Origin of the sequence: Paraburkholderia humisilvae (assembly GCF_902859855.1) — a bacterium.
GTDB lineage: Bacteria > Pseudomonadota > Gammaproteobacteria > Burkholderiales > Burkholderiaceae > Paraburkholderia > Paraburkholderia humisilvae.
The window spans coordinates 172,526-230,196 of sequence record NZ_CADIKH010000002.1; the positions used below are offsets into that span (position 1 = coordinate 172,526).

Consider the following 57,671-nt stretch of genomic DNA (forward strand, 5'->3'; position numbering starts at 1 on the left):
TGTCCCATGCGGGCACGGTGGCGGTGTGGGCGCTGGGCGCGGCGCTTGCCGTGCCGCTGCCCGCCGCCGCGCAGCAGCAGCCGGCGGCGCACGCGGTATCCGGCGCGGCGGCGCATGGAACGGTCGGCGCGGGGGCCGTCGAGGGCGCGGATGCCCCGGTTGCGACGGCGCAAGGTACGGATGATGCGGGCGCCGCGCAGACATCGGCGGTGGAGAAATCGTTCGAGGCGCGCCAGCAGGCGCTCGACGCGCGCACCGCACAGAACAACTACGATTTCGCGGTCAAACAGCACGACTGCTACAGCCGGTTCTTTGTCAATCATTGCGTGAACAACGCGCGCGACGCGATGCGCGCGGTGCAGGCCGACATTCGCCGCGAACAGCTCGTGCTCGACGACGAAAAACGCGCCGAGCACGCGCGTCAACGCGACGAGCAGCAGGCGCTGCAGCAGGCGCAAGACGCAGAGGAAGCGCCGCAGCGTGCCGCGCAGGACGCACGCAACCAGCAGGCGTATGACGACAAGCAGCGCCAGCACGCGCTGGATGAGGCACAGCGCCAGGCGGAAGCGCCGCAGCGCGCAGCGAACGAGCAGGCGTACGAGCAGAAGCAGCGCCAGCACGCGCTCGATCAGGCGCAGCGCGGTATCAGCCCGACCCAGGCGGCAGCCAACCAGCAGGCGTACGATCAGAAGCAGGCCGACTTCCAGCGTCAGCTCGATCAGGCGCATCAGCAGGCGGCGCAGAAGGCACAGGAACGCGTCGAGAAACAGCAGCACTACGAGCAGAAGCAGATCGACGCCGCGCAGCATAAGAAGGACGTCGAGGAGCGCCAGAGGCAGGCTGCGGAGAAGGCGCAGCAAAAGCAACAGGACGAGCTGAAACAGCAACAGCAGCAGCTCGAGCAACCGCAGCAACAGCAGCAGTAGACCGTAGCAGCGACAGCAGTCACGCGTTTCAGGCCGGACAGCAACCTCGAGCGAGGGGCGCGCACGATGGCTCTTATCGGGCCGCGCGCACTTCGCCCATTCTGGGAGGAGGCGAGCATGCGCGCTCATCACGTCAACGCGGAAACACTTCGCGACCGCATTCTGCAACTGGAATCGGAGCACAGTGGGCTCGATCGGATGATCGACCGGATGTCGGATGAGCCCGGCGTCGACGACCTCGAACTGCAGCGCCTGAAGAAACGCAAACTCAAACTGAAAGACACCATCATCCTGCTGCAATTGCAGCTCGAACCCGACGCGCACAGCTGAGTGCGGAACCTGGCAGGTGCCGGGGCCGCCCGCGCTTTTGCGATGCTGGCGCCGGATTTTGCAGGAACCGCTTGCCTTGAACGCACCGCTTGATTCTTCCTCCCGCAGCACGCCGGCCGCCGATGCGGCGCACGTCGACGCGCCTGGCACGAGCGCCAAAGATGCACTGCGCAGCGAGCGCAATGTCGCGGGCAGTGCGCTCGCGGCGTCGCTGACGCCGCGGCGCGCGGCCGAACTGAACGACATCTTTGCCGCCGATGGTCTGCTGGCCCGGCAGATCGACGGCTATCGGCCGCGCGCGTCGCAAATCGACATGGCACGCGCGGTCGCGGCCGCGCTTGAAGCATCGGGCCGCGCGCAGCCCGAGCCGGCGATGTTCGACGCGCACGAGCGGCCCGCACGCCGCTTGCCGTCGTCCGGTGCGCAGCGCGCATCGCAGGACGCGGACGCGGGCGCGACGGACGAAGCCGACGCCGGCGAAAACACGCTGATCGTCGAAGCGGGGACCGGCACCGGCAAGACTTATGCGTATCTGGTGCCGGCGATGTTATGGGGCGGCAAGGTGGTCGTGTCGACCGGCACCAAGCATCTGCAGGATCAGCTGTTTCAGCGCGATATTCCGACTGTGCGCGATGCGCTCGCGGTGCCGGTGTCGGTTGCGATGCTAAAGGGCCGCGCCAACTACCTGTGCCACTATTATCTGCAGCGCACGGCCGACAACGGCCGTTTGCCGTCGCGCCAGGAGACATCGTATCTGCAGGAGATCGTGCGATTCGCGAAAGTCACGCGCACCGGCGACAAGGCTGAACTCGCGAGCGTGCCCGAGACAGCCGCGGTGTGGTCGATGGTGACCTCCACGCGCGACAACTGTCTTGGCCAGGAATGCCCGCATTACAAGGACTGCTTCGTGATGCAGGCGCGCCGTGAAGCGCAGCAGGCTGATCTCGTCGTCGTGAATCACCATCTGTTTTTCGCCGATGTCATGCTGCGCGACACTGGCATGGCCGAACTGCTGCCAACCGCGAACACCATCATCTTCGACGAAGCGCATCAGCTGCCCGAAACCGCGACGCTTTTTTTCGGCGAAACGCTGTCCACCGCGCAGTTGCTCGAGCTGGCACGCGACTCGGTCGCTGAAGGCATCTCCCATGCGCGCGACGCGCTCGACTGGGTGAAGCTGGGCGCTGCGCTCGAGCGCGCGACGCGCGATGTGCGCCTGACCTTCAAGGAAGATTCGCTGCGCGTGTCGGTCGCCCAGCTGGCCGGTGATCACCCGCTCTTTGCCGCACTCGATGCGGTGCACGTCGAGCTCGACGCGCTGGCGGCCGCGCTCGCCGCACAGGCCGAGCGTGCGGAATCGCTTGGCGCCTGTCTGCGGCGCGCGCGCGAACTGCAAGACTTGCTCGCAGGATGGACGGTGGCGCCGGCGTCATCGTCTGAACGCGTCGCGCGCGATGCGGATGCGAACGCCGCAACGCGTTCGGCCGATGCGAACGGCAGCCCGGACGGACAGACCGAGCCACACGAAAAGGTGCGTTGGATCGAAGTCTTCTTACACACGGTGCAATTGCACGAAACGCCGTTATCGGTCGCGCCCATTTTCGCAAGGCAGCGTGCCGGTGTGCCGCGCGCATGGGTGTTCACGTCGGCGACGCTGTCCGTGCGCGGCGATTTCACGCATTACGCGGCACAGATGGGCCTCAGCGCGCGTCGCTCGATGACGCTGCCAAGTCCATTCGACTACGAGACGCAAGGGCTGCTGTATGTGCCGCGCAATCTGCCGCAACCGTCGTCGCCGATGTTCACCGACGCGGTGTTCGACGCCGCGTTGCCCGCCATCGAGGCGTCGGGTGGCGGCGTCTTCATGCTATGCACGACACTGCGCGCAGTCGATCGCATCGCTAACAGATTGCGCGATACGATCGAAGCGCGCGGCTGGGATATGCCGTTGCTCGTGCAGGGCGACGCGAGTCGCACGGAGTTGCTCGAACGTTTTCGCGCGTACGGCAATGCGATTCTGGTCGGCAGTCAAAGCTTCTGGGAAGGCGTCGACGTGCGCGGCGACGCGTTGTCGCTCGTCGTGATAGACAAGCTGCCGTTCGCGCCGCCTGACGACCCGGTGCTGTCGGCCCGTCTCGATGCATTGACGAAGAAAGGGCTGAGTCCGTTCGCTGTGCATCAGCTTCCGCAAGCGGTGATCACATTGAAGCAGGGCGCCGGGCGTTTGATTCGCGCGGAGACCGATCGCGGCGTGCTGATGATCTGCGATACGCGACTTGTCGACAAGCCGTATGGCCGCCGGATCTGGCAAAGCCTGCCGCCCTTCAAGCGCACTCGCGAGATCGATGTTGTGCGTGAGTTCTTCGCGCAGCCAACGCCGCCTGCTTCTTAAGATGCCGTGTGCATGCGCGAAGGCGAACATGCAAAATGCGGGCGGTCAAGTCGTGCTGTCAATAGGTAGTCTGCAAAGCGGGTCGTCCACAAAAGCGCGGTTTGTAAAAGCAAAACGCCACGGAAACCGTGGCGTTTTGTTTCGTGTTGTTTTGTGCGACAGACCCGCGCGGCCTGCCTGCACGGGCTCGCCTGACGGCGAGCCCTTCGCTACAGCTTACTGGCTTGCGCCCGAAGCCGGAGCGGCTGCCGAAGCAGCAGCGTCCGAAGCGGCAGCGCCTGCATCCGAAGCAGCACCCGCAGCCGAAGCAGCAGCGTCGCTCGCAGCAGCAGCGGCAGCGCCTGCGTCCGAAGCGGCAGCGCCAGCGTCCGAAGCAGCGGCAGCAGGTGCCGATGCAGCGGCGGCGTCGCTAGCCGGAGCAGCGGCGGTGTCGCTGCTGCCACTCTTGCTGCATGCAGCAAGAGCCATAGCCGCCAACAGAGATGCTACGAGGAGGGATTTCTTCATGATCACGTCCTTTTATGGTTAAAGGTAAGCAACAGCGCAAATTTACCGGTAATGTGCTCTAACACCGACCCGGGCCGCTGGTGGAGACGCACTTCATGAGTGTGAATCTTTCCCGTACGGCTTGGGCGGAAATTATATGCACTTTCGTATCGACCGTCGACAAATCCGGGGCCAATACGTTGTAGTTCCCAGACAAAATCCCACGATTTCGGTATAACAGGCGGCGAAATCTTATCCTAGTTCGCCTACTTGTATCCAGCCCGCACAATACCATTCGTGAAGTCGTGCTGTCATCGATGGATGGCGCGAGAGTGTTACAAAGCGTTTCGCACTCAAACGACGTCGATCGGCCAGTTCAACGACCCACGATTTCGCGCCTGGAAGCGTGTTTTCTTCGCCATTCAGATAGTATGCACGCCGGTCGTAAAGCAGCACGCTTTTACGGTCCAGACGAATACCGGTTTTCGCTGCTTGCCTGATGAAACGTATCTCGTCGAGCGGCCGTTTTGGCGGATCGAATACAACGGTCGGTTTCGGCTCGCTGAGATACGCGCCGAGAAACGACGCGATGTCTCCGTCGTTCCATCTGATCTTAGCAAGGATCGCGCCCATCTTCCCGACAAGCGCCGCGGGCACTTCCGCGGGCCGCGCGACGGCCGGCTGCTGAGGATCGCGGTAGCGTTCGGTTGAAACGTTTGCGTCCTGCTTTTCCGCGAGGTGATAGAGGAATTGCGCGGTCAGCTCGCCGGCCGTTGGCGCACGAAAGCCAATTGAACAGGTCATGCATTCGCCCTGCGCGATACCGTCGTGGGCGATGTGCGGCGGCAAGTACAGCATGTCGCCCGGTTCGAGCAGCCATTCGGCGTCCGGTTCAAAGTGTTGTAGAACTTTCAACGGCAAGTCGGGCTTCAGCGACAGGTCGCGCTGCGCGCCGATGCGCCACAGACGCTTGCCGTGCACCTGCAGCAAAAACACATCGTACGAGTCGAAGTGCGGGCCGACGCCGCCGCCGTCGGTCGCGTAGGAAATCATCAGGTCATCGAGCCGTGCATCGGGGATGAAGCGGAAGCGCTCGAGCAGCATGCGCGCGCGCTCGTCATGCAGATCGACGCCTTGTACGAGTAACGTCCATGCACGCTGCTTCAGCGACGGCAATTCGTCGGGCGCGAACGGACCGTGCTCGAGTGCCCACTTGTTGCGCACATGCGTGATCAGCCGGCTCTCGACGACGTCGCGATCGGCGAGTTCGAACAGTTCGTCGCGGGTGAGCGGCGACGCGAGAGCGGGGAGTGCGCCGCGAATCAGAAGCGGTTTTTTCTGCCAGTAGCGGCGCATGAATTGCGCGGGGCTGAGGTTGCCCAACATCGCTGTCGGCACGTCGGGCGCGAGCGGCGCGAGGCCGTTGGCCAACGGTGGATGGAACAGTTGATGCGAGGAAATCCGGGCTGAACCTGGGCTGGCCGGTTCGGCATTGGGCCGCTTGAGCATCGTATAATGAGGGGTAATCTTGGAGAAACGAATGAAGATCGCAAAGAACACCGTCGTATCGGTCGCCTACAAGCTATCGGATGCGCAAGGCAATCTGATCGAGGAGAGCGACGAGCCGATGGTCTATCTGCACGGCGGCTATGATGGCACGTTCCCCAAGATCGAGGAAGAGCTGGATGGCCGCGAACCGGGCTTCCAGACGCAGATCCAGCTTGATCCGCGGGACGCATTTGGTGAGTACGATCCCGAGCTCGTGAAGATCGAGCCGCGCGATCGTTTTCCCGAGCCGCTCGAAGTCGGCATGCAGTTCGAAGGCACGCCTGAAGAGGGCGATGAAGATCTCGATACGCTGATCTACACAGTCACCGATGTCGCAGAAGACAAAGTCGTGCTCGACGGCAATCATCCACTGGCGGGTATGGCGCTGCGTTTCGCATTGACCGTCAAGGAAGTGCGCGAAGCGACCGAAGACGAAATCCAGCACGAGCACGCACACGGCGCGGACGGCCTCGAAGTGCTCGACGATGAAGACGACGAGTTCGAGCCGAAATCAGGGCCCACGCTGCACTGATCCTGACGGCGCAACCGTTCCCACCGAAGGGGACGAAGCAGACGATCCGGGCGCATGCCCGTTGCCATCGACTGCTTCGTCCCCTTCGCCTTGTGTGGGGTCCGGTGGCGGGTTTGCATCCGGCAAGGTGGTGGGTGCCGTGCCGTTCACGCCAGACGTTTGCGGAATGACCGGTGAGGATTGCGGTGTCGGCAGAAGCGGCGGCAGGTCTGATGGCGGTGAATACTCCGGTGTCAGCGGCATGGGCCCGGGCAGCGGGTTCGTGTAGTCGTTGCGAGCCGGTAGCGGCAGTGTCGATGGTAGCGGCATATCCTTTGGCACGTCGCGCACGCTCACGCGAAAGGGCGGACGCAGTGCGAAGTCCGCGTCGATCTGAATCCACTGGGTGAGCCGGTTGCGTGGCGCGACGGCGATGCGCGTGAGGTTCGTCACCAGCGCGCCTTTGTCGTTGCGCAACGGCTGGTCGATCATAAACCCGGTGCGCAGTGCCTCGTCGTCCTGATGAATCACAAGCACTGGCCCACGAAACGATTCGGCAAGCTTCACGAGGCTGCGCTTGAACTCCATGTATCCGTCGCGCGGTTTGTGCTCGAAGCGTAACCATGCAAAGCGTTCCCGTCGCTCATAGCGCTCAGGATCGAAGTCGCCCTGCACGAATACGATGATCGCTTTCGCATCGCGTCGTTTTGCATATTCGGCCGCGTGGTCGAGCCAGAACGCGTTCGCGATCACCCGGTCTTCGAATTCGGCGTTACGGCCGCCGGCGGTCAGATAGTGATTGTTCGGACTCGGCACGTTCAGGCCGACGAAGACTGTATCGCCGAGTTGCCAGCGCACGTTTTCACGATACGTACGGAAACGCGACACTTCGCTTTCACGCGCGAGCGGCAGCGGATTCTGCCCCATCGACGAGTCGTCGGTGAATAGCGTTTGGCGCAGCTGGTCGAGTCGTTCGACCGCATCGAAGCTGCCGGCCGCGGCGGTGTTGCAATCGGCCCAGTCGTGCTGGCCGGGAATAAACACAAGCGCGGGTTTCGCTGCCTGCAGCAATGCCTCACGCGTTTCGTACAACGAGTCGCGACACGGCTCGTTGCCGCTTTTCAGATTGCCGTCGTAGACGATAAATGCGATCTGCGGATCGCGGCCGATCGCGTCGATCAGCCGTTGCGTAGGCGCTTCGTCAGCGGCGCTTTGCAGCGTGCTGGTGACGACCGCGAATGCATAGTGCGCAGCGGCCGCGTACGCATTCTGAGGCAGCCAGCAGACCCAGGCGAGGGCGGCTGAGTTCAGCGCGGCGCGCACCGCCGCGACCCAGACCGTCCATGTGGCCGACGCGGCCCACGCGGTCCACGAAGTGGCTGCGCGTTCAGCGCTGCGCATCCGGCGCCGTGGCCAGCTCATGTAACTCGAAAAGCAGATCGAGCGCGTCGCGCGGACGCAGCTCGTTCGGATCGATCGCGCGCAGGCGTTCGACGAGCGCGTCTGTGGCCGGATCGGACGGCCCGGGTGCGGCGTCGTATGGGTCGTCGTCCGCGTCGTGCACCATCGGCGGCGGCGCGAACAGGTCGAGCTGTGGCGCCGGCTGCGCGGCCGACTGCTGCTCGAGATGGGCGAGATGCTTGCGCGCCGCGCGGATCACCGCAGGCGGCACCCCCGCCAGCTGCGCAACCTGCAATCCGTAACTCTGGTTTGCCGGCCCCTCGTTGACCGCATGCAGGAACACGATGCCGTGTCCATGCTCGACCGCCGACAAGTGCACATTGGCGGCCTGCGGGAATTCCGCCGGCAACTGCGTCAGCTCGAAATAGTGCGTCGCGAAAAGTGTCTGGCAGCCGTTGTGCGCGAGCAGATGCCGTGCGATGGCCCACGCGAGCGCGAGCCCGTCGAACGTCGACGTGCCGCGGCCGATCTCATCCATCAGCACGAGGCTTTGCGGCGTCGCGTCGTTGAGAATTGCGGCAGCTTCCGTCATTTCGACCATAAACGTCGAGCGGCCGCCGGCGAGATCGTCGGCCGCGCCGATGCGCGTGAAGATGCGGTCGATCGGGCCGAACGATGCGCGCCGCGCCGGCACGTAGCTGCCGACATACGCCATCAGCGCGATCAGCGCGGTTTGTCGCATGAACGTCGACTTACCGCCCATGTTCGGGCCGGTGATCAGCAACAGCTTGCGCTCGGCGGTGAGCAGGCAGTCGTTCGCGATGAACTGCTCGACTTGCGCTTCGACGACCGGATGCCGGCCCTGTTCGATATCGATGCCGGCCGCCGGCATGAACGACGGCGCGACCCAGTCGAGCGCGCGCGAGCGTTCGGCGAACGCGACCAGCAGGTCCAGTTCGGCCAGCGCGCCGGCAACCCGCTGGCAGTCCGCGATAAATGGCAACAGCGCCTGCAGCAGCGCGTCGTACAGCGATTTTTCGCGAGCCAGCGCGCGTTCCTGTGCGGACAGCGCCTTGTCTTCGAACGCTTTCAGTTCCGGCGTGATGTAGCGTTCGGCGTTCTTCAGCGTCTGGCGGCGGCGATAGTCGTCGGGCACCTTGTCGGTCTGGCCGCGTGTGACTTCGATATAGAAGCCGTGCACCTTGTTGTACTCGACGCGCAGATTGCCGATGCCAGTACGCGACCGTTCACGTGTTTCGAGGTCGATCAGGAACTGGCCGCAGTTTTCCGAAATATCGCGCAGCTCGTCGAGCTGCGCGTCGTAGCCGCGCGCGATCACGCCGCCGTCGCGAACCATCGCCGCGGGTTCCGGCGCGACCGCGCGGGACAGCAATTCCACGCACGCGGCCGGCGGTTCCAGCGACGCATCGACGCGCGCGAGCGAATCCGCGTTCGCGGCGATGCCCGCGAGTTGCGCACGCAGCGCGGGCAGCGCGATGAACGTGTCACGCAGGCTCGACAGATCGCGTGGTCGCGCGGATAGCAACGCCAACCGCCCGGTGATGCGTTCGATATCGGAGATCTGCCGCAATGCGCCGCGTAGCGTGTCGATACTGGTCGCCGGGTTCAGCTCCGTGGACGCGTCGAGCAGTGCGCCGATCGCCTGCTGGCGCGCTTGCGCATACGATGCATCGCGCGGCGGATGATGCAGCCAGTGCCGCAACAGCCGGCTGCCCATGGTCGTGCAGCAGGTGTCGAGCAATGAAAAGAGCGTAGGCGATTCGCTGCCGCGCAGCGTTTCAGTCAGTTCGAGATTGCGCCGCGTCGCCGGATCGAGGCCGATATATTCGGACTCCAGCTCGACCTTCAGGCTGCGCACGTGCCGCAGTTGCTGGCCTTGCGTCGCCGCCGCGTAGAGCAGCAGCGCGCCGGCCGCGCCGCACGCACAGGTAAGCGAATGCGCGCCGAAGCCGTCGAGGCTGGCGACATCCAGTTGATCGCACAGCCGTTGTTTGCCCGACGCGATGTCGAAATGCCAGCCCGGCACGCGCGTGAGCGCGCCACTGCCCGCTGGCGGCGCCCATGCATGCGAGTCGGACGCGGGTAAATCGGCGACCAGAATCTCGGCGGGGCGAATCCGTTCAAGCGCGGCGGCGACGCCGTCCGGCGCGATTTCGGCGAGGCGCAGCGCGCCGCTCGCGAGATTGAGCCACGCGAGGCCGACCGTCGTCGCCACGCCGCGCCGGTTGTGCGCGACGCATGTGGCCATCAGATACACATCACTTTTATCGGACAGCAGCGCGGCATCGGTTAGCGTGCCGGGCGTGACGACGCGCACGACTTTGCGCTCGACCGGTCCCTTCGAGGTGGCCGGGTCGCCGATCTGCTCGCAGATCGCAACCGATTCGCCGAGTTTGACGAGCTTCGCGAGATATTGCTCGACCGCGTGATGCGGTACGCCCGCCATTTTGATCGGCGTGCCCGCGGACGCGCCGCGCTGTGTCAGTGTGAGATCGAGCAGCCGCGCGGCTTTTTCCGCATCGTCGAAGAAGAGCTCGTAGAAGTCGCCCATCCGGTAGAACACGAGCGTGCCTGGGTGTTCCGCCTTGATGCGCAGATACTGCTGCATCATCGGCGTGTGCGCGGCGTCGGGCGCCGGGCCCGCGGTGCCTGCCGTGTCCTTTGGCGCGCCCGGTAGTCCGGATGTTCGGGGTGCTTCATCAGCGGCTGCGATTTGAGTGCCCATCCTCGGTTCTTTAATGCGTTGCGGTACAGGGCGTGAGTTTAACCCTTTGGATGCCGCTGTGAACCTGGCCGAATGGCCAGGTCCGTGCGCGCGGGTTCATGTGCGGAGCGTTCGTGAACTCATGCGCCTGCTCATCGCCCACTCATTCGCCTATCAAGGCCCCCAGATCGACCTTGCGCGCGTTGGCTGCGCTATGCCGTTTCGCAAGCCACATCATCACAGTAATGAATGTGCCGAACAGCGCGATGATCCACGGCGCCGGCATTTTCGCGGTCAACAGCAGCGCGTACGCGCCCAGCATCAGCAGCACCGCGAGATTCTGGTTGAAGTTCTGCACCGCGATCGAGTGTCCGGCGGAGAGCAGCGTCGCGCCGCGATGCTGCAGTATCGCGTTCATCGGCACGATAAAGAATCCGGACAGCGCGCCGAGCAGAATCATTAACGGATAGGCAAGGATGATGTAAGCCGGCGCGAACAGCGGCCCGAAGCGCAGACCCGCGCCGGGTGGGAAAAGCCCCTTGCTGTAGAACGCCATCGCGATCGCGACGACACCCGCGATGATGCCGACCGGCAGCACGCGCAGCGAGCCGCGCAACGGAATCCACGCGGCCGCGGCCGCCGCGCCGAGCGCGATGCCGAGGCCCGCGACGCCTTGAATCACCGCCCCTTTCGACAGCGACAGCCCGAGATTCACGTCGGCCCATTTCAGCACCAGCAGTTGCAGCGTCACCGCGCTGCCCCACATCAGCGTCGTGACCCATAGCGCGATTTGCGCGAGCCGGTCCGCCCACAGCACATTGAAGCAGTGGACGAACTCGCCGACCAGTTTGTTGGGCTCGGCGAGCCGGTTCGGATAGCGCGCGCCGGTGTCAGGGATGCCGATGTTGAGCACGGCCGCGCTCGCGTAGGTCAGCATCACGACGAACGTCGCGAGGTCCGCGTTGCTGCTGATGAGCGGCAGGTGCGCATGCGCGACGAAGCGCGCCGCGTACGTGCTGATCAGCGCGCCGCCCAGCATCGTGCCGACGATCGTCGACAGCACGGTGGCCGATTCGAGCCACGCGTTCGCGGCGACGAGCCGCTCGGCCGGCAGCAGCTCGGTCAGAATGCCGTACTTCGCCGGCGAATACGCGGCGGCGCCGAAGCCGACAATCCCATACGCGATCATCGGATGGACGCTGAAGATCATCAGCAGGCAGCCAGCCGCTTTCAACGCGTTTGCAATGAACATCACGTGGCGCTTTTGCAGTGCGTCCGCGAAGGCGCCGACGAAGGGCGCGAGCAGCACGTAGGAGATCGTGAAGAAGATCTGCAGGAGCGGCGTGATCCAGGCCGGCGAGCGGATGATCGTGAGCCGCTCGATCGCCGCGATGAGCAGCGCATTGTCTGCGAGCGACGACACGAATTGCGCGGCGATAATCGTGTAGAAGCCTTTTTTCATGAGACCGGTGAAACGTCAGTGCAAAAGCGGCAAGGCGGCCGAAGCCGCCTTGCTGTTGACATCACGCGACGCATCACACTTTACGCCGCTTGCTGTTTCGTGCGGCTGTAGCGCGACAGGATAGGCACCATCTGCGCGTAGATTTTCGGATTGGCCGCCACGATTTCGTGCACGTGCAGGAAATCCGAATCGCCGGTGTAGTTGCCCACGAGGCCGCCCGCTTCGGTCACGAGGAGGCTGCCCGCGGCCATGTCCCACGCGTTGATGCCTTGCTCGAAGAACCCGTCCATGCGGCCGGCCGCGACGTTCGCCAGATCGAGCGCCGCGGCGCCCGGGCGGCGCAGCCCCGCGCACGCTTCGGTCATCTCGCCGAACAGCGTCGTGTACGCGCCGAGCCCGTCTTTATCGCGGAACGGAAAGCCGGTGCCGATCAGGCCGTCGGCGAGACGGTCGCGCCGGCCGACGCGGATACGCCGGTCGTTCAGATACGCACCGCGGCCGCGCGATGCGGTAAAGAGGTCATTGCGCGTCGTATCGTAGACGACCGCCTGGGTGACAATGCCCTTGTGTGCAAGCGCGATCGATACGCAGTAGTACTGGAAACCGTGGATGAAATTCGTCGTGCCGTCGAGAGGATCGATGATCCACTGATATTCGGATTCGTTCTCGGAACGCCCGGACTCTTCGGCGAGGATTGCGTGATCCGGATAGGCGGTGGTCAGCGTTTCGATGATTGCCGCTTCCGACGCCTTGTCGACTTCCGTGACGAAATCGTTGTGCTGCTTCTTCGAGACCTGGATCAGATCGAGATCGAGCGAGGCGCGATTGATGATCTGTCCGGCGCGGCGCGCGGCCTTAACCGCGATGTTGAGCATGGGATGCATGAGTCGGAATCCTTTTGCCGAATAGCACGGCGGCTGTCGGGGCAGGGCACGGCCATCCTGCTGAAATACCTGATGCGGCCGATGCGTGCGATACGCGTGACAGCGCCGCGTAAAAGGCCGGCCTGACACCGCGTATTTCGTACGAACCGCGCAACGTGCATCGCAAGTATGGCTGAGCCGGTTTGCGAACGTTCCGTCGACGAAAGACGAATTGGATAAGAGCGAGGCGCCGGCTTGCTTGACGTTCCGCCGTGCACGTGGTGAACGAAAGGCGGTGCGGCAAGCGCGATGGCGCGCGAATGGCGTGATTTTACCCGAGTCTCGCTGGTTCCGGCGCATGAAAGGCCCGCGCAGGCTCGCCAGCCCGCGTGCCGACCGAAGCGGCGGACGCTGCGATCATGGAAAGAGCGCACGGGTTGGCGCTACCATAGCTGTTCCGCCGCTTTCACTTTTCATCGTGGTCCAATCGCTCGCGCTCCGCTCGCCAAATGAATCTTCCGCTTCCTCGACGCCCGTCGGGTCCGCTCACCGCGCGGGTGACGGCGGCGCTCAGCCGCGGCGCGGCGGCGGCTCCGGCGGGATGCCGGGCAGCCTGTCCGACAGCGCGAGCCCGGTGCGCGGCGGCTTCACGTCGACGCGCTTCGTGCTTGTCGAGCCGAGCCATCCGGGCAATGTCGGCGCCGCCGCACGTGCGCTGAAGACGATGGGATTCGCGCGGCTCGTGCTGGTCGCGCCGCGCGTCGCGAATGTGCAGAACGATCCGGAAGCGATGGCGATGGCGAGCGGCGCGGACGACGTACTGGCCTGCGCACATGTGGTGCCGACGCTCGCGGATGCGTTATCCGGCGTGCAATGGTCGCTCGCGCTGACGGCGCGCGCGCGCGAGTACGGACCGCCGCCGCTCGCGCCGCGCGTTGCGGCCGCGCATGCGCGCGAGCATGCGGCGCACGGCGAGATTGCGCTCGTGTTCGGCAACGAGCGCACAGGGCTGTCGAACGAGGACGTCGAACGATGCAGCGCGCTTGCGCATATTCCGGCCAATCCGGCCTACAGTTCGCTGAACCTCGCGCAGGCGGTGCAGGTGCTGTCCTATGAACTGCGCATCGCGTATCAGGACGCGCCGGATGAAGGCGCATCCGCGAGCTCCGCTCCGGTCGCGGGCGCCGTGGGTGCGCGTGCCGCAAGCGATGAAATCGAGCGTATGTTCGTGCATCTCGAGAATGCGCTGATCGCGCTCGAGTTCCTCGATCCGGGCAATCCGAAAAAACTGATGTCGCGGTTGCGGCGGCTCTTCGCGCGCGCGGGACTCGAGCGCGAGGAGGTCAACATCGTGCGCGGTATCGCCAAGCACATCTTGCTGAAAGCCAAAGGCCGGGACAGCGAACATTCGTGAGCGGCCTCGTGCGGCGCAGCCGTCGTGTCGCGCACCACACAAGGGCGCGAATCGTGAGGTTCGGTATCGCCAGATTGCGCATCGCGAGGTTTCGAATCGCGCAGCTTCGAATCGGGTAAGCCGGTTCGACCTTAGTGGCCGAATGGGCATCGGCAGCCTGGCGCGAATCGACCTACAATCGCCAGAAACGTCATAAGCAAAGCAGCCAGTCCGATAACGCCGGCTTTCCCGCCGGCCGGACCGGCGGCGCTTTTCTCCTCGACACCATCACGACGGCACCCACTGACATGTTCACGAGACTTCGCGAAGATATCGCCACGATCCGCGAGCGCGATCCCGCTGCCCGCAGCGCATGGGAAGTGCTGACGTGCTATCCGGGCCTGCATGCGCTCGTGCTGCATCGTGTCGCGCATGCGTGCTGGCGCGCGAAACGTTACTGGCTCGCGCGCGTCGTCTCGCAGATCGGCCGCTTTCTGACCGGCATCGAAATTCACCCGGGCGCGACGGTCGGCCGGCGCGTGTTCATCGATCATGGAATGGGCGTCGTGATCGGTGAGACGGCCGTGATTGGCGACGACTGCACGATTTACCAGGGCGTGACGCTCGGCGGTACGTCGCTCACGCGCGGTGCCAAACGGCATCCGACGCTCGAGCGCGGCGTGATCGTCGGCGCCGGCGCAAAGGTGCTGGGCGGCTTTACGGTCGGTGCGGACGCGAAAATCGGCTCGAACGCAGTCGTGGTGAAACCGGTGCCCGCTGGCGGCACCGCGGTTGGCAACCCGGCGCGTGTGATTGCACCGGCCCGCGCGGCCGGCGGCTCGCCGAAGCCCGCAGCGGGGCGTCCGGAGTTCTGCGCATACGGCATCACGCCGAACGCGGACGACCCGGTGTCGCTTGCGATTCACGGCCTGATCAATCACGCGGCGAACCAGTCGCAGCGCATCGACGAAATCGTTGCCGCGCTCGAGCGGCTCGGCACCAGCCTCGAGGCGCTGCAAGGCGCCGATGCGGCGCTCTTCGATTTGCGGCGCCTGTCGGCGGCGCTGGAAGGGAAGCTCGAGCCGGGCGCGGAGCCGCACTGACGCCGCACGGCGCGGCGCGCATCGAAGCGGCTGCGTCCGCCGCGCGACGGCGCTAGCCGAGGACAAGCGTCAATCGAGCGGCAGCGCGCGAATGCCCTCGGCATCAATCTTCAGATAACCGCCGCGCCGCTCGCCGTGGTCGAGATCCCAGTCCGGCAGCACCCAGCGCGTGCCGCCCGCTTCGCGATGGCGAGCCGGGCGGTGCGTATGGCCGTGGATGATCATCGCTGTCCCGGTCTTCTTGAAGAGCGCTGCGATTCCGTCGCGGGTCACGTCGTAGCGCGGCGACACCGGTCGCGATCGGTTCTGCTCGCTCGCGTGCCGCATCCGCTCGGCGAGCGCCTTGCGCCATCGATATGGCCAGAGCAGAAACAGCCACTGCGCGAAGCGGTTGCGCGCGATGCGGCGAAAGCGCAAATAGCGTCGATCGTCGGTGCATTGGCCGTCGCCGTGCGCCAGCGCAATCCGCGTGCCGAACGACGTGATCACGAACGGATCAGGCAGCCAGATCGCCCCAGCCGCTTTCATGAAGCGCTTGCCGAGCAGAAAGTCGCGGTTACCGTGCATCACGTAGAGCGCGATGCCGCGCTCCGACAGCGTGTGCATCAGCGCGGCGATGCGCGCGGGGAAGGGTTCGGCGAGCATATCGTCGCCGATCCAGTATTCGAACAGGTCGCCCAGAATGAATACGGAATCCGCATGCTCGGCGTTGACGCGGATGAAATGTTCGAACGCCGCGACCGTGCGCGGCATCGCCTCGGAAAGATGCAGATCCGACAGGAAAAAAAACGGGCGTGCGGCGTGCGGACGTTTGCCCTCTCCAGGCACGCCCGCAGCGACGCTTCGCAGCGGCGTTTCTTGCAGCATCGGCGGTGGTTTCTCTTGATGGCTCGTTTTACGATTATGGAATAGCTGCAGCCGCATGGCGGACATCGGATTCCGGCCGTGGCGGCGGATTGACCGCTGGGTTTGCCAATGGGTTTGCCATTGAGTTGACCGACGAGTTGACCAACTGGAGGCGCCGCGCCGAAGTGGCCCATCTCCGGGCGGTTGATCTGCCGCGCCCCGTCTTGCCGCCCGCCCCGCGTGATGTGCCCGACCCGTCGTGCGCCCGCCCCGTTGTGCGCCCGACCCGTTGTGCGCCCGACCCGTTGCGGGCGCACCGTCGTTAGCCGCGTGCGTGGCCGGGTCCCGGTGTTACTCGACGACGACCGCCTTCTCGATGATCACATCGTCGACCGGCACGTCCTGATGAAAGCCCTTCGAGCCCGTTTTCACCTTGCGGATGTTCTCGACCACGTCAAGTCCTTCGACGACCTTGCCGAATACCGCATAGCCCCAGCCTTGCGGAGTCGGCGATGAGTGGTTCAGGAAGTCGTTGTCGTTTACGTTGATGAAGAATTGCGCGGTCGCCGAGTTCGGGTCGTTGGTGCGCGCCATCGCGATCGAGCCGTTCACGTTCTTCAGGCCATTGTTCGCCTCGTTGTCGATCGGCGCCTGGGTCGGCTTCTGCTTCATGCCGGGTTCGAATCCGCCGCCCTGAATCATGAAGCCGTCGATCACGCGGTGAAATACCGTATTGTCGTAATGGCCGGCCTTCACGTAGCTGAGGAAGTTCTCGACTGTCTTCGGCGCCTTGTCGGCGTCCAGTTCGAGCTTGATGACGCCGTGGTTCGTATGCAGTTCAACCATGATGGGTTCCTTGAGCAAAGCGGGGTGGGTGGAAGGCGCGCGGCATGCGGTGCAAGCGGCGGTGCAAGCGACTGTCCAGGCGGCCGCGGCGCACGCGCCCAGGGGGTTCCGGTTGGCTTTCCCGTACTTGCCATCAGGATACGGAAAAGCCCATGTTCTCAGACTACTACTTGCTGACCACGGTCGCCGATTCGATCACGATCGGCTTTTGCGGCACATCGCTCATCGGGCCGCGTGTCGTGGTCGGCGTGCCTTCGATTTTCTTGACGACGTCCATGCCCGACGTCACTTTGCCGAATACCGCGTAGCCGTTGCCGTCCGGATTCGGATAGTCGAGATTCGCGTTGTCGACCGTGTTGATAAAGAATTGCGCGGTCGCCGAGTTCGGGTCGCTGGTGCGCGCCATCGCGATTGTGCCGGTCGTGTTCTTCAGGCCATTGCGGCTCTCGAGCGGAATCGGCGCGCGCGTCGGCTTCTCGGCGAAGCTCGTCGTGTAGCCGCCACCCTGCACCATGAAGCCCGGAATCACGCGATGAAAGATCGTGCCGTTGTACTGACCGGATTTCACATAGTCGAGGAAATTGGCAACCGTCTTGGGCGCTTTCTCCGGATACAGTTCGACGCGGATGTCGCCGTCCGACGTCTTGAAGAGGACAGACGGATGCGCGGACTGCGCGGCGGACTGCGCAAACGCGGGTGCGTTCGCAACGAGGGCGGCGCTGCCGAGCGCCAACAACAAGCGTTTCATGGAGTTCCTCGGTTAAGGGATGAAGACGACGGGACATGCGCCGCGGCGTGGGCCGCCGGCGCGCTGCATGATGACGCAAAATGCGGCGACACAAAATGCCGCGCCGACACAACATACCGCGAGGCGCCGTCCGTGCGGCCGGACATCGTCAGGCGACGCGGTGCAATTGCGCGCACGGCCACGCTCCGACGGACGGCTTGCGGGACAACAACACCGCGCACCGCTCATCGCTCATCGCGACGGCGCAACGTACGGCGGAATCGCCAGCGATCCGTTCGGGCCGCCGAACTGGAACGCCGGCGTCTCGGTGATGTTCGACGTGGCGCGCGTGGTGTTGTCGGTCACCGGCTCGCTCGCGCGCGCCGGCTTTGCCGCGGTCTTCGGCGGCGCCACGATTTTCTCGAGGTCGGCGAGGCGCTGCTGCGTCGTTGCGCTCGCGGCGCCGAGACTCTGTGCGCGGCGATACGCCTGATCAGCCATGCGCAGATACAGGTCGCCGAGATTCTCGAACGCGAGACCGTAGCCGGGGTTTGCTTTCGTCGCGGTTTCAAGTGCGACACGCGCTTCGCCATAACGGCCCTGCTTCGCAAGCAGCGCCGCAAGATTGTTGTACGGCTCGGGTAATTCGGGGTACGCCTGGGTCAATTCGGTAAACGCGGCGATCGCATCGTCGGTGCGACCCATGCGCGCGAGCACCGTCGCGCGCTTGAACCTGGCTTGCGCGTCGCGCGGATTTTGTGCGATGCGTGCATCGAGTTCCGTCAGCGCCGCGTTCCAGTTCTTTTGGGCGATCGAGGTATCCGCATCCGGGGTCGCGTCGCGAATCGCGGGAGCGTGAGAGATGACATTGCTTTTCTGCGCGAAAGCGGGCGCGCTGGGCAGCATCAGCAGCGCGAGGCCGCACAGTGTCACGCCAAAAGTGGCCACCGCGGTGGCGGCCGCGCTGACCCTTGTCGTGACACGCGGCGTCGCGCTGCGCGGGGCGAGCGACGCCGGCGCCGCAATGTGCGCGGCGCCTCGTGCGCGGCCGCTGGAAGATTTCATAGGGAGAGGTCTGGGTGTTATACTCCGACGCATTCTAACAAAAGGTCTGCGCGTTCCGTCGAACCTCAGACTGTCTTTCGCCACTCGTGGTCGTCTCCGCTTTGCCGGCAGTGTGATCGCCGCACCCGGTGCGCGATCGGTTTCCGATAAGTTTGCGTTGGGCTTATATTGAGTCTCACGACTGCTTTATCGGGTCTTCGCGGGTCTCCGCGGGTCTTCGATCACACCACCGAACATGTCGTCGCACCGTGCGTCCGTTATCGTCACATGCAAGTGTCGCATGGGGAATACGTCGCACCAGGACGCGGCATGAACGGGCACAACGCGGATCTCTTTCGGCCACGCATCGTTCTCTATGGAATCACTGCGCATCTACAACACGCTCGCGCGTGACAAGCAAAGTTTCGTGCCACTGCAGGACGGCGTGGTGCGCATGTACGTGTGCGGGATGACCGTGTACGACTACTGTCACATCGGCCATGCGCGCGTGATGGTGGTGTTCGACATCGTGCAGCGCTGGTTGCGTGTGCTCGGTTACAACGTAACGTACGTGCGTAACATTACCGATATCGACGACAAGATCATCCGCCGTGCAGTCGAGAACGGCGAAACGATCAAGTCGCTGACCGATCGGTTCATTCAGGCGATGCACGAAGACGCGGATGCGCTCGGCGTCGAGCGTCCGGATCTCGAACCGCGCGCGACCGCGTTCATTCCGCAGATGCTCGCGATGATCGACAGGCTCGAAGCGAACGGCTTCGCGTATCAGGCGGCCGACGGCGACGTCAACTACGCGGTGCGCAAGTTCGCGGACTACGGCAAGCTGTCGGGCAAGTCGCTCGAAGATTTGCGCGCGGGCGAGCGCGTCGCCGCGAACGACGCAAAGCAGGACCCGCTCGACTTCGTGCTGTGGAAGCAATCGAAGGCCGACGAGCCCGCCGATACCGGCTGGGAATCGAAGTATGGGCGTGGCCGTCCCGGATGGCACATCGAATGCTCGGCGATGGGCTGCACGCTACTGGGCGAGCACTTCGACATTCACGGCGGCGGCCAGGACCTGCAGTTTCCGCACCATGAGAACGAGATTGCGCAGAGCGAAGCCGCGACGGGGCAAACGTTTGTCAACTACTGGATGCACAACGGCTATGTGCAGATCGACAATGAGAAGATGTCGAAATCGCTCGGCAACTTCTTCACGATCCGCGAGGTGCTCGCGCAATACGACGCCGAAGTTGTGCGCTTTTTCATCGCGCGTGCACACTACCGCTCGCCGCTCAACTATAGTGATGCGCACCTCGACGATGCACGCAATGCGCTGACGCGTCTTTACACCGCGTTGAAGGACGTGAATGCCGACAGTGCGCCGCTCGATTGGAACGAAGCGTACGCGCAGCGCTTTCACGATGCGATGAACGACGACTTCAATACGCCCGTGGCGGTTGCGGTGTTGTTCGAACTGGCTAGCGAAGTGAATCGTACGCGCGATGCAGCATTAGCACGGCAATTGCGTGGGCTCGCACAGGTAGTCGGTTTCCTTCGCCGCGAGCCGCGCGTGTTCCTGCAGGAAGCGGCGGGTAGTATGAAAGAGGGTGGGCTCGAGGCGGCGCAGATCGAGGCGAAGATCGCCGCGCGCGTCGCCGCGAAGCAAGCAAAAAATTATGCCGAGGCAGACCGGATTCGCGCAGAGTTGCTCGAAGCCGGGGTTGCACTTGAAGACAAACCCGGCGGATTGACCGAGTGGCGGCGCGTTTGAACGCACCTCGTCTTTTCCACTGATCGATTCGCCAGGCAGGAGGCAGGATGGCAACGGCCACGAAGACGCCGGCTAAACGTGCCGCGTCTCAAACCAGAACGGCATCTGCAGTCAAACGGGCTCGCGCGGATAGCGCGGCGAAGGGCGCGGCAAAAGGTGCAGGCAAGTCGGCATGGGCATCCGTCAAGGGTGGCGCGCAAACAGCGGCGCGCAAAACGGCTGCGAAACGTGTATTGAACGGCGCGGCTGAAGCGGCGCCGGTGAAGGCGTCGCGCTCGCGCGCCGTGAAAGGCCACAGCGGCCACAGCGGCAACGGCGAGTTGCCCGCGGAACTCACCGGCGGCGAGCAGGCGTTCGAAGCCGATACGCTGCGCGACGGCGAGGTCGTGCGCAAGTCGCGTGCGTCGGTCGATACCGAAGTGGCGGTGCCGGTGCAGATCAGCGGACTCGCGCCGGAAGTCACGCGGCCCGCGTATTGGGACAAGGCATGCGCGGATCTCGTCAAACGAGATCGCATCCTGAAGAAACTGATTCCGAAGTTCGGCCCGGTGCATCTGTTGAGCCGCGGCGACTCGTTCGTCACGCTCGCGCGCTCGGTGGTCGGTCAGCAGATTTCCGTTGCGACCGCGCAGGCGGTGTGGGAGCGCATCGAGAGCGCATGCCCGAAGCTGGTGCCGCAGCAGATCATCAAGCTCGGCGCGGCAAAGCTGATCGCGTGCGGGCTGTCGAAGCGCAAGACCGAGTACATTCTCGATCTCGCGCAACACTTTGTGTCGGGTGCGTTGCACATCGGCAAGTGGGCGTCGATGGACGACGAGGCGGTGATCGCGGAGCTCACGCAGATTCGCGGCATCGGCCGGTGGACGGCCGAGATGTTCCTGATCTTCAACCTGTCGCGTCCCGATGTGCTTCCGCTTGACGACCTCGGTCTGATTCGCGCGATCAGCGTGAATTACTTTAGCGGCGAGCCGGTCACGCGTAGCGAAGCGCGTGAAGTCGCCGCGAACTGGGAGCCGTGGCGGACTGTCGCGACGTGGTACATGTGGCGTAGTCTCGATCCGCTGGCGGCGGAAGAATAGCGGTGCAGTCGAGCGGAGCGGAGCCCCACGCGCGCGTACCGTGCGCGCGACCGCGCCGCAGGTTCCGCGGAAGGCCGCTACAAGCGGGTTTCAGCGGGTGCTATCAAATATTGAATTTCAATAGTTTTGGGATGGTTTTGACAGCGGCGGGCGCGGTTAGAATACGCGCTGCCGGTAAGTCGAAGGATTAAAAACCAATGAAGACCACCTTTCTGGATTTCGAGCAGCCTATCGCCGAACTCGAAGCGAAAATTGAAGAATTGCGCTTCGTGCAGGACGATTCGGCCGTCGATATTTCGGAAGAGATCGAGCGGCTGTCGAAAAAGAGCCAGCAGCTCACGAAGGATCTTTATGCGAACCTGTCGCCGTGGCAGGTTTCGCAAATTGCGCGTCATCCGCAGCGCCCGTATACGCTCGATTACGTCAACGAGCTGTTCACCGATTTTCACGAACTGCATGGCGACCGCTCGTATGCGGACGATCTGTCGATCGTCGGCGGCCTCGCGCGTTTCAACGGCCAGCCGTGCATGGTGATCGGTCATCAGAAAGGGCGCGACACGAAAGAGCGCGCGCTGCGCAATTTCGGCATGCCGCGCCCTGAGGGCTACCGGAAGGCTGAGCGCCTGATGCGTCTCGCAGAAAAATTTGCGTTGCCGCTTTTCACATTTATCGACACGCCGGGCGCATATCCCGGCATCGGCGCGGAAGAGCGCGGGCAGTCGGAAGCGATCGGCCGCAATCTGTACGTGATGGCCGAGCTGAAAACGCCGGTCGTTTCGACCATCATCGGTGAAGGCGGTTCGGGCGGCGCGCTCGCGATCGCGGTTGGCGACAGCGTGCTGATGCTGCAGTTCTCGACGTACTCGGTGATTTCGCCGGAGGGTTGCGCGTCGATTCTGTGGAAGAGCGCCGCGAAAGCGCCGGAAGCTGCCGAAGCGCTGGGTTTGACCGCGCATCGTTTGAAGGCGCTCGGTTTGATCGACAAGATTGTCAACGAACCGCTGGGTGGCGCGCATCGTGATCCGAAGGGGATGGCTGCGCTCCTGCGTCGCGCGCTGGCCGACTCGCTTCGCCAGTTCCAGGGCATGAGCGTCAATGACCTGCGCCAGCGCCGTTTCGACCGGCTGATGGCATACGGCAAATTCAAGGAAACGACACCGGGCGCATGATCCGGCACGTGCGTGTCACGCGCCGCTTGATGCACCTTTCTGTGCACTCGTCGCGCTGACTCGCTTCACCACTCGTCGTGAATACTCTCGCTGATCCTTCCGCCGACCGCATCGTGCTCGATGCGGTCGGCGTTGCGCTTGGTCAGGAGCCGGCCGATTCGCGTATTGCGATCGCGTACAGCGGCGGCCTCGATTCAACCGTGCTGCTCGATGCCGCAGTGCGGGTGGCGGGTGCGGCGCGTTGTGTCGCATTTCATGTCCATCACGGGCTCAGTGCGAACGCGGACCGATGGCTCGCGCATTGCGACCAGCACGCGACGGCGCTCGGCGTGTCGTTCGCGGCGCGGCACGTCGATGTGCGTCGCGACCCGGGCGTGAGTCTCGAAGCAGCGGCGCGCGAGGCGCGTTATCGCGCACTCGATGTGCTGTGCGACAGCGCAGGTGTGCGGCGCATCTGGCTCGCGCAGCACGCGGACGATCAGGCCGAAACCGTGTTGTTGCAATTGCTGCGCGGCGCGGGTCTCGCGGGGCTGGCGGCGATGGCGCCCGAGCATCGGCCGGTCGGGGCGGCCGTGACGCGTGTGCGGCCATTGCTGCATATATTGCGCGCGCAACTCGAAGACTATGCGCGCGTGCGCGACTTGCACTGGATCGACGACGAATCGAATGCGGATACGCGTTTTGCGCGCAATGCGCTGCGTCACCACGTGCTACCGCAACTGGCCGTGCACTTTCCCGGCTTTCGCGATGCGCTGGCACGCACGGCCGCGCATGCGGGCGCGGCGCAGCGGCTGGTTGACGAACTCGCGCGTTTGGATATGAAGGCGGCGGCGAGCGAAGACGGGCATACGCTATCGCGCGACGCGCTCGTCGCATGCGACGATGAGCGCGCGCTGAATCTGCTGCGCTACTGGATGCGCGCACTCGGTTTGCCGGCTGCATCGACGGCACGGCTCACCGATGCGCTGCGACAGTTGCGCGATGTGCGCGACGATCATGGCTTGCGCGTCGATCACGCGGGGCAGGCGCTGCGCAGCTATCGCGGGCAAATCTATTGGGAGGCGGGCGACAGCGGCGATGCCGCCGATGAGACCGCGCTGACCGAGCGGCCCGTCACGGCGTTGAAGTGGCGCGGCGAGTCGGTCTGGCGGCTGCCGGCATGGCGCGGCACGTTCGTGTTTACCGAGGTGACGGCGGGCGATGCTGGCGCCGCTCATCCGACTGCTATTCCCGCCGCGCTGCTGATGGGTCAGCCATTGTTTGCGCGCGCGCGCAGCGGCGGCGAGCGGATGCGTTGCGACGCGCACGGACCGAGCCGCACGCTGAAGAATCTGTTTCAGCAACGGGGCGTACCGTCATGGAAACGCGATGTTCCGTTGCTCTTTGTCGGCGATGTGCTGCTGTTTGTGCCGTTGCTCGGCGTGAATCTGACGGCCCTCGATGCGTTGCACGCGGACCACGCGAAACATCGCACGCAGCGCGCGAACGCGGCGGGCGCCGCCGCTGAGCGCTGGATTCGGATCGACTGGCGAGAAGATCTGCTGATTGCGTAACGTATAGAAACGGCAGGGCTTTTCGCTCACGTTCGTCGTGATCGCCGCGTGATCCCCCCATCGCCGCTGTCGGCCGCGTCCATCGACGTGGCCAGTCCGCGCGCAATAAATCCTTTCCACACAAGCGCTTGCGATGCCCTCGACTTGTCAATTCGCGCTGCTTCAGGTAGGGTATTGGGTTTGTCCAACCCTGCTTCGCACGCGTTTTCCGGCGCTTGGGGTCGAATTCACACGGTCGGGTTAGAGGTCGACTAGGGTCGATTAGGGTCGATTAGGGTCGATTAGGGTCGATTAGGGTCGATTAGAGGTCGGGTATCGGTCGGTACAGGTCGAGACGGGTTGAGTACCACAGTTGAGTATCGCAAGCGGAGTACCACAAGCGCTCCTGCCGCCGCACCATCGCCGCCACGGGTCCTACAAGGCTTGTGTCAGGAGCACGGTGCGGTGTGATCGGCGGTCCTGAAGAGAGGTCCCCGTTGTGCCACCTGTTCGAGCCCGTTCGAAGCGATCGGGTTGATCGCTCCCGTCCGCCGCCGATGTGGGTCTTTCCAGCGAAGGCAGGTCGCCTGGTCTGCCGGTTTCATAAGCCGGCTGATGAACAGGTTCAAGGGCAAATCCGCGCGCGAAGCGCACGCGCTGAGTTCCGCGCCGCACACCTTGCCGTCGTTCCCGAACGTTGTGCTCCCAGTTGTGTGCGGCCCGTTTTCAGCGTGCTGCCGCCGCGCGCCTGGGCTCTCCTATGATTTGAAACGACAATGGCACTTATCGTACACAAATACGGCGGCACCTCGATGGGCTCGGTTGAGCGCATCAAGAACGTCGCCAGGCGCGTCGCGAAATGGCACAAGGCAGGCCACCGGATGGTCGTCGTGCCATCCGCGATGTCCGGCGAAACGAACCGCCTGCTCGGTCTCGCGAAAGAACTCTCCGCTCAGCCGAGCCCGCGCGAACTCGACATGATCGCGTCGACCGGCGAACAGGTCAGCGTCGGTCTGCTGTCGATCGCGCTGCACGACGCGGGCGTCGACGCGGTCAGCTACACGGGCTGGCAAGTGCCGGTCAAAACGGACAGCGCGTTCACGAAAGCGCGCATCAACGACATCGACGGCGAACGCGTGCTGCGCGACCTCGATGCGGGCAAGGTGGTCGTGATCACCGGCTTCCAGGGTATCGATCCCGACGGCCATATCACGACGCTCGGCCGCGGCGGGTCGGATACGTCGGCGGTGGCGGTGGCAGCGGCGCTCAAAGCGGACGAATGCCTGATCTATACGGACGTCGACGGTGTGTACACGACCGACCCGCGCGTTGTCGAAGAAGCGCGCCGGCTCGATCGCGTGACCTTCGAGGAAATGCTGGAAATGGCGAGCCTCGGCTCGAAGGTTCTGCAAATCCGCTCGGTGGAATTCGCAGGAAAATATCAGGTGAAGACGCGCGTGCTGTCCAGCCTGACCGATCCGCTGATGCCCCTCGAAACCGAAATGACCTCCGGTACCCTGATCACTTTTGAAGAAGACGAGACCATGGAAAAAGCAGTCATCTCCGGCATTGCATTCCAGCGGGACGAAGCCCGCATCGCCGTGATGGGTGTGCCCGACAAGCCGGGCATCGCGTATCAGATTCTCGGTCCGATCGCCGAAGCGAATATCGACGTCGACATGATCATCCAGAACCAGAGCGTCGAGGGCAAAACGGCGTTCACGTTCACGGTCGGCCGCGGCGACTATCAGCGCGCGATGGAAATCCTCACCAATCAGGTGAAGGGCCATATTTCGGCGGAACAGGTGTTGGGCGACCCGAAGGTATCGAAGGTGTCGGTCGTCGGCGTCGGCATGCGTTCGCATGTCGGCATCGCGAGCAAGATGTTCCGCACGCTGTCGGAAGAGGGCATCAACATCCAGATGATTTCGACCTCCGAAATCAAGATCTCGGTGCTGATCGACGAGAAGTATATGGAGCTCGCAGTGCGCGCACTGCATAAGGCGTTCGAACTCGATCAGGCTTGATCCGTTCCGCTTGTTGCTCCGTTCGTTGCTCCGTTCGTTGCTCCACTCGTTTGATCCACTCGTTGGTTCGATAAGCGGGCTAAACAGCCGGGCTGTGGCGATGACAATGCGGTGACATGGCTGGCATAAAAATTGTGCCAGGGAAATTGACCAGTTATCGTGAACCCGCTATCATCTTGGCTTCGTCGCGCTGCCTCCCTGGCGCGAGCGAAGGTTTGGGAGACGTGGCCGAGAGGTCGAAGGCACTCCCCTGCTAAGGGAGCATCTGGGCCAAAACCTGGATCGAGGGTTCGAATCCCTCCGTCTCCGCCAGCAATGGCGGTGAAACCCCGTAAGTTCTCGGACTTACGGGGTTTTATTTTTTTCGGGTTTTCCGGTAAGGCGCGTTGGGTTATCGCGCGGGTGCAACCTGTTTTATGGGTTGCCAGCGTGCGCACGACTTGATGCGGGTCAAGCAGCACGCATGCGCTGCATGGCCATCCCCGATTACCTGGCATACCCAGGTAAATAGATGCGCGGTGTAACACGCATGCTGCGCGACGGCGGCATCTTTTGCGCACTATATGGACGGAAAACACGTGAAACAGACGCGATCGTGACAACTAACGCTCTAGCGTCAACGTCGGCGCACTGTCAAGTTTTTCGCGGTGTTGCCGATATGTCGCGCAACGGTCGCACGTCGCCGTTGCGTCACGAAACCCTATCGCATGTAACTGAACGTTACAGCAGGCACAAAGACGCGATCTTGTGCATCAGTTATTACAAAGTTGAAATATGCGGTCCGCGTCTGTTTGTTATATTGAGACGCAGGTAGTCGACAACACGAACACACACACTCGCAAAATAGGTGAACACATGAAGACCACGCGTCTTGTTCCGTTACTGGTCGGTGCGCTGGCAATCGGCGCTTCGAGTGCGGCAATGGCTGGAGGAGTGAATCTTGGCGTCAACATCGGCATTCCCGCGCCGGTGTACGTCGCGCCGCCTCCGGTGTACGCACCGCCGCCCCCGCCGCCGGTCGTTTATCAGCCGGCCCCGGTAGTGGCTGTGCCCTCGATCTACATCGGCTGGCACGGCGATCGTTACTGGGACGGCCGCCGCTACTGGGGGCGTGACGATTGGTATCGCCATCACGGTGGCTACCACGGCCGTGGCCCGGATCACGGTCACGATCACTGGCACTAAGCAAGGCCAGCGCGCAGCGCAAAGTCGCTGCGCGTGGCAGCACGCCCGAAATCGTCGACTAGCAAAAAAACCGCCCAATCGGGCGGTTTTTCATATCGGTTGTGCCCGCAACGACCTGCGCAAAGATCTGCGCAACGATCCACGTAACGACCGGGGCTCAACCTCGGGCCGCGAATACAAACGCGCGGTTACTCCACCGCCGCGGCCATCCCGCCGACCACCGCATTGAAGCCGCTGTCGACGTGCAGAATCTCCGCGGTCACACCGGCCGCCAGATCCGACAGCAGGAAAGCCGCGGTATTGCCGACCTGTTCGATCGTCACATTGCGCTTGAGCGGCGCGTTGTCTTCGACGAAATCGAGAATCTTGCTGAAGCCCTTGATGCCGCTTGCGGCGAGTGTCTTGATCGGGCCGGCCGAAATGCCGTTCACGCGTACGCCCTTGCTGCCGAGCGATACCGCGAGGTAACGTACGCTCGCTTCGAGCGATGCCTTGGCGAGTCCCATCGTGTTGTAGTTCGGAATCGCGCGCTCCGAGCCGAGATAGGTCAGCGTGAGCAGTGCCGCGTCGTTCGATAGCATCGGCTGCGCGGCTTTCGCGAGTGCTGCGAAGCTATACGCGGAAATGTCGTGCGCAATGCGGAAGTTCTCACGTGTGACGCCGTCGAGGAAGTCGCCTGCGATCGCCTCGCGCGGCGCGAAGCCGATCGAATGCACAACGCCGTCGAGACTATCCCAATGCTGCTTCAGCGACGAGAACAGCGCGTCGATTTGCGCGTCTTCCGCAACGTCGCACGGAAACACCAGATTGCTGCCGAATTCCGCGGCGAACTCGCTGATGCGATCCTTGAAGCGGTCGCCGACATAAGTGAACGCGAGTTCGGCGCCTTCGCGCTTGCAGGCCTGCGCGATGCCGTAAGCAATTGAACGATTCGACAGCAGGCCAGTCAGCAGGATACGTTTGCCAGCGAGGAAGCCCATGAATTCTCCTAATGAGGTCGGTGCGCCGCAAGTCCGCCTGGTGCGGGTGCGCGGGGGATTTTCGGTAGAATTCTCTCACATTGCAACCGGCCGCTCGTTGCGCGCTTTCCGCGTACACTTCCCGCGCACCTCCCTGATAAGGCACCCATGACGCTTGGCTCACGATGGCTTGAACCACACCGCGAGGTGTTGCGCTCTGTGATTCGTTTGCTGTCGAATGGCGCGGGCGGCGCGCGTTGCGCGAAGCAGGCGTGCGCCACGGCGGCCCGCCCGCGCGCCGCAACGCCCGCCCGCACACGCGCGTGGCATGCATTACTGGGCGTTTGCGGTTTGCTATCCGCGGCGTTGCTGTTCGCGCAGCCGGCCTTCGCTGCGTATGCGATCGCGCAATACGGCAACCCGAAATACCCGCCGGACTTCAAGCACTTCGACTATGTGAACCCGGATGCGCCGAAGGGCGGCACGCTCGTGCTGGCCAATCCGAACCGGCAGACGAGCTTCGACAAGTTCAATCCGTTCACGCTGCGCGGCAACGCGGCGCCGGGCATCGACATGCTGTTCGAGAGCCTCACGACCGGCAGCTCGGACGAAGTCGCCACCGCGTACGGCCTGCTTGCGGACGACATCGCCGTCGCGCCGGATGGTCTGTCGACCACGTTTCACATCAATCCTCATGCGCATTTTTCGAACGGCGATCCGGTAACCGCCGACGACGTGAAATTTTCGCTCGACACGCTGAAGAGCCCGAAGGCCGCGCCGCAATACGCCGCATATTTCGCGGACATCACGCGCGCGGTCGTGCTCGACCCGAGCACGATCCGCTTCGAGTTCCGCCAGCGCGACCGCGAGTTGCCGCTGCTCGCGGGCAGCATGCCGGTGTTCTCTCGCAAGTGGGGCGTGAAGCCCGACGGCAGCCGCACGCCGTTCGATCAGCTCGCATTCGAAAAGCCGATCGGTAGCGGACCTTACCTGATCGAGCAGTATGACAATGGCCGCAACATCACGTACCAGCGTGACCCGAACTACTGGGGATCGAAACTGCCGGTGCGGATCGGCATGTTCAACTTCGACCGGATCCAGTACAAGCTGTACGGCGACCCGACCGCGCGCCTCGAGGCATTCAAGGCCGGCGAGTACGACGCACTCGTCGAGTACATCGCGCGCAGCTGGGTGCGGCGCGACGTCGGCAAGCGCTTCGACAACGGCGAGCTGATCAAGCGCGAGTTCCCGCAGCACAACGGCACGGGCATGCAGGGCTTTATCCTGAACCAGCGGCGGCCGCTGTTCCAGGACGCGCGGGTGCGCAAGGCGCTCGATCTCGCACTCGATTTTCAATGGCTCGACCGGCAGCTGTTCTACAACCAGTACAAGCGGATCGACAGTTACTTCGTCAACACCGACTGGCAGGCGAAGGGGCTGCCGTCGCCGGGTGAGTTAAAGCTGCTCGAGCCGTGGCGCGCGCAGCTTGATCCAGCGGTGTTCGGCCCGCCGCCCGCGCAGCCGAACACCGATCCGCCCGGCTCGCTGCGCGCGAATCTGCTGGCCGCGCGCGAACTGCTCGCGCAGGCGGGCTGGACCTATCGTGATGGCGCGCTGCGTAACGCGAAGGGCCAGCCGTTCGAATTCGAGATTCTTGACGATTCCGGCTCCGCGCAGAGTTTCGAGCCGATCATTGCAGCGTATATCCGCAATCTGCAAAAGCTCGGCATCGTCGCGCGGTTGCGCGTGAGCGATTTCGCTGTCTATCAGAAGCGCCTCGATGCGTTCGATTTCGACGTCACGACACTGCGTTACCCGGATGTGCAGGTGCCCGGCGCCGACATGGTCGATCGCTTCGGCAGCAAGGCGGCCGACGAGCCGGGCTCGGGCAACCTGATCGGTATCAAGTCGCCGGCGGTCGATGCGATTCTGCGCGCGCTGGTCGGCGCGCAGACGCTCGAGCAACTGACCGACGCGACGCACGCGCTCGACCGTGTGCTGTTGCATGGTTACTATGTGGTGCCGCAATGGTATAGCGCGACGCATCGCGTCGCGTTCAAGCGCGGGCTCGCGTGGCCGACGACCTTGCCGCTGTACTATTCGGCGGAAGGTTGGATCGTGTCGATGTGGTGGTTCGCGCCGCCGCCATCGGCACAGCAGCCGGGCGCTCAGGCGCAGGCCGCCAGCCGCCAATAGCGGCGCGCTGCGTCCGTTGTGCAACGTATTTTGTTATCGACTGCCTCACCACCCCGGGTTGCCGCCATGTGGAGTTACATCCTCAAACGTCTGCTGCTGATGATTCCGACGCTGCTCGGTGTACTGACGGTCACCTTTATCGTGATCCAGTTCGTGCCGGGCGGTCCCGTCGAGCAGGCGGTGCATGAATTGCGCCGCAACAACGCGGAAGGCGGCGCACCGTTCGGGCTGCGCGCGCATACCGGCGTCGACGCGCAGCAGGTCGCGCAACTGAAGGCGCTGTATGGCTTCGACAAACCGCCGCTCGAGCGCTACGGGCTGATGCTCAAGCGCTTCTCGCAGTTCGACCTCGGGCAAAGCTATTTCCGTCACCAGAGTGTGTGGTCGCTGATCGTGTCGAAGCTGCCGGTGTCGATCAGCATCGGACTCTGGACGTTCTTTCTGACCTATCTGATATCGATCCCGCTCGGTATCGCCAAGGCGGTCCGCAACGGCTCGCGTTTCGACATCGCGACGAGCCTGATCGTGCTGATCGGTTACGCGATCCCGGGTTTTGTGCTCGGGGTGCTGCTGCTCGTGCTGTTCGGCGGCGGCAGCTTCCTGCAGCTCTTTCCGCTGCGCAATCTGGTGTCGGACAACTGGGACCAGTTGAGCATCGGCGGCAAGATTCTCGACTATCTCTGGCACATCACGCTGCCGATCGTCGCGTCGGTGGTCGGCAGCTTCGCGGTCGTGACGATGCTGACGAAAAACGCGTTCCTCGACGAAATCCGCAAGCAGTATGTGCTGACCGCGCGCGCGAAGGGGCTCTCCGAGCGGCGCGTGCTTTGGAAGCATATCTTTCGCAATGCGTTGCTGCCGCTCGTTGTCGGTTTCCCGGCGGCGTTTATCGGCGCGTTCTTCACCGGCAGCCTGCTGATCGAGACGCTGTTCTCGCTCGATGGTCTTGGCCTGCTGTCATATGAGTCGGTCATGCGGCGCGACTATCCGGTCGTGCTCGGCACGCTGTACCTGTTCACGCTGATCGGGCTCGTCACGAAGCTGATTTCCGATCTCTGCTACGTGTGGGTCGACCCGCGCATTCAATTCGAACAACTGGAGCGCTGACTTGAGCCGCGTCCGCACCGATGCCGAACCGATCTCGCGCGATACGCCAGTGCGCGCGTTCGTCTCGCCTTCACCCGCACGCCGCGTGTGGCTGCGTTTCAGGCGGCAGCGGCTCGGCTACTGGAGCCTTATCGTCTTTATCGTCGCGTGCGCGGCGAGCCTCGCGGCGCCGCTGTGGTGCAACGACAAGCCGCTGGTGGTCCGCTACGACGGCCATCTGTATTTCCCGCTGTTCGAGACCTACCCGGAAACCACGTTCGGCGGCGACTTCCCGACACCGGCCGATTACCTCGACCCGTACATTCGGCATCGCTTCTCGCTGAACGGCAACTTCGCGGTCTATCCGCCGAATCCGTACTACTACGACACGCTGAACTACTTCTCGAAAGTGCCGAATCCGGCACCGCCATCGCGCGACAACTGGCTCGGCACCGACGAACAGGGCCGCGATCTTCTCGCGAGGCTGGTGTACGGCTTTCGCGTATCGGTCGAGTTCGCGCTCGTGCTGACCGTGATCGGCACGCTGCTCGGCGTGCTGGCGGGCGCGGTGCAAGGCTTTTTCGGCGGCAAGACCGACATCGTCGGCCAGCGGCTGATCGAAATCTGGAGCGCGCTGCCGGAACTGTATCTGCTCATTATTTTCGCGTCGATTTTCGAGCCGGGCTTTATCCTGCTAATCGTGCTGCTGTCGCTGTTCGGCTGGATCGGCCTGTCGGACTATGTGCGCGCGGAGTTTCTGCGCAACCGGCAACAGGACTACGTACGCGCCGCGCGCGCGATGGGACTGTCGAACTGGCAGATCATCTGGCGCCACGTGCTGCCGAACAGCCTGACGCCGGTCATCACGTTCCTGCCGTTCCGGATGAGCGGCGCAATTCTCGCGCTGACGAGCCTCGATTTTCTCGGCCTCGGCGTGCCGCCGCCGACCCCGAGTCTCGGCGAACTGCTGTCGCAGGGCAAGGCGAATCTCGACGCATGGTGGATCTCGTTGTCGACGTTCTGCGTGCTGGTGTTCACATTGCTGCTGCTGACGTTTATGGGCGATGCGCTGCGTAACGCGCTCGACACGCGCCTGTCCGATGCGATGCGCGCCGGAGGCAACCAGTGAGCGACGCGATGCAAAGCCAGGCGGCCGATCGGACACAGCATGGGCCGCTGCTGGAGGTCGAACGTCTGCGTGTCAGTTTCGGCGAAACGGTCGCGGTCAACGACATCTCGTTCTCGATCGCGCGCGGCGAACGCGTTGCGCTGGTCGGCGAATCGGGCTCGGGCAAGAGCGTGACCGCGCTGTCAATCCTGCGTCTGCTGCATGACGCGCAGACCAGCGGCGCCATCCGTTTCGACGGCGTGGACCTGCTGACAAAAAGCGAGCGCGCGATGCGCGGGCTGCGCGGCTCCGATGTCGCGATGATCTTCCAGGAGCCGATGACCGCGTTGAACCCGCTGTACACCATCGGCGAGCAGATCGCGGAGACGATCGTGCTGCACGACGGCGTATCGGCTGCCGACGCACGCAAGCGCGCGGTCGAGCTGCTCGGGCACACCGGCATCGCGGAGCCCGGCAAGCGGGTCAATAGCTACCCTCATCAGTTGTCGGGCGGACAGCGGCAGCGCGCGATGATCGCGATGGCGCTCGCGTGCCGGCCGCGCCTGTTGCTCGCCGACGAGCCGACCACCGCGCTCGACGTGACGATTCGCGCGCAGATTGTCGAGTTGCTGCTGCAACTGCAACGTGACGAGGCGCAAAAGCGCGGCATGGCGATCCTGCTGATCACACACGACCTGAACCTCGTGCGCCGCTTTGCGCAACGCGTCGCGGTGATGGAGAAGGGCGTGCTGGTCGAAAGCGGGCCTGTTGAGCAGCTCTTCGAGGCGCCGCAGCATCCGTACACGCAACGCCTGCTGCAAAGCCGTCCCGAGCGCACCGTGGTGCCGGTGCTGCCGATTGCGCCGGTGTTGCTCGACGCACGCGACGTGTCGGTCGATTTCAAGACGAAGCTGCCGGGCGTTGCCGGCTGGTTCCGATCCGGGCGTTTTCGCGCGGTCGACGCCGCGACGGTCTCGGTGCGCCAGGGCGAGACGCTGGGCATCGTCGGCGAGTCGGGCTCAGGCAAATCGACGCTCGCGATGGCGCTGCTCGGCCTGCAGCGCGCCACGCAGGGCGCCATCGAATTTCAGGGCAGGGCGCTGGCGAGTTACCGCGGCCGGGAGCAGACCACGCTGCGCTCGAACCTGCAGGTCGTGTTTCAGGACCCGTTCAGCTCGCTGTCGCCGCGCTATACGATCGAGCGACTGGTCGGCGAAGGGCTCGCGCTGCATCGCCCGCAGCTCGACCCGGCCGCGCGCCGTGAAAAAGTGGTGGCGGTGCTGCGCGAGGTCGGCATCGACCGCACCGCGCTCTACCGTTACCCACACGAGTTTTCCGGCGGTCAGCGGCAGCGCATCGCGATTGCCCGTGCGCTGATTCTGGAGCCGCGCATTCTGATTCTCGATGAACCGACCAGCGCGCTCGATGTCTCGATTCAGCAGCAGGTGTTAAAGCTGCTGGCTGGCTTGCAGCGGAAATATAACCTCGGCTTCATATTTATTAGCCACGACCTCGCGGTGATCGGCGCGATGGCCCATCGTGTCGCCGTCATGAAAAACGGATCGATTGTCGAGAGCGGGGACGTTGAGAAAATTTTTGCGTCTCCCGTGCATCCTTACACCCGAAAGCTGCTTGCGGCGGCGTCTGGTGGTGAAAACTCACTGTTGTAACCAATTGTATGTTGATCTCGATTGTATTTTTCTATTTCTTTTGACACTTGAATACTTACTGGCTAGTATCGACCAAACTTTTTTTCTAGTCCGCTGATTTTTAGGCAAAATCTACCGACCAATGCAGCACCGATCTCTCACCCAGGCTTGCACGCACGTCGTCGCCGGGATGTTCATTGGCGTACTGATGGCGGCAGCTACCGGCGCAAACGCCGACGAAGTAAGCAGCTTTAACCAGAATGCCCCGTTTTCGACCCCCGCCAGCTTCTCGAACGCCGGGTCGAATGTCCTGATTCCTTCCTCGTTTTCCTCGAGCGGTTCGTCCAGCAGCAATGCATCGAGCGCGCCGAGCGACGTGCCGCCGAGCACCGGGGGTCGCGCGCGTTCGTTCCTTTCCGGCGTCGCCGGCAAGGCTGGGGACGTCGTGGTGGGCGCGCTCAACCTGATTGGTGTGCGTTACCGCTGGGGCGGCTCGTCGCCCGATTCCGGACTCGATTGCAGCGGTTTCGTGCGCTACGTGTTCCAGGACACGCTGGGCCTCGCGTTGCCGCGCCGTGCGGAGGAAATGAGCCGCGTCGGCGAGAAGGTCCGCGTGGCCGACCTGAAACCGGGCGATCTCGTGTTTTTCAACACGATGCGTCGCACGTTCTCGCACGTCGGCATCTACATCGGCGACAACAAGTTCGTGCACTCGCCATCGACGGGCAGCACGATCCGCGTCGACGATATGGACGACGCGTACTGGGAAAAGCGTTTCACCGGTGCACGTCGCGTCGAGACGTCGTTTTCGCCGGCCGAGCAGCAAGATTTTCGTCGCCGTGTGAGCGCGACGCTCGGTGGCGACAACTGACCGATGTCGGATGACTGTCGCACTCCGGCAGTCCGCTGTGCGAATAGTGAAAGGCCCGCTTTGCCGGAACCGACCGGAAGCGGGCCTTTCGTTTTTACGCTGCTGTTATCGCGTCGGCCGCATGGAACCGAACGCGTTTTGCGGACGGTGACTGCGCGAGCACGCTTGCATCGTCACGCCGCGACACGGCTTGCCACCAGCTTGCGCTGCAATTCCGGCATGATCTTCGCGACTGCTTCCTCGCCGGCGAGAATCGCCGCGTTGCGCTGTCCAAAGTCGCTGCCGCTCATCGCCGCGAGATTCGGGCGGATCACGACGTCCGCATACTTGTCGAGTTCGTAGGCCTTGATCGTCTGGCCCATGATGGTGAAGGTCTGCATCAGCACGTCGAAGGAGCTGTCCGTGAGGCCGGTTTCCGGACGCTGGGAGATGTCGACGGCGATCACGAAGTCGGCGCCCATCCGGCGCGCGAACGAGGCCGGCACGGGGCTCACGAGGCCGCCGTCGACATACTCGTGCGCGCCGATCTTCACCGGCTCGAAGATCGACGGCACGCTGCATGATGCACGCACCGCAATGCCGGTATTGCCGCGTTGAAACAGGATAGGCTGGCCGGTTTGCAGATCGGTCGCGACGACGCCGAGCGGCTTGACCATCTTTTCTATCGGCCGGTTATCGAGCGTTTTGTTCAGATAGTTTTGCAGTGCGACGCCTTGCAGAAAGCCGCGTGTGCGAAACGGCATCGCCCAGTCGCTGATCGATGCCTCGTCCATGTTCAGCGCGAGCCGGTTCAGCGCGAAGCCGTTCATCCCGGACGCGTAGAGCGCGCCGACCACCGAGCCGGCACTCGTGCCGCACACCAGGTCCACCGGGATGTTGCGTGCCTCGAGCGCCTTGATCACACCGATATGCGCGAAGCCGCGCGCGGCGCCGCCGCCGAGCGCGAGGCCGACGCGCAGCGGCCGCGACGGCTTGACGACGGGGGGTGTGGTCGACAGGGCGGGCGGTGCCGTGTTGGCAGCGGTGCTGTCGGAAGGTTTGACGGGCTCGGATTCGGGTTTGCTGCCGCCGGGCAGCGCGCAGGCGCCGAGCACGGCTGATGCCGCAGCCAGCGAAAAGGTGCGGCGCGAAAGACAAGGCGAGGACGGTTTCAACGAATTCTCCAGCAGCGGCATGCGGGTTGCGGCGCACATCATAAAGCAAAGCACCCATCGCGCGACAAAGGCGTTCCGCTCTAAAAAAGCCGATCGAATCGGTACGGTGCCGCACAGGTATAATTCGCCTCTTCGCGATTCGTTCGCAGCCGCGCTGCCTGGCGTGCCGCAGGTGCCGCACCGGATCGCGCGTCTGGTCCGTCTGATGCGTCGGGTGTGCTTGATGCGTTTGCTGCATGTGGCTTGTTCAGCCCGTCTGGCCTGTCCGGCACGCGTGCGTCAACCGTGCATCAACCCGCCCCCCGGCGCCACCCGTCTGGTTGCCGTATGCCGGCATCCGCCTTCGAGTAACCGTTCATGACCGCTTTCGCCCATACTCCCGTTCGCACCCGCTTTGCACCGAGTCCCACCGGTTTCATCCATCTCGGCAATATCCGCTCCGCGCTGTATCCGTGGGCGTTCGCGCGCAAGTCGAAGGGGGTGTTCATTCTGCGTATCGAAGACACCGACGTCGAGCGCTCGACGTCGGAGTCGGTGGACGCGATCCTGGAAGGCATGGCGTGGCTCGGCCTCGATTTCGACGAAGGCCCGTTCTACCAGATGCAGCGGATGGACCGTTATCGCGAAGTGGTGCGGCACATGGTCGAACAGGGCCTCGCCTACCCGTGCTACATGTCGACGGAAGAACTCGACGCGCTGCGCGAGCGGCAGCGCGCGGCGGGCCTGAAGCCGCGCTACGACGGCACATGGCGCCCGGAGCCGGGCAAGGTGCTGCCGACGCCGCCCGCGGGCGTCCAGCCGGTGATGCGCTTTCGCAACCCGCTGACGGGCGTGGTCGCATGGGACGATGCGGTGAAGGGCCAGGTCGAGATCTCGAACGAGGAACTCGACGATCTGGTGATCGCGCGTCCGGACGGCACGCCGACCTACAATTTCTGCGTGGTCGTCGACGATCTCGACATGCGCATCACGCACGTGATTCGCGGTGACGATCACGTGAACAACACGCCGCGCCAGATCAACATCCTGCGCGCGCTGGGCGGCGAAGTGCCGGTCTATGCACACTTGCCGACCGTGCTGAACGAGCTGGGCGAAAAGATGAGCAAGCGGCACGGCGCGATGAGCGTGGTCGGCTACCGCGATGCCGGCTATCTGCCGGAAGCGGTGCTGAACTATCTCGCGCGGCTCGGCTGGTCGCACGGCGATGCCGAAATTTTTTCGCGCGAGCAACTGATCGAATGGTTCGATCTCGAGCATCTCGGCAAGTCGCCCGCGCAATACGATCACGACAAGCTCAACTGGCTGAACGCCCACTACATCAAGGAAGCGGATAACGGCCGTCTGGCGGCGCTCGCGAAGCCATTCTTCGCGGAACTCGGCATCGACGAAGCATCGCTCGAGAACGGCGCGGATCTTGCCGCCGTGGTCGGCTTGCTGAAGGACCGCGCATCGACGGTGAAGGAAATCGCGGAGAATGCCGCGATGTTCTATCGCGAGCCGAACCCGGAACCGGACGCGCTCGCGCAGCACGTGACCGACGCAGTGCGTCCGGCGCTCGCGGAACTGGCCGATGCGCTGAAGACCGTCGAGTGGACGAAGGAAGCGATTGCGGCCGCGATGAAGGCCGTGCTCGCCGCGCACAAGCTGAAAATGCCGCAGCTCGCGATGCCGGTGCGGCTGCTGGTGGCCGGGACCACGCATACGCCTTCGATCGACAGCGTGCTGATGCTGTTCGGCCGCGATACGGTGGTGCGTCGGATCGGTCAGGCGCTCGGTTAAAGCGACGCGCGGGCGCATCGGCGCTGCGTTGCGCCCGCGAATACGAAAGTATTTACAAAGCCGGATTTGGTGTCTACAATCTCGCTTCTGTTCTGCAAGGGGGTATAGCTCAGCTGGGAGAGCGCTTGCATGGCATGCAAGAGGTCAGCGGTTCGATCCCGCTTACCTCCACCAAACAGATCGCACAGGTCTGCAGACAGAATCTGAAGTAGCAAAATAAGCAGCAAAACGAGCAGTACACGAAAAAGCCCCGAACAGTTTGTCGGGGCTTTGTTTTTTCTACGTTCTGTTTTGCTACTCCCGTCGCGTCGTGAATCTGCCGGCGCGGGTGCTCGCGCGCGTGGCCGTTCGCGACGAATCACTACGGCGCGAGTCGCGTGAAAACAAAATCGTGATTCTTCACCCGCGCCTCGTGACAGGCAAAGCACGTTTGATGTTGCGCGAGATCAGCGGGCTGGCCGTTGATGAATCGGCCGAAGCCCCAGCCGCCGGAGTCGCGATAGCGCTTCGAGTCCTTGACCATCACCTGCACAGTGGTCGCGGCGCCCGGCACCGAAGCGGGCCCGAATTCGGCTGACGGCACGCGTTTCCACGCGAGCTTCACGAGTATCGAACCATCGGGGAACGGTAGTGTGTTCTTCTCCAGCGCCTTCATCACGGTCGGGTTGCCGAGCACGATGCGCAATTCATTGAGCGGATCCGCTTCCTCGGCGGGCGCGACGAACTGCCATTTCCGGTAGCCGTGCGGAATCGTCACACCGTAGATCGGCGACGCTGCTTCGGCGCGGGCTTCACTCGCGTTCAACGTTAGGGTGAAAGACGCGAGTGACATCAGCACCGCGGCGACGAGGCCGCTTCGAGTCCATTTCATCGGCGAGTTCCTTTTGCTTCCGTGGGTGTTCGGCGCTTGAGCACGCAACCATTGGTACGTATTGCCAGGTATCAAGCGCCCGAAACCGGCCGCTTGCGTGGATGCTGTTGTCATCGTACCGGTTGAGCGCCGCCGCCGCTGGCACCACCCGCTGCGTCGCAGCGGGGCAGCTCGGCGGCTTGCAGCACTTCGCCGGTCGACTCGCGCTGAACGAATGCGACCACCCCTTGCCTCGTCGCGCTCACCGCATAAGTGCCGGTTATTCGCGCGTGACCGCCGACGATCGGCACGGGCCCGATCCAGTTGCGTGTCACGCGGTCGTGATGCAGCGTCGCGCCGGCGTTCTCGCCGCCTTTGACGTCGCTGCGCAATCCGTCCTGATACACCGCCACGTACGCGAACGCATCGCTGGGAAGCGGCGTGCGCGCATCGATGCGCGCGTCGAATGCAACCGTGCCGGACGGCGTCGCCTGTGCGCCGATCCGGATGTCGGCCGGCGCCGGCTGCGAGCTGAGTTCCTGCACGCGTTCGTTGAAGCTCGTCGTGCTGGACCAGCTGCGCATCTCGCGCCCACCGACGAACACCGCCGGCGTATAAACGACGCCCGAGCCGGCCGTCGAGCTCAGATACTTCTGCCGCGCGGTGAAGGCGGGCTGGGCGAAGCGGTCGCGCCAGCCGGCGTTGTCCCAGTAGTCGACGTGCAGCGCGAGCGGCACGACGCTATCGCGGTGCCGTTCACGGTTTTGCTGGTTCAACTGGCTCAGCCAGTTATCCGCGGGCGGACAGCTGTCGCAGCCTTCGCTTGTGTAAAGCTCAACCAGCGCGACGCGATGCGCGGGGCTAGCGACGCTGCACGCGCGCTCCGGCGCGGCGTGCGCGGTGACGGCGATGCCTGAGACTAGAAGTGCAGCGTGCGCGAAGCATGTTGATACCCGCATGGTCATATTCCAGAGAGCGTGATCTGTTCACGCATTGGAACGTATGCACGTATCGGGTTTATGTCCGAAGGGGCTGCGTGAGCACGCAATGCAGCCGCGCAAATGTTGTCCATGCGCGGTGTTTTGTATCGCTGCCGTGTGTATAGATACATTGCGATACAAAAAAGGCGGGCGGGCGCGCTTCTCGCGCGCCCGATGCTGCAGGATGTTCGATACGCGTGTGCCGCGCGTATTTAGCCGCCGTGCTTCTTTGCCTCGTCGCGCCAGTAGTGTTGCTGCTTCCAGCCGAGCAGGCGCTTCAATTTCTCATTGCTGAGCAGCGTCTCGAACTCGCCCATTGGCTTCTTGACCGGCACCTCCGGGTAGTAGCGTTTGAGCAGTTCGGCGGTCGGCACATCGGACGACACGTCGTCGGCGGCCACGTTCATCACCTCGAAGCCGAGCCCGTCCTTTTCGATTGCGAGGCGGCACGCGTGCGCCAGGTCGCGTCCGTCGATATAGCTCCACGCAATCCGCTTGCGCATGCCCGGGTCCTTCAGCCACACCTTGAACTTCGCATAGTCCTCGGGATCGAGCACGTTGCCGATCCGGAAGCAGTAAATGTCCGAACCGGTGCGCGCATGAAACGCCCTGGCGGTCACTTCATTGATCACCTTCGATGTCGCGTAGCTGTCCATCGGGTCGACCGGATACTGCTCGTCGAGCGGAAAATACTGCGGGTTGCGGTGCCGGTGCGCAAACACCACGCCATACGTGGTCTCGCTCGACGCGACGATCACCTTGCGGATACCGAGTTTCGACGCGGCGTCGAGAATGTTGTAGGTGCCCATCACGTTGATGCGGAACACTTCGTTGTCGGGCGTGATCATGATGCGCGGAATCGCCGCGAAGTGGACGATCGCATCGATCGGCTTCGGCTCGAGATCGTCGACGAACTCGGCCGGCGCGGTGCTCGATGCAAGCGCATTGAAGACCTGGCCCGCGTCGGTGATGTCGGTGATCAGCGTGCGCGCGGTGCGTTTGGGCATCGGCACGCGGTCGAGGTTCATCACTTCATAGCCGTGCTCGACGAGGTCCTCGACGACCCACTTGCCGGCGAGGCCGCTGCCGCCGGTCACAATCACTCGCTTCGTCATGCGCTTTGCTCCTTGTAAGAAAATTTGAGGGGCCGGACTCGCTTTTTCGCCAGATTCCAGTCAGATACACGCCACGGTCCGTACCTTACCCGAAGCTTAGCGATTTCCGCGCCACGGTGGCTGTGACGGACGTCATAGTCGGCGCTGCGACGCGACGCATCGACCGCCTTCCGGGACAACCCCAATGCGTTTGTATGACGCCCGTCACAGTTTCGGAGCGCCCTCTGCACCTAAGATCGTCCCGATGTCGAGCGCGACCGCCGCTTATTCGCACAGATAGCGCCGCACGGCACGACAGCGAGGAGACGTCCGTTGAGAGCCATTCCGTCGAAAACCGAAGCCCCGGTCGTGCCCGCCGCGCTCGCGCTGCTGCGGGCGTGCCTGCGGATCCGCGAACTGAACATTCTGGCGGTGCTGATCCTCGTCGGCGCGCTGATCAGCGTGTTTTCGCCGTACTTCCTGACGACCAACAACCTGATGGGCGTGTTTCGCTCGTTTTCGCTGACGGCCATCATGGCGGTGGGCATGATGCTCGTCATCATAACGGGCGGGATCGATCTTTCGGTCGGTTCGGTCATGGGCCTGTCATCGCTCTTGACCGCGCTTGCGTTCCAGCATGGCCTCGGCGCATCCGCCGCGGTCGCAGCCGGACTGCTGACCGGCGTGATCGTCGGTGCGTTCAACGGACTGCTCGTCACGCGCATCCACCTGCCGCCGTTTATCGCGACCCTCGGCACGCTGTCGATCGGGCGCGGCCTGATGTACATCATCACGAAGGGCGTGCCGGTCACGCCCGATGTGCCCGACAGCTTCACCTTCATCGGCCAGGGCTATATCGGCTTCATCCCGTTTCCGGTGGTCGTGATGGCGGTGGTAGCCGTGTGCTTTTCGGTGGTGATGCGGCGCACGCGATTCGGCCGGCACGTGTACGCGACGGGCGGTAACGAGACCGCCGCGCTGTTGAGCGGCGTGCGCACCGCACGCGTGAAATTCACGGTCTATGCGTTTTCCGGCCTGATCGCCGCGCTTGCCGGCGTGATCAGTTTCTCGCGTTTCGTCTCTGCCGAGCCCGCCGCCGGCTTCGGCGCGGAACTCGACGTGATCGCGGCGGCGGCGATCGGCGGCGCAAGCCTGTCGGGCGGCGTCGGCAGCGTTGAAGGCGCGATTATCGGCGCGGCGCTGGCCGGCATCATCGCCAACGGCGTGGTGCTGCTCAATATCGACACCTATGCGCAGCAGACCATTACCGGCTGCGTGATCCTGATCGCGGTGAGTATCGACATCTGGCGGCTGCGCCGCAAGGGGCGCTAAGGTCCGATGCCGGGCTCGCGCGTGCTGTGCGATTGATCATTCAACCCACAAACCTGGAGACGACGTCATGCAACACACCCTGCGTCGCGCGGCCACCGCGCAATGCCTGCTGGTGATTTTCGCGCTCGCGTCGGGCGCGGCCTATGCGAAAGACGCGAAGGACATTTCGATCGCGGTGATTCCCAAGGTCGCCGTGCCGTTCTTCGACGACTGCAACCACGGTGCGCAGGCGGAAGCGGGCAAGCTCGACGTGAAGTATCAATGGGTCGTGCCGCAGAACACGCAAGGCTCGACGCAGGTGCAGATTATCGAAGACCTGATCTCGAAGCATGTCGACGGCATCGCGATTTCGGTCAATGAACCGAAGTCGGTCGAAAGCGTGATGAAACGCGCGGAAAAGAGCGGCATCAAGGTGCTGACCTACGACTCGGACTCGCCCGGCAGCGGGCGGTCGATGTATATCGGCACGAGCAACGAGGCGGCCGGCGAGCAGATGGCGCAGACCATGGCGAAGGCGCTAGATGGCCATGGCGATGTCGCGATCATCACCGGGCAGCTCGGCGCGGTGAATCTGAACGAGCGGATCGGCGGGATCAAAAAGGGGCTCGCGAACTATCCGGGCATCAAGATCGTCGAGACGCAGGGGACCGATGACGATCTCGCAAAAGGCGTATCGGTGGTCGAAACGACGCTGCGCGCCCATCCGCAATTGAAAGGGATTTTCGGCGTGAGCCAGGTCGGCGGCCCCGCGGTCGCGAAAGTGCTGGATACGCGCGAGTTCGGGTCGATGAAAGGCAAGCTCGAAGTGCTCGCCTTCGACGATCTGCCTGACACGGTGAAGGGCGTTCGCGACGGCACCATTCAGGGGATCATGGTGCAGCGGCCGGTGACGATGGGCAAGCTCGCGGTCGAGCACCTCGTCGCGCAGATCCAGGGCACCGAAACGCAGGCGAAGGATATCGACACCGGCGTGACCGTCGTGACGAAGGACAACCTGAGCAGCTATACGAAATAGCGAACCAGGGGACTAGCGAACTAGCGAACCAGGCGACGCGATGACACCGTTTCTCGAAGTCCGTGATATCTCGAAGACCTTTCCCGGCGTGCGTGCGCTCGACCGCGTGACGCTGTCCGTCGCGCGCGGCGAAGTGCTCGCGCTGGCCGGCGAGAACGGCGCGGGCAAGAGCACGCTGATGAAGATTCTGACCGGCGTGCTCGCGCCCGATGACGGCGGACAGATACGGATCGAAGGCGAGCCGGTCGTGCTGCGCGATGGCAATCACGCGCGCGCGCTCGGTCTCGGGATCATCTATCAGGAGCTATCGGTCGTCGATAACCTGACGATCGCGGAGAACCTCTTTCTCGCGCGCGAACCGCGCAACCGCTTCGGCCTGATCGACCGCGCGCGGATGAACGATGCGGCGCGCGCGCTGCTCGACACGATCGGCATGTCGCTCGATCCGCGCACGCCGGTGAGTGCGCTGAGCGTCGGCCAGAAGCAGATGGTCGAGATCGCTAAAGCGATTTCGTGCGACTCGAAAATCATCATCATGGACGAGCCGACCGCATCGCTGAGCCACCACGAGACACGCATCCTGCTTGATCTGATCAAACGGCTGCGCGCGCAGAACATCGGCATCGTTTATATTTCGCATCGGCTCGAAGAACTGTTCGAGCTCGCGGACCGTGTGACCGTGTTGCGCGACGGCTCGACCGTCGGCAGCGCGACGATGGCGGACGTGACGCGCGAGTGGCTCGTGCGCAAGATGGTCGATCGCGAGTTGAGCGACCTGTACGCGGTCTGCGAATCGCATGCGACGCGCGAAGTCGTGCTCGAAGTGCGCAATCTGTCGCTACGAACGCGCGATCGCACAGCGGCGCGAATTCGCGATATCAGTTTTGCGGTGCATCGCGGCGAGATTCTCGGCATCGCGGGTCTGGTCGGCTCGGGGCGCACCGAGATCATGGAGATGATCTTCGGCATGCGGCCGTGCACGGGTGACGTGCTGATCGAAGGCACGAAGGTGTCGATCGCCAGCCCGCACGATGCGATCGCGCAGGGCATCGGTTTTGCGACCGAAGACCGCAAGGGGCAGGGGCTGGTGGCGGGCATGAGCGTGCGCGAGAACTTCAGTCTCACGCATCTCGAAGCGTATGCGCCGTTCCAGTTCGTCAGACGCGCGGCCGAAGACGCGCGTTGTCGCCAGTTCGTGCGCACGCTCGGCGTGAAGACGCCGTCGATCGAGCAGAAGGTGATCAACCTGAGCGGCGGCAACCAGCAGAAGGTCGTGCTCGCGAAATGGGTCGCGCGCGAGCCGCGCGTGCTGATCGTCGATGAGCCGACGCGCGGCATCGATATCGGCGCGAAAGCGGAGGTGCACGCACTGCTCGGGCGGCTTGCCGCGCAGGGAATCGCGATTATCGCGATCTCATCGGATTTGCAGGAGGTGCTGGCGATCAGCGATCGTATTCTGGTCGTGCGCGAAGGGCGCCTGAACGGCGTGTTCAACCGTGCGGAGGCGACGCAGGAACGCGTGATGGCGGCGGCCACCGCGTAGCGGGCGCCGCGACGAACGTCGGCACACAACGGTTCTTTTAAATGGAGATGCAACGAAGATGACCACGATTGTCGTAGTGCATACCGGTCCGGTGACGGTGCAGCCGCTGAAGGATCAATTGAAAGAGCAACTGCCGGACGCCCGCGTGATCAATATCGTCGACGACAGCCTGCTGAACGATGTGCGCGCGGCCGGCCATCTGACGCCGGAAGTCACGCAGCGAATGTACAGCTATATGGCGAATGCGCAGGCGATGCACGCGGACATGATTCTGAACGCGTGCTCGTCGGTCGGCGAGGCGGTCGATCTGCTGCGCGGGATGATCCGCACGCCGATCGTCAAGATTGACGAAGCGATGGCGCTCGAGGCGAGCCGCATCGGTACACGGATCGGCGTGGTCGCGACCGTGAAGACGACGCTCGAGCCGACCGTGCGGCAGATCCGCAAGAAAGCGGCTGAGCAGAAACGTGAGGTGACCGTGGTCGAGCGCGTGGCCGAAGCGGCATTCGAAGCGCTGCTGGCAGGCGACACCGAGCGTCACGACGAGATCCTGAAGCGGACCATCGTCGGGCTCGCGGACGAAGTGGACGTGGTCGTGCTCGCGCAAGTGTCGATGGCGCGGCTCGTGCCGACGCTCGGCGCGACGCGTGTGCCGGTGCTGTCCAGCCCGAAAAGCGGTGTCGCGTCACTCAAGGGCGCGCTGGAAAGCGCGCGATCAGGCACGCGCTAAAGGCGCGGCGTGATCCTGATTCGCCGGGATCGACGGGGCCGCTGTGACCGCCGTCGCGCTTACGCTGCGCGCTGGCGCGCCGGTGGCCGCGGGCATCGCGAAACCCGGCAGAAACTGCGCGACGAAGGCGGGCGTCAGCACGATCTTGCGCTCGTGCGTATCGACGAGACCCGCCGTTTTCAGATCGCTGAAATGCCGGTTGACCGATTCCCGCGAGGTGCCGATAAATTCCGCGAGCTTGTCCTGCGCGATGGTCAGGTCGATGAGTAGCGCGCCGGCAAGTTCGCCATGCGCGAACGGCGTGCCGATCTGCGTCGCGAACATCGACAGGATATTGACCAGGCGTTTGCGCACATCGTGTAGCGACAGGTTCTCGATCATCTTCTGCGCTTCCTGCCAGCGTTGATGATGGCTTCTCAGCACGAACTGGTTGATCGCGTCGTAGCGCGTGAGCAGGTCCTTGAAGTCGGCCTTGCGGATATAGCAGATCCGGCTCTCCGCGAGCGTCTGCGCGTAATGCGAGTAGTTCGCTTCGTTGAGCACGTCGCCGTCGCCGAAGATCATGCCGGCCTTGATAAACGACAGCGTGATTTCCTGGCCGTCCTCGGTGAGCCGGTACAGCCGTACGTGCCCGACCTTCAGCAGGTACACGGACTCGCTGCGCTCTTCAGGCCGGTAGATGATCGCGTTCTTGCGCAGGCTGCGGTGATCGCTGAAGGCGGGCATCACCTCTTCGAGGCAATGGCGCTCAATCAGCGAGAGAAGCTCGCTTTTTCCGACGAACCACATCGCGTTGTCTCCTTTGTTTGCGGCACTGGCTGCGGTCCATGCCGGCGAGCGCACGCTGCGTTCAGGCGGCGCCACCCATGCCGCCCGGTTGCCGGCTATTCTAACCAGCGTGTTGCAAACGCGCTGTGCGGAGGCGAAGCGATTCGGCTTCGCGATGTAAGCCGGGTGTAGGGAGAAGCCGCGCAGCATGGCAAACGCGTGCTGAGCGCGGCGTGCAAAGACACAAGCGAAACATGATCGGCCTGCGAATCTACGGCTCGCGTTATCCCGCGAAACGCGGCTCAGGCAATCCTTTCACGCCGAGGCCGGTCACCGCGAACAGACCGCCGCGGTCGCGCTCCTTCTGCGGGATGCCCCACATCGGGCGGCCCATCGTCGTCACATACAGCACATCGAGATTCGGGCCGCCGAACATCACGCTGGTCAGATTGCGCACCGGAAACGGCACGATGCGGTCGAGCTTGCCGTCGGGCGCAAAGCGCAGAATGCGTCCGCCGAATACGAGCGCGCTCCAGACATAGCCTTCGGCATCGACAGTCGCGCCATCGAACGTGCCCGCCATGTCGCACGCCGACGCGAATACGCGGCGATGCGTGGCGTGACCGGTTTCGATGTCGTAGTCGTACGCGTACATCAGCCGGTCGTAGGTGTCGGTGAAGTACAGCGTACGGTTATCGGGGCTCCAGCATGGTCCATTCGAGCAACTGATGCCGCGCTCGAGGCACGTGAGTTTGCCGTCCGTGCCGAGCTGATACAGGCCGCCGCTGCGCGTCGGGCGCTGGCCGCGATCCGCGTCGAAGCGGTCGAAGTCGTACGCCATCGTGCCCGCGACAAAGCGGCCGTGCCGGTCCACTTTGCCGTCGTTAAAGCGCGTCTCCGGGTCGTCGCTTTCCGGGTCGGCGATCAGACGCACCGTTTGCGCGTCGAAATCGTAGAAGTGCAGGCCGTTGGCGAGTGCGACCACGGCGCCGCCGTTTTCGCGAAGCGCCATCGAGCCGATATGCGTCGGCACGAAAAAGCGCTCGACCTCACTGCCGTCCGCGCGGCAGCGGTAAATCTCGGCGGCGGTGCTGTCGATCCAGTACAGACGCTGTTCCTTCACGTCCCATAGCGGACCTTCTCCCAGATGGTTGTTCGCGTCGACCAGCAGGCGGGTTTCGATCATGAATGTCTCCATCGTTCGGTGTTGCGGTTGGAATTCAACGGTTGGCGCGCCATCGCGCGATGCTTATCGGCCTGCGTCGCCGGCATCCTTGCGCCGGTGCGCGAGCAGCGCCATCAGCCGCCGGTCGCGCCAGCGGCTGCGCGCTTCGATGTCGGCACGCGGCAATACCGCATCGCGCTCGGCTGCGAGCTTTTCGATCGTCGCGGGCGACCAGTCGAACGGCATCCGTTCGCTCGCGAGACCTTTGTACAGGTTGGCATAGCGATGCGCGTAATCGGCGACGCCGCCCGGCGCGTTCAGGTCGATGGTCTCGAACGGACCCATGAACGCCCAGCGCAGACCGAGGCCGTCGCGCATCACGGTATCGAGGTCGGCCGCGTTCGCGTAGCCCTGTTCGTAGAGGCTCATCGCCTCGTCAAGCAGTGCGCCTTGCAAGCGATTCAGCAGAAAGCCCGCGATTTCGCCTTCGACGACCACCGGCTTCTGGCCGACCGCTTCATACAGCGCGTGGGCGCGCGTGAGCGTGTCGACGCAGGTCCACGGCGCGCCGCACAGCTCGACCAGTGGCACCAGCGACGGCGGATTTACCGGATGCGCGACGAAGCAGCGCGCACGGCCGGCAAGCGACTCGGTGAACGTCGAAGCGGTCAGTGCCGAGGTCGAACTCGCGAGCAGGGCATCGGGGCGGGCGAGACGGTCAAGCTCGGCGAACATCGCGCGCTTCACGTCGACGCGCTCCGGGACATTCTCCTGCACGAGTTCGGCGTCGCGCACCGCATCGGCAAGCGTCGCGCACGGCGTGATCCGCGCGGCGATCGCGGCAGGCGTGTCGTCGATCAGGTCATAGCGCGCGAGATCCGCGAGGCTGTCGCGAATCGCCGGCACCGCGCCGTCGAGCATCGTGCGGTCCGCGTCATGCAGTTTCACGGGCAAGCCCGCGCGGGCGAATACGATCGCCCATGCGCGGCCGATCCGGCCGGTGCCGATGATCGCGATGGGGCCGGTCGGTTTTATGGTTGCCGTCGGTCCATTCGTTTCAGCCGGTCGTTCTGAATTCGTCATCGCTTGCCTCGTCGTCGTAAGCAGCGTGCGCTGCGTGGCTGCCGGATGTTCGATGCAGCCGTCGCGGCGTACGTCCTTGCTCGTGTTGGACCCGGTTACCCCTTGCGGTCGCGCAGCGTGATCACCGCGGCCAGCACCACGAGACCATTGATGATGTCGCGTACCGCGGGCGGCACCGTGGTGCCGGCCAGCAGCGTGCCGAGCGCGGTCAGCAGCAGCGCGCCCCCGAACACGCCGAGATAGTGGCCGCGTCCGCCGGTGATCAGCGCACCGCCGACCACCACGACCGCGATCGACGGCAGCAGGTACGGGTCGCCCATGCCGAGAAAAGCCTGGTTGCTGAAGCCCGCGAGCAGCAAGCCGACCACAGCCGAACAGAGCGCCGACAGGCAGTACACGGCGATCAGCGTCGCGCCGACCCGCACGCCCGACAGCTTCGCGGCGGCCGGCGAGTTGCCGACCGCATAGACGCGCCGGCCGAACGCGGTGCGATGCAACAGCAGCAGCGCGATCGCAAGCACGAGCGGCACGCTCCACGCGGCGAGCGACAGCGGTCCGACGTGATCATTGGTGAAACTGGCGATCGCGGGCGGCGCCCAGCCTTGCGGCGAACCGTTGCAGTAGATCAGCGTGAGCCCTTGGAGGAGGCCGTTCGCCGCCAGCGTGACGACGATCGGCGGCAGGCCGAGCATGACGACGCCGATACCGTTGAACAGCCCCACCAGCAAGCCGGCCGCGAGCACGGCCGGCACCGCCCACCAGGCGGCATCATTCACACCATGCGTGAGGCCGGTCAGCAGCACGCCTGACATCGTGATCAGCCATGGCACCGACAGATCGAGACCGCCGGTCAGAATCACCGCGCCCTGGCCGAGGCCGAGAATCGCGAGAAACAACGCGAGCGTCAGCAGGCTGCTATAGAAATTCGCGCTGACGAGAACGCCCGGACCGTAGACGAAGCCGGTGACCGCGATGACGCCGAGAAAAAGCAGATACGCGGGCACGATGTACTTCACCCACTCGCGATTGCGTTCGATCCAATCGGTGAGCCAACGGCCCGACAGCTCGGTGTTCGCGATCGGCTTGAAGTCCTTGACTTCGAAACTGACGCGGCGCGCGCCGCTGCGTCCGTTCTGCGCGCGCGTGCCGGTGCGCCACGCTTTCATCCACTGCAGCGCGTGCCGCGCGGATTCATGCGCGGCCGACTGCTTGCCGATCGACGAACCGAGCACCGCGAGAATCAGAATCACCGCTTCGGCGATCGTCGTGAAAAACGCGGACACGTTCAGCACGAGCATGATATTGACGGTCAGCATCAGCGTCATCGCGGCGAACACGGTGCCCACGCAGCCTCCGCGTCCGCCGCCGAGCCACGTGCCGCCGAGCACGACCGCGGTGAACATCGACAGCAGCAGCGGCCGTCCGACGAGCGGATCGGCGGAACCGGTTTGCGCGGACACATAGAGCCCCGCGGCCGCGTAGAACATGCCGGCGAGCACATAGGTCATGATCCGGTAGCGCGTGACCGGCGTGCCGTTCGCATACGCGCTATCGGGCTCGCTGCCGATCGCATACAGGCCGACGCCGAAGCGCGTGCGGCGCACAAATGCCCAGACAAGCAGCGCGACGATCAGGATGCCGGCTGACATCGGCAGCTTGTTCGGAATCAGATCGGACGTGATAAAGCCCGCGAACTGGTCGCCGACGCTGCCGCCCGGTTTGTTCTGGATCAACAGCGTCAGACCTTGCACCATGAACATCGTGGCGAGCGTGACGACGATCGATTGCAGCCGGAACCATGCGATCAGCGCGCCGTTGATCAGGCCAAACCCGCCGCCGATCGCGATGATCAGCGCGGCGCCGGCCCATTGCTCGACCGGCGTGCCGTGCACGAAACGCACGGCGAGCACGTTCGCGAGCGACAGCACCGCCGACGCGGACAGATCGAAGCCGCCGCTCAATACGACGATCGTTTGCCCGATCGCGACGAGCGCGAGCGTCGTGGCGCTCGAAATGAGCGAGCCGACGTCGTAGAAGCCGACCGGTGTCGCGGACAGCGCGATCCACGCGATCAGCATCGCGACCAGCGCGCCGATCGCGATGATCAGGCCGCGATAATGGTCGATGCGAGCCCCGAGGCCAAGGCGCGCGCCGGGCCGCACGATCTCGCTGTCGGGAGAGGCGATTGCGTTGCTCATGATGTTTCCTTGTAACCTGAATGGCGCGGGGCCGGGTCGATCGCGTTCACTGCGGCGTCCTTGCGGTTCAGCTCGCCAGCATCCTGCGCATCACGTTCTCTTCAGTCAGCCTGTCGCCGTCGAGTTCGGCGACGTTACGTCCGCGGTACATCACCGATACGCGATCGCACACGTTGACCAGCTCGGGCACGTCGGTCGAGTAGAACAGCACCGCGCCGCCCGCCGCCGCGAACGCGCGCATCAGCACGAAAATCTGGTGCTTGGTGCCGACGTCGATGCCGCGCGTCGGGTCGAACATCAGCCACACGCGGCTTTGCGTCAGCAGCCACTTGGCCATCGCGATCTTCTGCTGATTGCCGCCGGAAAACGACAGGCACGGTTTGTACACCGCGCGCGGATTCACTTCCATTTGCGCCAGCACGCGCTCGATCGCCGCGCGCTCGCGCTTGCGGTCGATCAGGCCCAAACGCGTGTAGCGCGTGATCACCGGCAGCGAGATGTTTTCGCCGCCCGGCAGACGTAGGAACAGACCTTCGGTCTTGCGGTCCTCAGGCAGCAGGCTCGTGGCGACGCCGGCTTTCAGCGAATCGGCGGTCGACGTGAGCGTGACCGCACGGCCGTCGACCAGCATCTGCCCGGCGTCGAAATACTCGGCGCCGAACAGCGCCTCGAACAGCTCGCGCTGTCCCATCCCTTGCAGTGCGGCGATGCCATGCACTTCGCCGGCTTTCAACGTGAGGCTGAAATCGTCGACGACGCCGTCGACGCGCGCATTGCGCAGTTCGAGCGCCGGCGACGGCGCGGTGAACGTCGGCGGCGACTTCGGCGGGTACTTCGCTTCCATTGAGCGGCCGATCACGAGGCGAATCACTTCGTCATCGGAGATGTCCTTCGTGTCGAACGCGCCGACGTCGCGGCCGTTGCGGTAGATCGTCAGGCTGTCGCAGAACTCGCGCACTTCCTGCATCCGGTGCGAGATAAACACGAAGGTGACGCCGCGCGCCTTCATCTCGTCGATGCGGCGCGCGAGCCACGCGACGTCACGGCCCGATAGCGCCGAGGTCGGCTCGTCGAGCAGCAGCACCTGAGGCTCGCGGATCATCGCCTTGGCGATTTCAATTTTTTGCCGCACCGGCAGCGCGAGGTCGCGCACATAGGCGCCAGGCCGCACGTCGGTCAGCTCGAGCTTGTCGAGCCACTGTGCGACGTGCCGCTGCGCGTCCGCGCGCTTGATGCGGCCGAACAGGCCCGACGGTTCATTGCCGAGCAGCAGGTTCTGTGCAACCGTCAGATCGCGCACCAGCGTCATCTCCTGAAACGCGGTCTGCACGCCGGCGCGATGCGCGTCCTTCGGCTCGCGCATCTGCACGTCGCGGCCGAGAATCGCGATGCGGCCTTCGTCCGGCCGGATCAGGCCGGACAGCAGCTTGACGGTGGTCGACTTGCCGGCGCCGTTCTCGCCGAGCAGCGCATGCACGGCGCCGCGCCGCACCTGGAACGACGCGCTGTTCAGCGCGACCGTGGCGCCAAAGCGCTTGGTGACGTTCGCGACGTCGATCGCCCAGTGATCCGCGTGGGTTTCGCGAGGTTCGGTCATGACCGTCATCGTCGGACTCCGTTGCAACGTGAGGGGTTGAGCATGGCGCGTTCAGGGGTCGACTTCGACCCCGGTGGCCCTTGATTGCCCTTAGTCGCCTTTGCCGGTCAGTGCGGCGTTGAAGCCGACTTCGCTGGTCTCGGGCGAATAGATGTCCGCGAACCAGCCCGGCGGCACCTTGTCCGGCGGGAAGGCCGTGCAGCCGGCGCGCAATTCCGCGATCGAGCCGGTCTGGCACAGCTTCGACTGCGACGTTTCGACGAGCGGCAGCTTGAGCGTCACGCGCGCCGGGATGTCCTTGCCGTCGAGCTTCTGCACCGCGAGCTTCAGCGCCAGCGCGCCGGAATAGGGCGGCGAACCGTACGAGATGGACGGGTAGCCGATCGAGCGATACGCGCCTTCGCCCTTCACGGTGCCAGGCGGCAGCATCTGGATGCGGTGCCCGTTCGACGACTCGCCCGCGCACGGCTTGATCTTGTTGTCCGGAATGCCCGCGTCCAGCTGCATCGACGCGGCGGTGAAGCAGCCGACCTGCATCCACAGGCCGTCGATCTTGTCCCAGCTGTTGGTCGCGAGAATCTTCGACAGTTCGGTCTTCGCGGTCGCCTGGCTCCACATGCCGGTGCCTTCCGCGACGATCTTGATGCCCGGGTACTTCGCGAACACGGCTTTGGCCGCTTCGGTGCGTGCGCGGTCGACCGAGGTGCCCGGCACGCCGGTGATCATCACGATATTGCCTTTGCCGTTCAAGGTCTTCGCGAGCCAGTCGGCGGTGACGGTGCCCGCCTGGTTCTGATCGATCGTGATGTTGTGCGCGCACGGCTCGGTCACTTCGCCGTCGTACGCGATGACCACGACGCCTTTCGAGCAGGCGTTCCTGATCGCGCGATTGAGTGCGGTCGGCGAGATCGGATAGATTACGATCGCCTTCGCGCCGGCCTGCACCATCGAATTGATCTGCTGAATCTGCCGTTGCGCATCGGTGCCGGCGACCTGCACTTCGAGATCGACCTTGTCCTTCAGCTCAGGTGTCGCGGCCATCGCCTTGACCATATTGGCCGCTTCGGTCTGCCAATCGTTACCGACGTAACTCATCGACAGAAAGATCTTGTACTTGCCCGCGGCCACGGCTGGCCCGGATAAGGTGAGGCCGCCGATACACGCCGCGGCGAGCGACGCTCCGAGCGCGGCACTGCGTAGCAGCCGCCTCGCACGACCAAGGATGTGCGTCAAAACGTTCATGTCTGCCTCCAATCCTTCTGGGTTGTGATTGTTCGATTGTGATCCGCGCGTCTGAAGCGCGGTTGTTGTCTTCGCTGTGGTGCTTCTGGTAAAGCGTGCTGCACGCGCGACTGTCCGACCGCGCGCCAGACGACGACTCGACTGCGCTTACCCTGCGGTGTTTTCGACGTGCGGCACGCGCGCCGAATCCGGCAGGCGCAGCCCCGCCGAACCGGGTACGACGTCGGGGTCGTGCCCGGGAATCACGATGTCGGCGATCTGCCGGATGCGCTTTAACGACGCGAGTTCGGCCCCGGTCTCGTGCACGATGCCGACCGGTACGCCATCGACGATGTTCTCCATGCAGTTCGCGCAATCGCCGGTCACGACGACCACGCCTTGCGCGGTATTCACCGCGACCGACTGATGGCCGGGTGTATGGCCCGGTGTCGGGATCACACGCACGCCCGGCACGATGTCGGCGATGCCGTTGACGAACTGCCAGCGGAACCAGGCAAGCGGCTCGCGGCCGATCAGAAACTCCTGGTAGAACGAAGCCTGGGTCGGCAGCGGACGGCCCGCATATTCCCATTCGGTCTGTTGCACGATGAAGCGCGCGTTGCGAAAGAGCGTGTTGCCGCCCGAGTGGTCGTAGTGCAGATGCGTGTTGATCACGATATCGACATCGTCCGCGCGCCAGCCGACGTATTCCTTGAGCGCACGCTCGAGCCGTTCTTCCGGCGCCTGATCGCATGGGCAGATAAAGCTGCTGACCCATCCCGGGTCATGAATGCCGGTATCGACGACGATCTTTTTCTCCGCACCGACAATCGCGGTCGACCACACCGGAATACGGATCTGCTGGCCGTAGTAGCGTGCATAGATCAGCGACGACCTGTCGACGGTGAGCCAGCCGGTCGGCATCGCAACGACCTTGAGTTCGGGAGTAGCCACGCTCGTCTCCGCAATCAGAAGTTGACTTCGTTCGCGCCTTTGAGCTTGAGCATCGCGCGCGCTTCCGCCGGGGTCGCAACTTCGAGCGACAACCCTTCGATTACCTGACGGATCTTCACGACCTGCGCGGCGCTCGATTCGGCGAGCTTGCCGGGTTCGATCCACAGCGAATCTTCGAGGCCGACGCGCGCGTGCGATCCCTGGGCAACGCCGATCGACGCGAGCGGCAGCTGGTTGCGGCCCGCGCCGAGAATCGACCATACGTAGGCGTCGCCGAACAGGCGGTCCGCGGTGCGGCGCATATGCATCAGGTCTTCCGGATGACCACCGATTCCACCGAGCAGACCGAACACGCTTTGCACGAAGAACGGCGGCTTCACGAGCCCGCGGTCGACGAAATGCGCGAGGTTGTACAGGTGCGAGATGTCATAGCACTCGTGCTCGAAACGCGTGCCGTTGTCGCTGCACGAAGTCAGGATGTACTCGATATCGGCGAACGTATTCTTGAACACGAGGTCGCGGCTCTTTTCGAGGTGCTGGCGCTCCCAGTCGTGCTTGAGGTCCTTGTAGCGCGCGAGCATCGGATACAGGCCGAAGTTCATCGAGCCCATGTTCAGCGACGCGACCTCGGGCTGGAAGTGATGCGCGGGGCGCAAGCGCTCGGCGACCGTCATATGCGGGCTGCCGCCGGTCGTCAGGTTGATCACCGCGTCGGTTTCGGCCTTGATGCGCGGCAGGAATTCCTGGAACACCGCCGGGTCTTGCGTCGGTCGGCCGTCTTTCGGGTCGCGCGCGTGCAGGTGCAGGATCGCCGCGCCTTCCTTCGCGGCGGCGAGCGCGGCATCGGCGATCTGCCGCGGCGTCACCGGCAGATACGGCGACATCGACGGAGTATGGATTGCGCCGGTCGGCGCGCAGGTGATGATGACTTTTCGCTTGGCTGCCATGTTGTCCTCGTGTTTCGTCAGGTTTTCGCGGTGGAGTCCGCGAAAGAGAAACCGGTGAAACGGGCCGGCGACGGTTGCGGCCGTTTGAAACTGCCTGAATCGGCCTGGAACCGCGAACCTCAGCGGCTCCCGTCGCCCGGCGGCGCTACAGTACTTCGACGTTGCCGCAAACGGAGATCGCCTGGCCGGAAATGCCCATGCCGGCCGGCGAGCACAGGAACAGCGCGGTCGCCGCGACTTCCTCGGGCGTCGTCATACGGCGCAGCGAAATCGTGTCGAGATAGCGCCGCTCCATGTCTTCATAGGAGAGACCAAGCTGCTGCGCGCGCGCGGCGATCACGCGCTCGATGCGCGGCCCTTTGACGATGCCGGGTTGGATCGTATTGACGCGGATACCGGTCGGGCCGAGTTCGATGGCGAGACTTTTCGTCAGGCCGACGATCGCCCATTTGGTTGCGGAGTAGGGCGTGCGATACGCGTAGCCGAGGCGTCCCGCCACCGACGACAGCGCGATGATCGAACCGCCTTCGCGTGCCTCGCGCAACAGCGGCACCGCGCGGCGTGCGAAGTAGAACTGGGCGTTGAGATTGATATCGACCGTCTGTTCCCATTCGCCGACGTCGATCTCGTCGACGCCGCCGGTTGGGCCGGCGATGCCCGCGTTATTGACCAGGACGTCAAGCCCGCCGAGCTGCTTCCTGACGTCGGCGAACACGCGGTCGACCGCATCGCGGTCGGCGACGTCCGCGAGCGTTGCCGTGATGGCGGACGGGCCGGCTTTCGACGCTGGCTCCTGAGTGTGCTGCAGCGCATCGATGGCCTGCTCGCTCGCGTCGCATACATGCACGCGCGCGCCGGTTTCGACGAACGCCTGTGCGATCGCGAGGCCGATGCCGGATGCGCCGCCCGTCACCAGCACGCGCAGACCCGCGCGCGGCGTCAACATGGATAGAATCGTCATTGCTGTTGTCTCCGTCGTAATCCGTATGGGGTATGTCCGTCGTGTGTCCGCGATACGACCACGGCGGACAACGATTCGGTCTACTACGCGATACTTCGACTCCGTGGAACGGCTGTGACGCATGCTGCGTGCCTTCGGGCGCGCGCTGCTGCCGTGTGCGCGTCCGCGCAGTGTCGTTACGCGCTCGCCTCCTGCTGTTCGACTAACCGCTCACGCAAATCGTCCGCCGATTCGCCGATGTCCTGCGCGATGCCCGCGCGCGCGCCTTCGCCGTCACCGCGCCACAGCGCTTCGACGATCAGGCGGTGTGCGTCCATCGAGCGCCGCATATGCGGAATGTCCGGCGCGACCAGATTCAGGAACGGGCCGATGCGCATCCACAGGTTCTGGATCGTCGCGAGCGTCACATCGCTTGCGCCATGCGTGTAAATCGCCACATGGAATTCGAAATTGCTGCGCAGATAGGCAGAGACGTCGCCGGCTTCAACATGCGCGTCCATCGTGTCGAATACCTGCTGCAGTGTCGCGAGATGCGCGTGCGACATCCGCGTCGCGGCACGCGCGGCGACGCAGCCTTCGAGCGCGATGCGCACGTCGCGCAATTCTTCGAGCAGCTCGAGGGTCATCGGCGGCACCATCAGCGCGCGGCCGGGGCCGTCGATCAGCGCGCCTTCGGCTTGCAGGCGCGTCATCGCGCCGCGGACCGGCATCGTCGACGAACCGACTGCATCCGCGACGCCGCGCAGGCTCAGCAACTGGCCGGGTGCGAAACGGCCGGTCATGATCGCTTCGCGCAATTGCGCGTAGACGCGGCTCGCCATCGTGTCCCTTGCCACCAGTTCGAGCGGCGGCAGCTCTTTCGTCGCTACGCGGGTTGTCACAAGTTCCTCCAGGCGTCCTGGGCGAATCGGTTGCGATGTGTGACCTGTGATCACACTTGCTCTGAGATGCAGTCTGCGCGGCTCGATCGTGCACGTCAACCGAGGGAAAACACGGAGCGCATAACAAAGCGGGTTCGGGCGGGGGCGGCGCGGTGGTGTTCACCGTGGGTCGAGGCGCTAC

General features: G+C 63.9%; 48 protein-coding genes and 2 tRNA genes (2 of these 50 running past the window's edge). 24 read left to right on the forward strand and 26 right to left on the reverse strand.

What is annotated here, in order from left to right; all coding sequences use genetic code 11:
* From HV796_RS02460 to yoaA, 3 genes are all read left to right on the forward strand, one after another.
* Positions 1–926: the 3' portion of a hypothetical protein gene (locus tag HV796_RS02460; RefSeq protein ID WP_246355643.1), read on the forward strand. Its footprint begins 148 nt before the window's first position; the window shows 926 of its 1,074 coding nt (coding positions 149–1,074); its start codon lies beyond the left edge, outside the window; its stop codon occupies positions 924–926.
* Positions 927–1,043: 117 nt separating this feature from the next.
* Entirely contained in the window at positions 1,044–1,256 is a 213-nt protein-coding gene (locus HV796_RS02465) for a DUF465 domain-containing protein (RefSeq protein ID WP_175224837.1), read from the forward strand.
* Positions 1,257–1,332: 76 nt separating this feature from the next.
* A complete protein-coding gene (yoaA, locus tag HV796_RS02470; RefSeq protein WP_175224839.1) occupies positions 1,333–3,648 on the forward strand; it encodes a DNA repair helicase YoaA in 2,316 nt (771 codons plus the stop codon).
* Positions 3,649–3,864: 216 nt separating this feature from the next.
* Here yoaA and HV796_RS02475 read toward each other — a convergent pair whose 3' ends face one another.
* The gene (locus HV796_RS02475) at positions 3,865–4,155 is read right to left on the reverse strand and encodes a hypothetical protein (protein WP_377692463.1); all 291 of its coding nucleotides are present in this window, start codon (positions 4,153–4,155) and stop codon (positions 3,865–3,867) included.
* 231 nt (positions 4,156–4,386) lie between these two features.
* Positions 4,387–5,643, reverse strand: coding sequence for a cupin domain-containing protein (locus tag HV796_RS02480; protein WP_175224843.1), 1,257 nt, complete (start codon positions 5,641–5,643; stop codon positions 4,387–4,389).
* A gap of 31 nt (positions 5,644–5,674) precedes the next feature.
* Between HV796_RS02480 and HV796_RS02485 the strand changes: the two genes are divergently transcribed.
* Complete coding sequence (locus HV796_RS02485; RefSeq protein ID WP_175224845.1) at positions 5,675–6,214, forward strand: FKBP-type peptidyl-prolyl cis-trans isomerase; 540 nt, start codon at positions 5,675–5,677, stop codon at positions 6,212–6,214.
* On the opposite strand, the gene HV796_RS02490 is transcribed toward HV796_RS02485, so the two are convergent.
* The 4 genes from HV796_RS02490 to HV796_RS02505 form a co-directional block, all read right to left on the reverse strand.
* Complete coding sequence (locus tag HV796_RS02490; protein WP_246355644.1) at positions 6,194–7,615, reverse strand: hypothetical protein; 1,422 nt, start codon at positions 7,613–7,615, stop codon at positions 6,194–6,196. The genes HV796_RS02485 and HV796_RS02490 overlap by 21 nt on opposite strands.
* Positions 7,581–10,226, reverse strand: a complete 2,646-nt coding sequence (mutS, locus tag HV796_RS02495) for a DNA mismatch repair protein MutS (RefSeq protein WP_175225013.1) — start codon at positions 10,224–10,226, stop codon at positions 7,581–7,583. The genes HV796_RS02490 and mutS overlap by 35 nt, the downstream gene beginning before the upstream one ends.
* A 256-nt stretch (positions 10,227–10,482) precedes the next feature.
* A complete protein-coding gene (gene lplT, locus HV796_RS02500) occupies positions 10,483–11,781 on the reverse strand; it encodes a lysophospholipid transporter LplT (protein ID WP_175224847.1) in 1,299 nt (432 codons plus the stop codon).
* Positions 11,782–11,861: 80 nt separating this feature from the next.
* The gene (locus HV796_RS02505; protein WP_175224849.1) at positions 11,862–12,665 is read right to left on the reverse strand and encodes an inositol monophosphatase family protein; all 804 of its coding nucleotides are present in this window, start codon (positions 12,663–12,665) and stop codon (positions 11,862–11,864) included.
* Positions 12,666–13,245: 580 nt separating this feature from the next.
* Between HV796_RS02505 and HV796_RS02510 the strand changes: the two genes are divergently transcribed.
* The gene (locus HV796_RS02510) at positions 13,246–14,058 is read left to right on the forward strand and encodes an RNA methyltransferase (protein WP_175224851.1); all 813 of its coding nucleotides are present in this window, start codon (positions 13,246–13,248) and stop codon (positions 14,056–14,058) included.
* Positions 14,059–14,345: 287 nt separating this feature from the next.
* Positions 14,346–15,140 carry a serine O-acetyltransferase gene (gene cysE, locus HV796_RS02515; RefSeq protein ID WP_175224853.1) on the forward strand — a complete coding sequence of 265 codons (795 nt, stop codon included), beginning with the start codon at positions 14,346–14,348 and terminating at the stop codon, positions 15,138–15,140.
* Positions 15,141–15,209: 69 nt separating this feature from the next.
* Here the strand turns inward: cysE and HV796_RS02520 are convergent, their stop codons facing one another.
* The 4 genes from HV796_RS02520 to HV796_RS02535 form a co-directional block, all read right to left on the reverse strand.
* Positions 15,210–16,007, reverse strand: a complete 798-nt coding sequence (locus tag HV796_RS02520; RefSeq protein ID WP_175224855.1) for a UDP-2,3-diacylglucosamine diphosphatase — start codon at positions 16,005–16,007, stop codon at positions 15,210–15,212.
* A 330-nt stretch (positions 16,008–16,337) separates the two neighbouring features.
* Complete coding sequence (locus HV796_RS02525; RefSeq protein WP_175224857.1) at positions 16,338–16,832, reverse strand: peptidylprolyl isomerase; 495 nt, start codon at positions 16,830–16,832, stop codon at positions 16,338–16,340.
* A 166-nt stretch (positions 16,833–16,998) separates the two neighbouring features.
* Positions 16,999–17,580, reverse strand: a complete 582-nt coding sequence (locus HV796_RS02530; RefSeq protein WP_175224859.1) for a peptidylprolyl isomerase — start codon at positions 17,578–17,580, stop codon at positions 16,999–17,001.
* Between the two features lie 231 nt (positions 17,581–17,811).
* Positions 17,812–18,624: a tetratricopeptide repeat protein gene (locus tag HV796_RS02535; RefSeq protein WP_175224861.1), complete on the reverse strand. Its 813-nt coding sequence runs from the start codon at positions 18,622–18,624 to the stop codon at positions 17,812–17,814.
* Between the two features lie 355 nt (positions 18,625–18,979).
* Here HV796_RS02535 and cysS point away from each other — a divergent pair, with 355 nt between their 5' ends.
* The 7 genes from cysS to HV796_RS02570 all read left to right on the forward strand — a co-directional run bounded on the left by cysS (position 18,980) and on the right by HV796_RS02570 (position 27,369).
* A complete protein-coding gene (cysS, locus tag HV796_RS02540) occupies positions 18,980–20,377 on the forward strand; it encodes a cysteine--tRNA ligase (protein ID WP_175224863.1) in 1,398 nt (465 codons plus the stop codon).
* Between the two features lie 47 nt (positions 20,378–20,424).
* A complete protein-coding gene (locus HV796_RS02545) occupies positions 20,425–21,456 on the forward strand; it encodes a DNA-3-methyladenine glycosylase family protein (protein WP_175224865.1) in 1,032 nt (343 codons plus the stop codon).
* Positions 21,457–21,653: 197 nt separating this feature from the next.
* On the forward strand, positions 21,654–22,625 hold the full coding sequence (locus tag HV796_RS02550; RefSeq protein WP_175224867.1) for an acetyl-CoA carboxylase carboxyltransferase subunit alpha: 972 nt from the start codon (positions 21,654–21,656) through the stop codon (positions 22,623–22,625).
* Between the two features lie 77 nt (positions 22,626–22,702).
* Positions 22,703–24,178: a tRNA lysidine(34) synthetase TilS gene (gene tilS, locus HV796_RS02555; protein WP_175224869.1), complete on the forward strand. Its 1,476-nt coding sequence runs from the start codon at positions 22,703–22,705 to the stop codon at positions 24,176–24,178.
* A gap of 755 nt (positions 24,179–24,933) precedes the next feature.
* Positions 24,934–26,184 carry an aspartate kinase gene (locus tag HV796_RS02560; RefSeq protein WP_175224871.1) on the forward strand — a complete coding sequence of 417 codons (1,251 nt, stop codon included), beginning with the start codon at positions 24,934–24,936 and terminating at the stop codon, positions 26,182–26,184.
* Between the two features lie 218 nt (positions 26,185–26,402).
* Positions 26,403–26,496 (forward strand) — tRNA-Ser (locus tag HV796_RS02565).
* A gap of 543 nt (positions 26,497–27,039) precedes the next feature.
* Positions 27,040–27,369 carry a hypothetical protein gene (locus tag HV796_RS02570; RefSeq protein ID WP_175224872.1) on the forward strand — a complete coding sequence of 110 codons (330 nt, stop codon included), beginning with the start codon at positions 27,040–27,042 and terminating at the stop codon, positions 27,367–27,369.
* A 188-nt stretch (positions 27,370–27,557) separates the two neighbouring features.
* Here the strand turns inward: HV796_RS02570 and fabI are convergent, their stop codons facing one another.
* Positions 27,558–28,349: an enoyl-ACP reductase FabI gene (gene fabI / locus HV796_RS02575; RefSeq protein ID WP_175224874.1), complete on the reverse strand. Its 792-nt coding sequence runs from the start codon at positions 28,347–28,349 to the stop codon at positions 27,558–27,560.
* 147 nt (positions 28,350–28,496) lie between these two features.
* On the opposite strand from fabI, the gene HV796_RS02580 reads away from it, so the two are divergent.
* The 5 genes from HV796_RS02580 to HV796_RS02600 all read left to right on the forward strand — a co-directional run bounded on the left by HV796_RS02580 (position 28,497) and on the right by HV796_RS02600 (position 35,238).
* Positions 28,497–30,524, forward strand: a complete 2,028-nt coding sequence (locus tag HV796_RS02580; RefSeq protein ID WP_175224876.1) for an extracellular solute-binding protein — start codon at positions 28,497–28,499, stop codon at positions 30,522–30,524.
* A gap of 66 nt (positions 30,525–30,590) precedes the next feature.
* Complete coding sequence (locus tag HV796_RS02585) at positions 30,591–31,631, forward strand: microcin C ABC transporter permease YejB (RefSeq protein WP_175224878.1); 1,041 nt, start codon at positions 30,591–30,593, stop codon at positions 31,629–31,631.
* Between the two features lies 1 nt (position 31,632).
* Positions 31,633–32,739, forward strand: coding sequence for an ABC transporter permease (locus tag HV796_RS02590; protein WP_175224880.1), 1,107 nt, complete (start codon positions 31,633–31,635; stop codon positions 32,737–32,739).
* 8 nt (positions 32,740–32,747) lie between these two features.
* The gene (locus HV796_RS02595; RefSeq protein WP_175225014.1) at positions 32,748–34,388 is read left to right on the forward strand and encodes an ABC transporter ATP-binding protein; all 1,641 of its coding nucleotides are present in this window, start codon (positions 32,748–32,750) and stop codon (positions 34,386–34,388) included.
* A 121-nt stretch (positions 34,389–34,509) separates the two neighbouring features.
* Positions 34,510–35,238, forward strand: coding sequence for a C40 family peptidase (locus HV796_RS02600; RefSeq protein ID WP_175224882.1), 729 nt, complete (start codon positions 34,510–34,512; stop codon positions 35,236–35,238).
* Between the two features lie 173 nt (positions 35,239–35,411).
* Here HV796_RS02600 and HV796_RS02605 read toward each other — a convergent pair whose 3' ends face one another.
* Complete coding sequence (locus HV796_RS02605; RefSeq protein ID WP_246355646.1) at positions 35,412–36,392, reverse strand: patatin-like phospholipase family protein; 981 nt, start codon at positions 36,390–36,392, stop codon at positions 35,412–35,414.
* A gap of 357 nt (positions 36,393–36,749) precedes the next feature.
* On the opposite strand from HV796_RS02605, the gene gltX reads away from it, so the two are divergent.
* Complete coding sequence (gene gltX, locus HV796_RS02610; protein ID WP_175224885.1) at positions 36,750–38,171, forward strand: glutamate--tRNA ligase; 1,422 nt, start codon at positions 36,750–36,752, stop codon at positions 38,169–38,171.
* 98 nt (positions 38,172–38,269) lie between these two features.
* Positions 38,270–38,345 (forward strand) — tRNA-Ala (locus tag HV796_RS02615).
* A 187-nt stretch (positions 38,346–38,532) separates the two neighbouring features.
* Here HV796_RS02615 and HV796_RS02620 read toward each other — a convergent pair.
* The 3 genes from HV796_RS02620 to HV796_RS02630 form a co-directional block, all read right to left on the reverse strand.
* Positions 38,533–39,003 carry a cytochrome P460 family protein gene (locus HV796_RS02620; RefSeq protein ID WP_246355659.1) on the reverse strand — a complete coding sequence of 157 codons (471 nt, stop codon included), beginning with the start codon at positions 39,001–39,003 and terminating at the stop codon, positions 38,533–38,535.
* Between the two features lie 149 nt (positions 39,004–39,152).
* Positions 39,153–39,980, reverse strand: a complete 828-nt coding sequence (locus HV796_RS02625) for a DUF1223 domain-containing protein (protein WP_175224890.1) — start codon at positions 39,978–39,980, stop codon at positions 39,153–39,155.
* Between the two features lie 233 nt (positions 39,981–40,213).
* Positions 40,214–41,116: an NAD-dependent epimerase/dehydratase family protein gene (locus tag HV796_RS02630; RefSeq protein WP_175224891.1), complete on the reverse strand. Its 903-nt coding sequence runs from the start codon at positions 41,114–41,116 to the stop codon at positions 40,214–40,216.
* A gap of 312 nt (positions 41,117–41,428) precedes the next feature.
* On the opposite strand from HV796_RS02630, the gene HV796_RS02635 reads away from it, so the two are divergent.
* The 4 genes from HV796_RS02635 (at position 41,429) to HV796_RS02650 (ending at position 45,715) form a co-directional block, all read left to right on the forward strand.
* Entirely contained in the window at positions 41,429–42,427 is a 999-nt protein-coding gene (locus HV796_RS02635; protein WP_246355647.1) for an ABC transporter permease, read from the forward strand.
* A gap of 67 nt (positions 42,428–42,494) precedes the next feature.
* Positions 42,495–43,442, forward strand: coding sequence for a sugar-binding protein (locus HV796_RS02640; RefSeq protein ID WP_175224893.1), 948 nt, complete (start codon positions 42,495–42,497; stop codon positions 43,440–43,442).
* 40 nt (positions 43,443–43,482) lie between these two features.
* Positions 43,483–44,985 (forward strand): sugar ABC transporter ATP-binding protein, encoded by a 1,503-nt coding sequence (locus tag HV796_RS02645; RefSeq protein ID WP_175224895.1) that lies wholly within the window; start codon positions 43,483–43,485, stop codon positions 44,983–44,985.
* Between the two features lie 58 nt (positions 44,986–45,043).
* Complete coding sequence (locus HV796_RS02650) at positions 45,044–45,715, forward strand: aspartate/glutamate racemase family protein (protein WP_175224897.1); 672 nt, start codon at positions 45,044–45,046, stop codon at positions 45,713–45,715.
* Here the strand turns inward: HV796_RS02650 and HV796_RS02655 are convergent.
* The 11 genes from HV796_RS02655 to HV796_RS02705 all read right to left on the reverse strand — a co-directional run.
* Positions 45,701–46,504, reverse strand: coding sequence for a Crp/Fnr family transcriptional regulator (locus HV796_RS02655; protein ID WP_175224899.1), 804 nt, complete (start codon positions 46,502–46,504; stop codon positions 45,701–45,703). The two genes, HV796_RS02650 and HV796_RS02655, sit on opposite strands and share 15 nt — an antisense overlap.
* A gap of 262 nt (positions 46,505–46,766) precedes the next feature.
* Complete coding sequence (locus HV796_RS02660) at positions 46,767–47,669, reverse strand: SMP-30/gluconolactonase/LRE family protein (protein WP_175224900.1); 903 nt, start codon at positions 47,667–47,669, stop codon at positions 46,767–46,769.
* Positions 47,670–47,732: 63 nt separating this feature from the next.
* Complete coding sequence (locus HV796_RS02665) at positions 47,733–48,731, reverse strand: 3-hydroxyacyl-CoA dehydrogenase (RefSeq protein ID WP_175224903.1); 999 nt, start codon at positions 48,729–48,731, stop codon at positions 47,733–47,735.
* 95 nt (positions 48,732–48,826) lie between these two features.
* Positions 48,827–50,929, reverse strand: coding sequence for an ABC transporter permease (locus HV796_RS02670; RefSeq protein WP_175224905.1), 2,103 nt, complete (start codon positions 50,927–50,929; stop codon positions 48,827–48,829).
* A 67-nt stretch (positions 50,930–50,996) separates the two neighbouring features.
* A complete protein-coding gene (locus HV796_RS02675) occupies positions 50,997–52,535 on the reverse strand; it encodes a sugar ABC transporter ATP-binding protein (RefSeq protein WP_246355648.1) in 1,539 nt (512 codons plus the stop codon).
* An 81-nt stretch (positions 52,536–52,616) separates the two neighbouring features.
* Positions 52,617–53,768, reverse strand: coding sequence for a sugar ABC transporter substrate-binding protein (locus tag HV796_RS02680; protein ID WP_175224908.1), 1,152 nt, complete (start codon positions 53,766–53,768; stop codon positions 52,617–52,619).
* A 147-nt stretch (positions 53,769–53,915) separates the two neighbouring features.
* On the reverse strand, positions 53,916–54,671 hold the full coding sequence (locus tag HV796_RS02685) for an N-acyl homoserine lactonase family protein (RefSeq protein WP_175225016.1): 756 nt from the start codon (positions 54,669–54,671) through the stop codon (positions 53,916–53,918).
* Between the two features lie 44 nt (positions 54,672–54,715).
* The gene (gene kce, locus HV796_RS02690) at positions 54,716–55,648 is read right to left on the reverse strand and encodes a 3,5-dioxohexanoate:acetyl-CoA acetone transferase (RefSeq protein WP_175224910.1); all 933 of its coding nucleotides are present in this window, start codon (positions 55,646–55,648) and stop codon (positions 54,716–54,718) included.
* A 145-nt stretch (positions 55,649–55,793) separates the two neighbouring features.
* Positions 55,794–56,609 (reverse strand): SDR family oxidoreductase, encoded by an 816-nt coding sequence (locus HV796_RS02695; protein ID WP_175224912.1) that lies wholly within the window; start codon positions 56,607–56,609, stop codon positions 55,794–55,796.
* A gap of 176 nt (positions 56,610–56,785) precedes the next feature.
* Positions 56,786–57,430, reverse strand: coding sequence for a GntR family transcriptional regulator (locus tag HV796_RS02700; protein ID WP_175225017.1), 645 nt, complete (start codon positions 57,428–57,430; stop codon positions 56,786–56,788).
* 237 nt (positions 57,431–57,667) lie between these two features.
* On the reverse strand, positions 57,668–57,671 hold the 3' portion of the coding sequence (locus tag HV796_RS02705; RefSeq protein ID WP_175224914.1) for a hypothetical protein. Its footprint extends 404 nt past the window's final position; only the last 4 of its 408 coding nucleotides appear in the window; its start codon lies off the right edge, out of view — the gene reads right to left on this strand; it ends in the stop codon at positions 57,668–57,670.

Bases quoted from the DNA above. Each gene is read 5' to 3' on its own strand.
- HV796_RS02465 (WP_175224837.1), top strand. From the start codon at position 1,044: ATGCGCGCTCATCACGTCAACGCGGAAACACTTCGCGACCGCATTCTG.
- HV796_RS02475 (WP_377692463.1), bottom strand. From the start codon at position 4,155: ATGAAGAAATCCCTCCTCGTAGCATCTCTGTTGGCGGCTATGGCTCTT.
- HV796_RS02480 (WP_175224843.1), bottom strand. From the start codon at position 5,643: ATGCTCAAGCGGCCCAATGCCGAACCGGCCAGCCCAGGTTCAGCCCGG.
- HV796_RS02485 (WP_175224845.1), top strand. From the start codon at position 5,675: ATGAAGATCGCAAAGAACACCGTCGTATCGGTCGCCTACAAGCTATCG.
- HV796_RS02490 (WP_246355644.1), bottom strand. From the start codon at position 7,615: ATGAGCTGGCCACGGCGCCGGATGCGCAGCGCTGAACGCGCAGCCACT.
- mutS (WP_175225013.1), bottom strand. From the start codon at position 10,226: ATGATGCAGCAGTATCTGCGCATCAAGGCGGAACACCCAGGCACGCTC.
- lplT (WP_175224847.1), bottom strand. From the start codon at position 11,781: ATGAAAAAAGGCTTCTACACGATTATCGCCGCGCAATTCGTGTCGTCG.
- HV796_RS02505 (WP_175224849.1), bottom strand. From the start codon at position 12,665: ATGCATCCCATGCTCAACATCGCGGTTAAGGCCGCGCGCCGCGCCGGA.
- HV796_RS02510 (WP_175224851.1), top strand. From the start codon at position 13,246: ATGCCGGGCAGCCTGTCCGACAGCGCGAGCCCGGTGCGCGGCGGCTTC.
- cysE (WP_175224853.1), top strand. From the start codon at position 14,346: ATGTTCACGAGACTTCGCGAAGATATCGCCACGATCCGCGAGCGCGAT.
- HV796_RS02520 (WP_175224855.1), bottom strand. From the start codon at position 16,007: ATGCTGCAAGAAACGCCGCTGCGAAGCGTCGCTGCGGGCGTGCCTGGA.
- HV796_RS02525 (WP_175224857.1), bottom strand. From the start codon at position 16,832: ATGGTTGAACTGCATACGAACCACGGCGTCATCAAGCTCGAACTGGAC.
- HV796_RS02530 (WP_175224859.1), bottom strand. From the start codon at position 17,580: ATGAAACGCTTGTTGTTGGCGCTCGGCAGCGCCGCCCTCGTTGCGAAC.
- HV796_RS02535 (WP_175224861.1), bottom strand. From the start codon at position 18,624: ATGAAATCTTCCAGCGGCCGCGCACGAGGCGCCGCGCACATTGCGGCG.
- cysS (WP_175224863.1), top strand. From the start codon at position 18,980: ATGGAATCACTGCGCATCTACAACACGCTCGCGCGTGACAAGCAAAGT.
- HV796_RS02545 (WP_175224865.1), top strand. From the start codon at position 20,425: ATGGCAACGGCCACGAAGACGCCGGCTAAACGTGCCGCGTCTCAAACC.
- HV796_RS02550 (WP_175224867.1), top strand. From the start codon at position 21,654: ATGAAGACCACCTTTCTGGATTTCGAGCAGCCTATCGCCGAACTCGAA.
- HV796_RS02560 (WP_175224871.1), top strand. From the start codon at position 24,934: ATGGCACTTATCGTACACAAATACGGCGGCACCTCGATGGGCTCGGTT.
- HV796_RS02570 (WP_175224872.1), top strand. From the start codon at position 27,040: ATGAAGACCACGCGTCTTGTTCCGTTACTGGTCGGTGCGCTGGCAATC.
- fabI (WP_175224874.1), bottom strand. From the start codon at position 28,349: ATGGGCTTCCTCGCTGGCAAACGTATCCTGCTGACTGGCCTGCTGTCG.
- HV796_RS02580 (WP_175224876.1), top strand. From the start codon at position 28,497: ATGACGCTTGGCTCACGATGGCTTGAACCACACCGCGAGGTGTTGCGC.
- HV796_RS02585 (WP_175224878.1), top strand. From the start codon at position 30,591: ATGTGGAGTTACATCCTCAAACGTCTGCTGCTGATGATTCCGACGCTG.
- HV796_RS02595 (WP_175225014.1), top strand. From the start codon at position 32,748: ATGCAAAGCCAGGCGGCCGATCGGACACAGCATGGGCCGCTGCTGGAG.
- HV796_RS02600 (WP_175224882.1), top strand. From the start codon at position 34,510: ATGCAGCACCGATCTCTCACCCAGGCTTGCACGCACGTCGTCGCCGGG.
- gltX (WP_175224885.1), top strand. From the start codon at position 36,750: ATGACCGCTTTCGCCCATACTCCCGTTCGCACCCGCTTTGCACCGAGT.
- HV796_RS02620 (WP_246355659.1), bottom strand. From the start codon at position 39,003: ATGTCACTCGCGTCTTTCACCCTAACGTTGAACGCGAGTGAAGCCCGC.
- HV796_RS02625 (WP_175224890.1), bottom strand. From the start codon at position 39,980: ATGCGGGTATCAACATGCTTCGCGCACGCTGCACTTCTAGTCTCAGGC.
- HV796_RS02630 (WP_175224891.1), bottom strand. From the start codon at position 41,116: ATGACGAAGCGAGTGATTGTGACCGGCGGCAGCGGCCTCGCCGGCAAG.
- HV796_RS02640 (WP_175224893.1), top strand. From the start codon at position 42,495: ATGCAACACACCCTGCGTCGCGCGGCCACCGCGCAATGCCTGCTGGTG.
- HV796_RS02645 (WP_175224895.1), top strand. From the start codon at position 43,483: ATGACACCGTTTCTCGAAGTCCGTGATATCTCGAAGACCTTTCCCGGC.
- HV796_RS02650 (WP_175224897.1), top strand. From the start codon at position 45,044: ATGACCACGATTGTCGTAGTGCATACCGGTCCGGTGACGGTGCAGCCG.
- HV796_RS02655 (WP_175224899.1), bottom strand. From the start codon at position 46,504: ATGTGGTTCGTCGGAAAAAGCGAGCTTCTCTCGCTGATTGAGCGCCAT.
- HV796_RS02660 (WP_175224900.1), bottom strand. From the start codon at position 47,669: ATGATCGAAACCCGCCTGCTGGTCGACGCGAACAACCATCTGGGAGAA.
- HV796_RS02665 (WP_175224903.1), bottom strand. From the start codon at position 48,731: ATGACGAATTCAGAACGACCGGCTGAAACGAATGGACCGACGGCAACC.
- HV796_RS02670 (WP_175224905.1), bottom strand. From the start codon at position 50,929: ATGAGCAACGCAATCGCCTCTCCCGACAGCGAGATCGTGCGGCCCGGC.
- HV796_RS02675 (WP_246355648.1), bottom strand. From the start codon at position 52,535: ATGACGGTCATGACCGAACCTCGCGAAACCCACGCGGATCACTGGGCG.
- HV796_RS02680 (WP_175224908.1), bottom strand. From the start codon at position 53,768: ATGAACGTTTTGACGCACATCCTTGGTCGTGCGAGGCGGCTGCTACGC.
- HV796_RS02685 (WP_175225016.1), bottom strand. From the start codon at position 54,671: ATGCCGACCGGCTGGCTCACCGTCGACAGGTCGTCGCTGATCTATGCA.
- kce (WP_175224910.1), bottom strand. From the start codon at position 55,648: ATGGCAGCCAAGCGAAAAGTCATCATCACCTGCGCGCCGACCGGCGCA.
- HV796_RS02695 (WP_175224912.1), bottom strand. From the start codon at position 56,609: ATGACGATTCTATCCATGTTGACGCCGCGCGCGGGTCTGCGCGTGCTG.
- HV796_RS02700 (WP_175225017.1), bottom strand. From the start codon at position 57,430: ATGGCGAGCCGCGTCTACGCGCAATTGCGCGAAGCGATCATGACCGGC.